At 42.9% G+C, this 57,671-nt stretch carries 50 protein-coding genes (2 of these 50 cut by a window edge); 29 read left to right on the forward strand and 21 right to left on the reverse strand.

Going from position 1 to position 57,671, the window contains the following annotated elements; genetic code table 11:
* The 3 genes from tpiA to NH399_RS12255 form a co-directional block, all read right to left on the reverse strand.
* Window positions 1–218, reverse strand: partial view of a triose-phosphate isomerase gene (gene tpiA / locus NH399_RS12245; protein WP_253040517.1) — the 5' portion only. It extends 538 nt beyond the left edge of the window; 218 of the gene's 756 nt are visible here — the first part of the coding sequence; it begins with the start codon at window positions 216–218; its stop codon lies off the left edge, out of view.
* 166 nt (window positions 219–384) lie between these two features.
* On the reverse strand, window positions 385–2,478 hold the full coding sequence (locus NH399_RS12250; protein WP_253040518.1) for an EAL domain-containing protein: 2,094 nt from the start codon (window positions 2,476–2,478) through the stop codon (window positions 385–387).
* Window positions 2,475–3,038 (reverse strand): YfiR/HmsC family protein, encoded by a 564-nt coding sequence (locus NH399_RS12255; protein WP_253040519.1) that lies wholly within the window; start codon window positions 3,036–3,038, stop codon window positions 2,475–2,477. The genes NH399_RS12250 and NH399_RS12255 overlap by 4 nt, the downstream gene beginning before the upstream one ends.
* 486 nt (window positions 3,039–3,524) lie before the next feature.
* On the opposite strand from NH399_RS12255, the gene NH399_RS12260 reads away from it, so the two are divergent.
* From NH399_RS12260 to nqrM, 8 genes are all read left to right on the forward strand, one after another.
* Window positions 3,525–4,859 carry a Na(+)-translocating NADH-quinone reductase subunit A gene (locus NH399_RS12260; RefSeq protein ID WP_253040520.1) on the forward strand — a complete coding sequence of 445 codons (1,335 nt, stop codon included), beginning with the start codon at window positions 3,525–3,527 and terminating at the stop codon, window positions 4,857–4,859.
* A gap of 2 nt (window positions 4,860–4,861) precedes the next feature.
* Window positions 4,862–6,070 carry an NADH:ubiquinone reductase (Na(+)-transporting) subunit B gene (locus NH399_RS12265; RefSeq protein ID WP_253040521.1) on the forward strand — a complete coding sequence of 403 codons (1,209 nt, stop codon included), beginning with the start codon at window positions 4,862–4,864 and terminating at the stop codon, window positions 6,068–6,070.
* Window positions 6,057–6,830, forward strand: a complete 774-nt coding sequence (locus tag NH399_RS12270; RefSeq protein ID WP_253040522.1) for a Na(+)-translocating NADH-quinone reductase subunit C — start codon at window positions 6,057–6,059, stop codon at window positions 6,828–6,830. The genes NH399_RS12265 and NH399_RS12270 overlap by 14 nt, the downstream gene beginning before the upstream one ends.
* Entirely contained in the window at window positions 6,820–7,452 is a 633-nt protein-coding gene (locus tag NH399_RS12275) for an NADH:ubiquinone reductase (Na(+)-transporting) subunit D (RefSeq protein WP_253040523.1), read from the forward strand. The genes NH399_RS12270 and NH399_RS12275 overlap by 11 nt, the downstream gene beginning before the upstream one ends.
* The gene (gene nqrE / locus NH399_RS12280; protein ID WP_253040524.1) at window positions 7,452–8,060 is read left to right on the forward strand and encodes an NADH:ubiquinone reductase (Na(+)-transporting) subunit E; all 609 of its coding nucleotides are present in this window, start codon (window positions 7,452–7,454) and stop codon (window positions 8,058–8,060) included. The genes NH399_RS12275 and nqrE overlap by 1 nt, the downstream gene beginning before the upstream one ends.
* A gap of 18 nt (window positions 8,061–8,078) precedes the next feature.
* Window positions 8,079–9,305, forward strand: a complete 1,227-nt coding sequence (nqrF, locus tag NH399_RS12285; RefSeq protein WP_253040525.1) for an NADH:ubiquinone reductase (Na(+)-transporting) subunit F — start codon at window positions 8,079–8,081, stop codon at window positions 9,303–9,305.
* 134 nt (window positions 9,306–9,439) lie between these two features.
* Window positions 9,440–10,456, forward strand: a complete 1,017-nt coding sequence (locus tag NH399_RS12290) for an FAD:protein FMN transferase (protein ID WP_253040526.1) — start codon at window positions 9,440–9,442, stop codon at window positions 10,454–10,456.
* Between the two features lie 14 nt (window positions 10,457–10,470).
* Window positions 10,471–10,698, forward strand: a complete 228-nt coding sequence (gene nqrM / locus NH399_RS12295) for a (Na+)-NQR maturation NqrM (RefSeq protein WP_253040527.1) — start codon at window positions 10,471–10,473, stop codon at window positions 10,696–10,698.
* Window positions 10,699–10,748: 50 nt separating this feature from the next.
* Here nqrM and NH399_RS12300 read toward each other — a convergent pair whose 3' ends face one another.
* From NH399_RS12300 to rlmE, 5 genes are all read right to left on the reverse strand, one after another.
* Complete coding sequence (locus NH399_RS12300; RefSeq protein ID WP_253040528.1) at window positions 10,749–11,156, reverse strand: CBS domain-containing protein; 408 nt, start codon at window positions 11,154–11,156, stop codon at window positions 10,749–10,751.
* Between the two features lie 249 nt (window positions 11,157–11,405).
* On the reverse strand, window positions 11,406–12,746 hold the full coding sequence (glmM, locus tag NH399_RS12305) for a phosphoglucosamine mutase (protein ID WP_253040529.1): 1,341 nt from the start codon (window positions 12,744–12,746) through the stop codon (window positions 11,406–11,408).
* Window positions 12,747–12,768: 22 nt separating this feature from the next.
* Window positions 12,769–13,575, reverse strand: coding sequence for a dihydropteroate synthase (gene folP, locus NH399_RS12310; RefSeq protein WP_253040530.1), 807 nt, complete (start codon window positions 13,573–13,575; stop codon window positions 12,769–12,771).
* Between the two features lie 107 nt (window positions 13,576–13,682).
* Window positions 13,683–15,602 (reverse strand): ATP-dependent zinc metalloprotease FtsH, encoded by a 1,920-nt coding sequence (gene ftsH, locus NH399_RS12315; RefSeq protein ID WP_371876076.1) that lies wholly within the window; start codon window positions 15,600–15,602, stop codon window positions 13,683–13,685.
* 108 nt (window positions 15,603–15,710) lie between these two features.
* Window positions 15,711–16,331 (reverse strand): 23S rRNA (uridine(2552)-2'-O)-methyltransferase RlmE, encoded by a 621-nt coding sequence (gene rlmE, locus NH399_RS12320; RefSeq protein WP_253040532.1) that lies wholly within the window; start codon window positions 16,329–16,331, stop codon window positions 15,711–15,713.
* A gap of 100 nt (window positions 16,332–16,431) precedes the next feature.
* Between rlmE and yhbY the strand changes: the two genes are divergently transcribed.
* Window positions 16,432–16,731: a ribosome assembly RNA-binding protein YhbY gene (gene yhbY / locus NH399_RS12325; RefSeq protein WP_253040533.1), complete on the forward strand. Its 300-nt coding sequence runs from the start codon at window positions 16,432–16,434 to the stop codon at window positions 16,729–16,731.
* Here yhbY and NH399_RS12330 read toward each other — a convergent pair.
* From NH399_RS12330 to NH399_RS12350, 5 genes are all read right to left on the reverse strand, one after another.
* Complete coding sequence (locus NH399_RS12330) at window positions 16,721–16,993, reverse strand: hypothetical protein (protein ID WP_253040534.1); 273 nt, start codon at window positions 16,991–16,993, stop codon at window positions 16,721–16,723. The genes yhbY and NH399_RS12330 overlap by 11 nt on opposite strands.
* A 98-nt stretch (window positions 16,994–17,091) precedes the next feature.
* Complete coding sequence (locus NH399_RS12335) at window positions 17,092–17,772, reverse strand: zinc metallopeptidase (protein WP_253040535.1); 681 nt, start codon at window positions 17,770–17,772, stop codon at window positions 17,092–17,094.
* 137 nt (window positions 17,773–17,909) lie between these two features.
* Window positions 17,910–19,202 (reverse strand): PleD family two-component system response regulator, encoded by a 1,293-nt coding sequence (locus NH399_RS12340; protein WP_253040536.1) that lies wholly within the window; start codon window positions 19,200–19,202, stop codon window positions 17,910–17,912.
* A 278-nt stretch (window positions 19,203–19,480) separates the two neighbouring features.
* Window positions 19,481–19,672, reverse strand: coding sequence for a hypothetical protein (locus tag NH399_RS12345; protein WP_253040537.1), 192 nt, complete (start codon window positions 19,670–19,672; stop codon window positions 19,481–19,483).
* Window positions 19,673–19,901: 229 nt separating this feature from the next.
* The gene (locus tag NH399_RS12350; protein WP_253040538.1) at window positions 19,902–20,696 is read right to left on the reverse strand and encodes a cobalamin-binding protein; all 795 of its coding nucleotides are present in this window, start codon (window positions 20,694–20,696) and stop codon (window positions 19,902–19,904) included.
* 267 nt (window positions 20,697–20,963) lie between these two features.
* On the opposite strand from NH399_RS12350, the gene NH399_RS12355 reads away from it, so the two are divergent.
* Entirely contained in the window at window positions 20,964–21,338 is a 375-nt protein-coding gene (locus tag NH399_RS12355) for a PAS domain-containing sensor histidine kinase (protein ID WP_256489513.1), read from the forward strand.
* Between the two features lie 12 nt (window positions 21,339–21,350).
* Window positions 21,351–22,250 (forward strand): diguanylate cyclase, encoded by a 900-nt coding sequence (locus tag NH399_RS12360; RefSeq protein ID WP_253040540.1) that lies wholly within the window; start codon window positions 21,351–21,353, stop codon window positions 22,248–22,250.
* Between the two features lie 32 nt (window positions 22,251–22,282).
* Here the strand turns inward: NH399_RS12360 and NH399_RS12365 are convergent, their stop codons facing one another.
* From NH399_RS12365 to NH399_RS12375, 3 genes are all read right to left on the reverse strand, one after another.
* Complete coding sequence (locus NH399_RS12365) at window positions 22,283–22,990, reverse strand: SIMPL domain-containing protein (protein ID WP_253040541.1); 708 nt, start codon at window positions 22,988–22,990, stop codon at window positions 22,283–22,285.
* Between the two features lie 149 nt (window positions 22,991–23,139).
* Window positions 23,140–25,137: a bifunctional diguanylate cyclase/phosphodiesterase gene (locus NH399_RS12370; RefSeq protein ID WP_253040542.1), complete on the reverse strand. Its 1,998-nt coding sequence runs from the start codon at window positions 25,135–25,137 to the stop codon at window positions 23,140–23,142.
* 248 nt (window positions 25,138–25,385) lie between these two features.
* Entirely contained in the window at window positions 25,386–27,659 is a 2,274-nt protein-coding gene (locus tag NH399_RS12375; RefSeq protein WP_253040543.1) for a S8 family serine peptidase, read from the reverse strand.
* A gap of 590 nt (window positions 27,660–28,249) precedes the next feature.
* On the opposite strand from NH399_RS12375, the gene NH399_RS12380 reads away from it, so the two are divergent.
* From NH399_RS12380 to NH399_RS12430, 11 genes are all read left to right on the forward strand, one after another.
* Window positions 28,250–29,185, forward strand: coding sequence for an STM4015 family protein (locus NH399_RS12380; protein WP_253040544.1), 936 nt, complete (start codon window positions 28,250–28,252; stop codon window positions 29,183–29,185).
* Window positions 29,145–30,341, forward strand: a complete 1,197-nt coding sequence (locus NH399_RS12385) for an STM4014 family protein (protein ID WP_253040545.1) — start codon at window positions 29,145–29,147, stop codon at window positions 30,339–30,341. The genes NH399_RS12380 and NH399_RS12385 overlap by 41 nt, the downstream gene beginning before the upstream one ends.
* The gene (locus tag NH399_RS12390; RefSeq protein WP_253040546.1) at window positions 30,322–30,966 is read left to right on the forward strand and encodes an HAD family hydrolase; all 645 of its coding nucleotides are present in this window, start codon (window positions 30,322–30,324) and stop codon (window positions 30,964–30,966) included. Before NH399_RS12385 ends, NH399_RS12390 begins: the two co-directional genes overlap by 20 nt.
* On the forward strand, window positions 30,963–31,757 hold the full coding sequence (locus tag NH399_RS12395; protein WP_253040547.1) for an STM4013/SEN3800 family hydrolase: 795 nt from the start codon (window positions 30,963–30,965) through the stop codon (window positions 31,755–31,757). The genes NH399_RS12390 and NH399_RS12395 overlap by 4 nt, the downstream gene beginning before the upstream one ends.
* Complete coding sequence (locus NH399_RS12400; RefSeq protein WP_253040548.1) at window positions 31,754–33,091, forward strand: STM4012 family radical SAM protein; 1,338 nt, start codon at window positions 31,754–31,756, stop codon at window positions 33,089–33,091. Before NH399_RS12395 ends, NH399_RS12400 begins: the two co-directional genes overlap by 4 nt.
* Window positions 33,088–33,945 carry an STM4011 family radical SAM protein gene (locus tag NH399_RS12405; RefSeq protein WP_253040549.1) on the forward strand — a complete coding sequence of 286 codons (858 nt, stop codon included), beginning with the start codon at window positions 33,088–33,090 and terminating at the stop codon, window positions 33,943–33,945. Before NH399_RS12400 ends, NH399_RS12405 begins: the two co-directional genes overlap by 4 nt.
* Before the next feature lie 94 nt (window positions 33,946–34,039).
* Window positions 34,040–34,765 carry an ATP-binding cassette domain-containing protein gene (locus tag NH399_RS12410; RefSeq protein ID WP_253040550.1) on the forward strand — a complete coding sequence of 242 codons (726 nt, stop codon included), beginning with the start codon at window positions 34,040–34,042 and terminating at the stop codon, window positions 34,763–34,765.
* Window positions 34,762–36,240, forward strand: a complete 1,479-nt coding sequence (locus tag NH399_RS12415) for a glycine betaine ABC transporter substrate-binding protein (RefSeq protein ID WP_253040551.1) — start codon at window positions 34,762–34,764, stop codon at window positions 36,238–36,240. The genes NH399_RS12410 and NH399_RS12415 overlap by 4 nt, the downstream gene beginning before the upstream one ends.
* Before the next feature lie 275 nt (window positions 36,241–36,515).
* A complete protein-coding gene (locus NH399_RS12420) occupies window positions 36,516–39,614 on the forward strand; it encodes a WGR domain-containing protein (protein ID WP_253040552.1) in 3,099 nt (1,032 codons plus the stop codon).
* A gap of 1 nt (window position 39,615) precedes the next feature.
* Window positions 39,616–41,256, forward strand: coding sequence for an SWIM zinc finger family protein (locus NH399_RS12425; protein WP_253040553.1), 1,641 nt, complete (start codon window positions 39,616–39,618; stop codon window positions 41,254–41,256).
* A 411-nt stretch (window positions 41,257–41,667) separates the two neighbouring features.
* Window positions 41,668–43,404 carry a retron St85 family RNA-directed DNA polymerase gene (locus NH399_RS12430; protein ID WP_253040554.1) on the forward strand — a complete coding sequence of 579 codons (1,737 nt, stop codon included), beginning with the start codon at window positions 41,668–41,670 and terminating at the stop codon, window positions 43,402–43,404.
* 219 nt (window positions 43,405–43,623) lie between these two features.
* Here the strand turns inward: NH399_RS12430 and rhlP are convergent, their stop codons facing one another.
* Window positions 43,624–44,469: a rhombotarget lipoprotein gene (gene rhlP, locus NH399_RS12435; RefSeq protein WP_253040555.1), complete on the reverse strand. Its 846-nt coding sequence runs from the start codon at window positions 44,467–44,469 to the stop codon at window positions 43,624–43,626.
* A gap of 292 nt (window positions 44,470–44,761) precedes the next feature.
* On the opposite strand from rhlP, the gene NH399_RS12440 reads away from it, so the two are divergent.
* The 5 genes from NH399_RS12440 (at window position 44,762) to NH399_RS12460 (ending at window position 50,883) form a co-directional block, all read left to right on the forward strand.
* Complete coding sequence (locus tag NH399_RS12440) at window positions 44,762–46,027, forward strand: hypothetical protein (RefSeq protein ID WP_253040556.1); 1,266 nt, start codon at window positions 44,762–44,764, stop codon at window positions 46,025–46,027.
* A gap of 575 nt (window positions 46,028–46,602) precedes the next feature.
* Entirely contained in the window at window positions 46,603–48,297 is a 1,695-nt protein-coding gene (locus NH399_RS12445; RefSeq protein ID WP_253040557.1) for a hypothetical protein, read from the forward strand.
* 563 nt (window positions 48,298–48,860) lie between these two features.
* Window positions 48,861–49,043, forward strand: a complete 183-nt coding sequence (locus tag NH399_RS12450; protein ID WP_253040558.1) for a hypothetical protein — start codon at window positions 48,861–48,863, stop codon at window positions 49,041–49,043.
* Between the two features lie 68 nt (window positions 49,044–49,111).
* The gene (locus NH399_RS12455; RefSeq protein WP_253040559.1) at window positions 49,112–49,786 is read left to right on the forward strand and encodes a hypothetical protein; all 675 of its coding nucleotides are present in this window, start codon (window positions 49,112–49,114) and stop codon (window positions 49,784–49,786) included.
* Window positions 49,787–49,878: 92 nt separating this feature from the next.
* The gene (locus NH399_RS12460) at window positions 49,879–50,883 is read left to right on the forward strand and encodes a YafY family protein (protein ID WP_253040560.1); all 1,005 of its coding nucleotides are present in this window, start codon (window positions 49,879–49,881) and stop codon (window positions 50,881–50,883) included.
* 66 nt (window positions 50,884–50,949) lie between these two features.
* Here the strand turns inward: NH399_RS12460 and NH399_RS12465 are convergent, their stop codons facing one another.
* From NH399_RS12465 to NH399_RS12475, 3 genes are all read right to left on the reverse strand, one after another.
* Entirely contained in the window at window positions 50,950–52,797 is a 1,848-nt protein-coding gene (locus NH399_RS12465) for a PKD domain-containing protein (protein WP_253040561.1), read from the reverse strand.
* Window positions 52,798–53,409: 612 nt separating this feature from the next.
* Window positions 53,410–54,837 carry a M23/M56 family metallopeptidase gene (locus NH399_RS12470; protein ID WP_253040562.1) on the reverse strand — a complete coding sequence of 476 codons (1,428 nt, stop codon included), beginning with the start codon at window positions 54,835–54,837 and terminating at the stop codon, window positions 53,410–53,412.
* A 4-nt stretch (window positions 54,838–54,841) separates the two neighbouring features.
* On the reverse strand, window positions 54,842–55,228 hold the full coding sequence (locus tag NH399_RS12475) for a BlaI/MecI/CopY family transcriptional regulator (protein ID WP_253040563.1): 387 nt from the start codon (window positions 55,226–55,228) through the stop codon (window positions 54,842–54,844).
* Between the two features lie 157 nt (window positions 55,229–55,385).
* Between NH399_RS12475 and NH399_RS12480 the strand changes: the two genes are divergently transcribed.
* Both NH399_RS12480 and NH399_RS12485 read left to right on the forward strand, forming a co-directional pair.
* Complete coding sequence (locus NH399_RS12480) at window positions 55,386–56,012, forward strand: hypothetical protein (RefSeq protein WP_253040564.1); 627 nt, start codon at window positions 55,386–55,388, stop codon at window positions 56,010–56,012.
* 317 nt (window positions 56,013–56,329) lie between these two features.
* Complete coding sequence (locus NH399_RS12485; RefSeq protein WP_253040565.1) at window positions 56,330–56,782, forward strand: hypothetical protein; 453 nt, start codon at window positions 56,330–56,332, stop codon at window positions 56,780–56,782.
* Between the two features lie 60 nt (window positions 56,783–56,842).
* On the opposite strand, the gene NH399_RS12490 is transcribed toward NH399_RS12485, so the two are convergent.
* Window positions 56,843–57,671, reverse strand: the 3' portion of a protein-coding gene (locus tag NH399_RS12490) for a PDZ domain-containing protein (RefSeq protein ID WP_253040566.1). Its footprint extends 77 nt past the window's final position; only the last 829 of its 906 coding nucleotides appear in the window; its start codon lies off the right edge, out of view; it ends in the stop codon at window positions 56,843–56,845.

A 57,671-nucleotide genomic window follows, 5' to 3' on the forward strand; every position in this document is an offset into this window, starting at 1 on the left:
CCTTGCTCAAATGGCGAGCAATTTTGTGTACCGACATTGATCATGCTATCTGCAACAAGCTGTTGTACTTGAGCAACGTACAACGCTGGTGGGCAAACCGCCACATCACAGTTTAATGCAGAGAGTTCACTTTCCAATAGACCGTTCACTAACTGTTCAACACTCGAAACAGTGCCGTGCATTTTCCAGTTACCAGCCACAATAGGACGACGACTCATAATCTACTCAACATCCAGTACCCAAAACGGGCGCAAATATTACTAGAGACGCTGTCGAGATACAAGACCCCTTCCTATAAATAAGCGTTAGCCAGCCGAAAACTGACTGAGTTCAGTCACGAAACCAGTCCAGTCTCACTAAATTGATGAATAATCAGTCGATTTGCTAGCGGCTTGATTCGTTGGCAGTGGCTCCAACTCCCGAAAACTGACCAATAAAGGTATAGAACTCGTCAGCAGGAATTCCTTTGCTGACCAAATATCCCTGAATTTCATCGCAGTTATGCTGCGCCAAAAACTCCCATTGCTGTGTTGACTCAACCCCTTCGGCGATGACTTTAAGCCGTAAACTCTTAGCCATAGAAATAATGGCTAACGTAATAGCAGTATCATCAGGATCCACACACACTTCATCGATAAAGGTTCGGTCAATTTTTAACGAATCCAGAGGAAAACGTCTTAAATAACTAAGCGACGAATAACCCGTACCAAAATCATCAACAGCGATCTGCACACCCATACGCTTTAATCGGTGCAGAATTTTGATGGCCTGCTCCACATCTCTCATTAACATGCTTTCTGTGAGCTCTAACTCCAGAGAGTTTGGTGGTAAACGGTAACGCTTCAACATCATACTGATCATTTCGGGCAAATCCGACTGGCGGAATTGCAACGCCGATAGATTCACGGCCACTTTCAGGTCGGTATAACCGGCTTCTCTCCATTGCTGTACTTGGGTACAGGCCGTTTCCATGACCCAGCGACCAATTTGCTTAATCAGCCCAGTATTTTCTGCAATCGGTACAAACTCACCAGGAGAAATAAAGCCCAGTTCGGGGTGAGTCCAGCGTAGTAAGGCTTCTGCACCAATCACCTGACCACGGGCAATATCAACCTGCGGCTGATACACCAGACTCAATTCGCCTTTTTCTATCGCACTGCGCAAATCATTCGCAATACGATGTCGGCGCAATGCCAATTCATTCATTTCTGCTTCATAGAAAGCATAGGTGTTACGGCCAGACTCTTTGGCCTTATACATGGCTGCATCAGCTGCTTTCATCAGCGCATCAACATCATTACCATCATTAGGATAAGTACAAACCCCGACGCTCACGGTAGAGTTCACCACGTAGTTTGATAGATCGAAGTGCATGTTGAAGCTTTCAACAATTTTTTCGACTACTGTAATAATCCCTTCGGCATCACTGATTTCATTGAGGATAATAACGAACTCATCCCCGCCCAGGCGGGCTAAGGTATCTTCTTCTCTCAGAATATTTTGTAAACGCTTACTAGCGGCTTTAAGTAGCTCATCGCCAACAGCATGACCTAAGGAATCGTTTACATCTTTAAAGTGATCTAAATCAAGGAACATCAAAGCGGCATAAGTGCGAGTTCGTGCAGCCCGTTTGAGCGCATAGCGAATACGGTCCATGCACAGAGCACGATTAGGTAGCTGAGTTAACGAGTCATAATTGGCAAGATATTGTAAGTCTTTAACAGCACGTTCAAGACGTCGTTTATTTAACTGCAAAGCTTCTTCTGCAGCATCTCTTTCTCGTTGGCGACGTTCAATCGTCTCTAACATGTCGTTAAACGTTTTGGATAAAGAACCTATCTCGTCGTTCGAAATGATTGGCACGCGTAATGCGTAGTTTTGAACAGAGCTCACTTGCTGACTGATACTTTCCAACTGTAACAGCGGCCCTGATATGTACTTTTGTAAACTGCGCGCCAGTAGTACGGCAATCGCCACCATAATCAACATCAAAAATAGCAAGGTGAAGATAAATGAACGCAATTTATCATTTAGTGGCTTATTTGATATTCGTAAATAGAGCGTACCTATTTGTTCATCCAAAGCGTCCGTAATCGGTTGGTAAATATGCAGCCACCGATCATCCCAGCGTATTTCAGCTTCTTTTTGATAATCACTTTGAGAAATATACCCGCCGCCACGTTCAACCTGAGAAAATAAATTTCCGAGTCCATCGAAAATGGCCACACTGTGAGGAGAACTGAGTACCGCTTTTTCGAGCAGGTTTTCTTGAGCCTGACCCGCATAATTTAAATTCAGGTAAGTAAAGCTGTCTGTTGCCAGACGATGAGCCTGTGACAGCGCATCATTTTGTACAGAATCGCGCATGCTCTGGTAAAAGCTAATGCCAACAACCGTAAAACCGAGACTCATGGTTAACATGGATATGCCGACAATAATGATCGTCATTTTGCTGCGAATAGAGGCATTCCACTTCATCGACTACCACCTTCGGCGTAAATACGCTCTGCCAATTTAATAAATTGCACCGAAGGTTCGTGGCGACCGGCTTTAAAAGCGCGCTCGTTTAACTCAAACCGTGTTCTTTGATTTGCACCTACATATAAACGAATATGAATTCCCGCTTCAGCACTGCCTTCGGTGCTGGCAACAAAAATGGTCTCGTTCAAAAGACCGCTCTCAACAATTTTTCTAATTTCTTCGATGGGCACCTCGCCAACAAAAGCGACATGGCAGCCTCTCATGTCATCAATATCGCGTGCGTAAACTACTTCAATCTTTTTATTAGACAAAACTTTACCTGACACATTTCTCAGAACATGTCGATAATAATCTCGGTCTTGGAAGATACACAATCTAAAAGGGATCGCTTTATTGTTAAAGTCTGACTCAGCAGACCAATAAATCATTCGTGGAAGTTTTACCAAAATAGCGGTACGTAAGTTAATTTCAGGAACACCACGCTCGTCAGCCCACCCAAAGCTACTGACTAAACAACAGAATATGCTTATAAATATCCCTCTTACGAAGCGGTCCACAGTACGCGCCTAGTTATTTTTTTCATTAATAACCTTTCTCAAGCAGTATTGGCTGATGCCGGTCAAACCTCTAAGTTAAGAACAATTGCATAAAAAAGCATCAGCTTAGGATCTCTCACCGCTGATCACAAAAGGGATTAATGCAAAAAAGAGACCGTGTCATCAACTCCACACACCTATAAATATAAGTTTGGCAGTTATCTCGATAGAGTCAAACACGATTTAGGCAAGATATTTCCAACCATTATGAGAGTTTAGGTGGCGATCAGTTAATCAAAAGCTGTATAATATCGCGCGCTCAGAATTCGAGTTCGGATTTTGAGCAACTTCTTAACTTAGCTTAATAGTAATTTAAAGTCTTTTGTCGCATAAAACAAAGAGTTTATGCGAGAGGATACGGCATTGCCTTATAAAACAGGCAGATTACATGATGTTAGGCTATATTTCGTTTTAATTTCAAGCATATTAACGAATTCGACGCAGCGTATGATTAAAATTAAGAAAGGCCTCGATCTTCCCATCACCGGGAGTCCAGAACAGGTAATTCATGACGGAAACACTGTCAGTCGAGTTGCGATTCTGGGCGAAGATTATATCGGCATGAAACCGACAATGAAGGTAAAAGAAGGCGACCAAGTGGTTTGTGGTCAAGTTCTCTTCGTTGACAAAAAAAATGAAGGTGTCTCATTCACCGCTCCAGCATCCGGCACCATCAGTGCTATCAACCGAGGCGCAAAACGTAAGCTGCTTTCGGTCGTTATAGATATTGATGGCGACGACAGCTTGCAGTTCGATAAATACACTCCTGATGCCCTAAGTTCTCTGACCAAAGAACAAGTGACCCAGAATCTGGTGAACTCAGGCTTGTGGACTACCTTGCGAACTCGCCCTTTCAGTAAAGTTCCTGCTATCGGCAGTACTCCTGAAGCCATCTTTGTTACTGCCATCGATACTCATCCTCTGAGTGCCGATCCAGCAGTGATTATTAAGGAAGAACAAGATTCCTTTAATCACGGCTTGGCAGTCTTGAAGAACCTAACAGAGGGTAAGCTTCACGTTTGTACTGCAGAAAACTTCGACACATCCCTGACAACAGGCGAGCAGTCGACTTTCGCAGGTCCTCACCCAGCAGGATTACCGGGTACTCACATCCACTTCTTACATGGCAGCTCAGCGGAGAATGTTGTCTGGCATATCGGTTATCAAGATGTCATCACTGTCGGTAAACTCTTTACCGAAGGTAAGCTCATCAACAACCGAGTAGTGGCACTAGGTGGACCAGGCGCTAAAAAACCACGTTTAGTAAGAACTCTAATCGGCGCAGATCTTTCTCAACTGTTAGAAAACGAAGTTGAGTCAGGCGATATCCGCATCATTTCAGGTTCAGTCTTCAGTGGAACAATTGCCACCGGAGCACGTGCTTTCTTAGGTCGTACAGCGAATCAGGTCAGCATGTTGGCCGAAGGTCGTGAAAAAGAATTTTTCGGTTGGGCTTATGCTGGTCGCAAAAAATTCTCAGTGACTCGAGCTTTCATCTCACATCTTGTGCCTAGCAAAAAATTCGATTTCACCACCACTACTGGTGGTAGCGAACGAGCCATTATGCCAATCGGCAGCTATGAGCGAGTTATGCCGTTGGATGTGCTCCCAACACAACTATTGCGCGCCTTAGCGTCAGGGGATACCGAAACAGCTCAACAATTAGGCTGCTTAGAACTTGACGAAGAAGATCTCGCACTTTGTACATTCGTTTGCCCTGGCAAATACGAATACGGCCCACTGCTAAGAAGTGCGCTGGAAACCATTGAGAAGGATGGATAACGATGAGCTTAAAAAATTACATCGAGCATCTTGAACCTCATTTTGAGAAGGGTGGTAAGTACGAGAAGTGGTATGCACTTTATGAAGCGGTCACCACTATCTTTTATACGCCCGGTCATGTGACCAAAAGTAATGCACACGTTCGAGATAATATCGATCTAAAGCGTATTATGATTTTTGTTTGGGCATGTACCTTCCCTGCCATGTTCTGGGGTATGTACAACATTGGCTTCCAGGCAACAACAGCCATGCAAGGCTTAGGTTTGACTGAGCTAGAAGGCTGGCGTGGTGCCATCATGAGCATGTTTGGCGTTGCTTACAACGTTGACTCTATTGCAGGCAACATGTTCCTGGGTGCACTTTACTTCTTACCTATCTATGCGGTGACTTTCATCGTGGGAGGTTTTTGGGAAGTATTGTTTGCCAGTATCCGTAAACACGAAATCAACGAAGGTTTCTTTGTTACCTCTATCCTTTTTGCATTGACACTGCCACCAGACACTCCTTTATGGCAGGTCGCTCTAGGTATTAGCTTCGGTGTTGTTGTCGCAAAAGAAATTTTTGGCGGCACCGGCAAGAACTTCCTCAACCCAGCACTGGCGGGTCGTGCGTTCTTATTCTTCGCCTACCCAACCGATATGTCAGGAACTGACGTATGGAACATCGTAGATACTTTCTCTGGTGCAACTCCTCTAGCTCAAGCTGCTGTTGGTCAATTGGACTATGCCTTTAATGAAGGCTGGTGGGATGCTTTCTACGGTTTAATCCCAGGTTCTACCGGTGAAGTTTCAACTCTGGCCATTTTCATTGGTGGTTTTGCACTCATGTACTTCCGTATCGCTTCTTGGCGTATTGTTACGGGTGTCATGTTAGGAATGGTTGCTTCATCCTTATTACTAAACGCAATCGGTAGCGATTCTAACCCAATGTTTGCCATGCCTTGGTACTGGCACTTGGTCACTGGTGGTTTTGCATTCGGTATGATGTTTATGGCAACCGATCCTGTCTCGGCTTCATTAACCAATACCGGTAAATTTTATTTTGGTGCGTTAATTGGTCTTATGTGTGTGATGGTACGAGTGGTCAACCCAGCTTACCCAGAAGGTATGATGTTGGCGATTCTATTTGCAAACCTATTTGCTCCCTTCATTGATCACTTTATTGTTCAGGCCAATATAAACAGGAGGGCTCGCCGTCATGTCAGCAAGTAATGATTCATTTGGCAAAACTATAGGCGTTGCTGTTGGTCTGTGTTTGCTTTGTTCGCTGGCCGTATCCGGTGCAGCAGTAGCTCTGAAAAAAGATCAGCAAGCTAATAAAGCAGCTGATGTTCAGCGCAGTATCCTGCTAGCGTCAGGCTTGTTAAAAGAAGGCGAAGCGGGAGACGTTACCGCTCTTTTCGCAAATGTTGAAACGCTTATCATTGATATGGAAAGTGGCGAAAAGGTAGAAGGCGTAGATGTAGCTAAATTCAATCAGCGCAAATTAGCCAAAACACCTGGTGCTAATAAAGTACTGACTAAAGATGAAGACATTGCCAAAATCAAACGTCGTTCGAAGCAGGCAAAAGTTTATCTCGTCAGAGAGAATGGCAAGCTGAAAAGCATCGTTCTTCCCGTTCACGGTTATGGTCTGTTTTCAACGCTTTATGGCTTCATTGCCTTAGAAGCAGATACTAAAACCGTTGTTGGCTTAAAGTACTACGAGCACAAAGAAACTCCCGGACTTGGTGGTGAAATTGTTAACCCACAGTGGATTGCTAAGTGGCCAGGCAGAACAGCTCTTAACGATCAATACGAGCCTATCATTAAGCTAAGCAAAACCGGTGTCAAAAACGATAACGAAATAGACGCCTTATCGGGTGCGACCATGACCAGCCGTGGTGTAGAAAACATGATGGCTTACTGGTTAGGCAAAGACGGTTTTGGACCTTTCTTGAAGAACATTAGAGGTGGTAAACATGGCGTTTGATAAAGCAGAAGCTAAATCGGTCATCGTATCACCGATTTTTGATAACAACCCTATCGCCCTCCAGGTTCTTGGGATCTGTAGTGCGCTGGCGGTTACTGGTAAAATGGAAAAAGCACTGGTTATGAGTATCGCTCTAACCGTGGTTCTTGCTTTTTCTAATTTAATCATCAGTACTATTCGCAACCATATTCCTTCCAGCATTCGAATCATCGTTCAGATGACCATCATTGCTTCGTTGGTAATCGTGGTTGATCAGGTATTACAAGCTTACGCATACGAAACTGCAAAAGAACTTTCGGTCTTCGTTGGCCTAATCATCACTAACTGTATCGTTATGGGTCGAGCTGAAGCTTATGCCATGAAAAACGGACCAGTGATGAGCTTCTTTGACGGTATCGGTAACGGCTTAGGTTATTCGGCCTTGTTAATGGCGGTTGCTGCTATTCGTGAACTTTTTGGTTCTGGTAGCTTATTCGGCATGGTAATTCTTGACCCAATTAAAGATGGCGGCTGGTACCCCACTAACGGCTTATTGCTGTTACCTCCAAGTGCCTTCTTCGTTATTGGACTGCTTATCTGGGCGCTACGTGCCTGGAAGAAAGATCAGGTGGAGGCAGCCTAATGGAACATTATATTAGTTTATTCGTTCGTTCCGTTTTTGTTGAAAACATGGCGTTGTCTGCATTCTTAGGAATGTGTACTTTCCTGGCGGTATCGAAAAAAGTTCAAACTGCAATGGGTCTTGGTATTGCCGTTATTGTTGTTCAGGCAATCACTGTTCCAGTTAATAACCTGTTGTTTAACTACATTTTGAAAGACGGCGCTCTGGCTTGGGCGGGTTTTTCTGATGTCGACTTAAGCTTCTTAGGTTTGATTTGTTACATCGGCGTTATTGCGGCGATTGTTCAAATACTGGAAATGACTTTGGATAAATTTTTCCCTGCACTCTATAACGCACTGGGGATTTTCTTACCTTTGATCACAGTAAACTGTGCCATCTTGGGTGGAACCCTATTCATGGTTGAAGGCGACCTGGCGTTTGATGAGTCTGTTGTTTACGGCTTAGGCAGCGGATTTGGCTGGGCTCTTGCGATTGTTGCATTGGCCGGTATCCGTGAAAAAATGAAATACAGTGACGTACCGGATGGTCTACGTGGTTTAGGTATTACCTTTATCTCGGTAGGTTTGATGGCATTGGGCTTCATGTCCTTTTCTGGCGTCCAGCTTTAAGAGCAGAGGTAATTATCCATGCAAGAGATTATTTTAGGCGTCTCGGTCTTTACTGGTGTGGTACTCGCGCTGGTATTGATCATCTTGTTCGCCAAGTCGAAGCTGGTTAGCACCGGTGACGTACGCATCAATATCAACGATGACGAAGATAAAAGCATTAATGTTGCTGCAGGTGGAAAGCTTTTGGGCGCCCTTGCTGACAGCGGTATTTTCGTTTCATCTGCCTGTGGTGGCGGTGGAACTTGCGGACAGTGTGTCTGTAAAGTAACTGAAGGCGGCGGTTCAATTCTGCCAACAGAAGAAAGCCACATCACCAAGCGTGAGGCTCGTGAAGGCTATCGTCTTTCTTGTCAGGTTAATGTTAAGCAAGACATGAAAGTTGAGTTGCCAGAAGAAGTTTTTGGTACCAAGAAGTGGGAATGTGAAGTTATCTCAAATGATAACGTTGCGACCTTCATCAAAGAACTTCGCCTGAAGCTTCCAGAAGGTGAGAACGTACCTTTCCGTGCAGGTGGTTACATTCAGATTGAATGTCCTCCTCACGTTTCTGAATATAAAACGATGGACGTTGCCGAAGAGTATCATCCGGATTGGGATCGCTTTAAGATCTGGGACCTGGTTTCAGAAGTTAAAGAGCCTGTTATCCGAGCTTACTCAATGGCTAACTACCCAGAAGAGCGTGGCATGATCATGTTGAATGTTCGTATCGCGACTCCGCCACCTAATAACTGGAGCCTTGAGCCAGGTAAAATGTCTTCGTACATCTTTAACCTGAAAAAAGGTGACAAGGTGACTATTTCTGGTCCTTACGGTGAGTTCTTCGCTAAAGAGACGAAAAACGAAATGGTATTTGTTGGTGGTGGTGCAGGTATGGCTCCAATGCGTTCACACATCTTCGATCAGTTGCGTCGAATCAAAACCGACCGTAAGTTAACTTTCTGGTACGGTGCACGAAGCAAGCGCGAAATGTTCTATGTAGAAGATTTCGATATGCTGGCACGTGAAAACGACAACTTCGAATGGCACACAGCTTTGTCTGATCCATTACCAGAAGACAACTGGGAAGGTTACACTGGCTTTATTCACGAAGTATTGTTCGAGAATTATCTGAAGGATCATCCAAATCCTGAAGATTGCGAATACTACATGTGTGGACCACCCATGATGAACGCAGCAGTTATCAAAATGCTAGAAGATATTGGCGTCGAAAGAGACAACATCTTCCTAGATGACTTTGGTGGCTAATCGCTTCAATAAAAAACCCGCTCTGCGGGTTTTTTATTGCCTGAAGAAAAGTCATCACAATCAGGTTTTCAACTTTGGATCTACATCAATCTGCTTTATAATCCGCCACAGTTTGGACCAGTCTATTTATCTTCATGAAATTAACTCACTTTATTATTCTTAGCCTGTTGTTATTGTTAACAGCCTGTAGTCGTCCCTATGAGCGCATAAGCGGTGATACCATGGGCACCCAATATCATATCGCCTATTCTCGTGCCGAAGCGGATAGAGAACTCATTCAGGCAACCGTTGAGCAGTTGTTGAATAAAGTGAATCAACAGATGTCGACCTACATAGAAAACTCCAAATTGAGCCAGTTAAACCGCTCTGACTCCTTGGAGTGCATACCCCTTCCAAAAGAATTGCTTGCTGTTATTGCCGAAGCCAAAAACATTCATGCCTTCAGCAATGGTGCTTTTGATCCCAGCCTGGCACCTCTTATTGAGCTATGGGGCTTTGATAAAAAGAACACTCGTGATCGCATCCCTTCTGATAACGCTATTCAGCAAGCTCAAAAACAGATGCACTTTGATAAGGTAACCATTGATACATCGCGCAACTGCCTGACCAAACCAACACCCGATACCTCGATTAATCTGTCAGCCATTGCCAAGGGCTACGCCGTTGACGAAATTGCCAAATTATTGGAGCAGGGATACGGCGTTCAAAATTATCTGGTAGATATCGGTGGAGAAATCAAAGCAAAAGGGCAAAGTGCCAAAAAACGCCCCTGGCGAGTTGCCATCGAAGTACCCGACGCACAACAAAGAAAAGTGCAAAAAGTAATCAGTCCGGGTATAATGGGCGTCGCGACATCCGGTGATTATCGCAATTACTTTGAGAAGGACGGACAACGTTATTCTCATACGATCGACCCTGTTACAGGCCGCCCAATTACTCACACATTAGCCTCTGTAACAGTGCTTCACGAGTCGGCAATGACAGCCGATGCTCTGGCTACGGCTTTTATGGTATTAGGGCCTGAGCGCTCAATGGCATTAGCGGCCCAACATAATATTGCGGTTTATATCATCACCAAAACCGATTCAGGATTTAAAGCCGAATACAGCGACAGCTTTAATCCATACTTAACTAAAGTTTCCATGCAGTAAGGAACGAGCAACCCATGCTAGATGTATTTTTAATCTCATTTTCTCTGATGATCGTGGTCATTTTGATCATGGCCGTTGGCTATATCTTTCAGAAGAAAGAAATCAAAGGCAGCTGTGGCGGCATTACAGCGCTGGGAATGGATAAAGTGTGCGACTGCGACGATCCTTGCGACGATAAGAAAGAGCGCATGCGTAAAGAGGCGGCACGTAATCAAGAAGAAATCAGTATTTCAAATTTATAAAAAAGGGAAGCAACAGCTTCCCTTTTTTTAGTCCAATTGCACGAATCTCGCTACTCCCAATTAACTCCAATTTTCTCCAGCGCCTGTAAAATATTGTTACGCGAAATCATACCCACTAACACGTTCTTCTCAATAACCGGAAAGGTTCGGCATGTGCTCTTAAGGAACTTTTCGGCCACATCCGCGATGCTATCTTCAGGGTGAACCGAGATCACTTCTTTAGACATACGATCAGAAACCGTATCGCCCAAATCACCATTATAGATAGCGCTGAGCACAGTGTGGAGACAATCTTTTTCGGATAAGAAGCCAATGACTTCGGCATGTTCATTAACAACAGGAGCGCCAGATAATCGATATTCAAGCAAAGTTTCGGCGGCTTCCAGTACATCTTGAGCAGGCTTAAGCGTGATCGCCGAGGAGGTCATGTAATCACGTGTCGTGACAGATTTAAGCATAGAGGTCTCTCCCAAAAGACGACAACAGTAAGGACACTAACGGTCAGTTAACATGCTTGTCGTTTGTTATTTTTCTGTGATTTACAGAAAGCATTGTTTGATGAACTGCCATAAAGTCATCACTCACGATGCACTAGCACGGCATCGAGCAGAGCTTACTTTAAGTAAATCACAAACTAGGGGATTGCTCCAGAAATGTACCAACAATTTTGATGTTGCAGGGCGCAACTGCGCCCTACACAAATGAGCTTAACAGCTTGATTCTACCACCTTCGCTAATCGCTGCGCGCAATCTTTAACCAAAGCCATGTCTTCACCTTCTACCATTACGCGAATCACAGGCTCGGTACCTGATGCTCGTAATAATACGCGACCTCGACCCGCCAATTCGGCTTCAATGGATTCGATAGCGCTTTGCACATCTGCGTTTTCCATTGGCTTGCTTTCTCTCGATGGCAACCGAACATTGATCATCGTTTGAGGAAACTTATTCATTCCAGATTTGAGCTCATTAAGCGACAGACCTTCTTTAGCCATCACCGATAGCACCTGCAAAGCAGACACGATGCCGTCACCAGTAGTCGTCGAGTTAAGGCATAAAATATGACCAGATGACTCACCACCGTAATGCCAGTCGTTTTTCTTCAGTGCTTCCATTACATGTCGATCACCCACTTTTGCTCGAGTGAATTCGACATCCATTTTTTCGAGAGCTTTTTCTAAACCAAGATTGGTCATCAAAGTGCCGACAACTCCACCTTTTAAACAACCGCGTTTCTGTGCATCTCTGGCAATGATAAACAGCAGTTGATCACCATCAAGCTGTTCGCCTTTATGGTCAACCATCATCACTCGATCACCATCACCATCAAACGCAATACCGATATCAGCTTTTTCGGCAAGTACGGTTTCGGCAAGCTTACGCGTACTGGTTGCACCACAACCTTTATTAATATTTAGACCATTCGGCTGATCACCAATGGTGATAATGTTGGCACCTAACTCTTGAAACACAGCAGGTGCAATGTGATAGGTTGCGCCATGAGCACAATCAAGCACAATGTTTAGATCCGAGAACGATAGGTGTGAAGGAATGGTCGACTTACAAAACTCAATGTATCGACCTGCAGCATCTTCAACTCGAATTGCTTTGCCCAGATGTTCTGATTCAACCGTTTCCATATCGGCATCCAGCATGGCTTCAATTTCTAACTCCACTTCGTCAGGTAATTTATAGCCATCATGGGAGAAGAACTTAATGCCGTTATCTTCGTAAGGGTTGTGAGAGGCACTGATCACAATACCAGCGTTTGCTCTAAAGGTTCGAGTCAGATAAGCAATGCCAGGTGTTGGCATTGGTCCCAACAACAGAACATCAACGCCAGCAGCAATCAATCCAGCTTCCAGCGCCGATTCAAACATATAGCCAGAAATTCGGGTATCCTTGCCGATCAAAACTCGACCACCATTCCCCTTACCTAACACTTTACCTACAGCCCAACCCAGTTTAAGGACGAAATCGGGGGTTATTGGAAATTGTCCAACTTTACCGCGAACACCATCAGTACCAAAATATTTCCGCTGAGCCATAAGGCCTCCCTGAATGTTTGTATTATGAATAAATTGTTTTGAATACTTTCATCACGTCGACGGTTTCTGCAACGTCATGAACTCGAATAATTTTAGCGGATTTTAACATCGCAATTAAGGCAACCGCCAAACTGCCTGCCAAACGCTCTGAGACTTCTTTGCCAGTGATCTGACCAAGCATGGATTTTCGAGAAATCCCCGCGAGGATAGGCAAATCCAAAGTGAGTAAACTTTCTAAATCACGCAGTAACTCAATGTTATGTTCTAGCGTTTTACCAAAACCAAAACCAGGATCGATGCAGATCAGATCGCGACTTATCCCAGCGGCCTCACAAGCCTCAACACGCTGTTTTAAAAAACGGCTGACATCGTCAACCACTTGTTCATACTGAGGCGCCTGCTGCATGGTTCTGGGCTGTCCCTGCATGTGCATCAGACAGACTGGCACCTGACACTGAGCAGCGACCTGCAAGGCGCCGGGTTCTTGCAGCGCACGCACATCATTAATCATGGCCGCACCAGCATCAACGGCGGCTTTCATGACGTCTGCCTTACTGGTATCAATTGAAATGGGTTTGCCCAGTGGTGCTATGGCTTTTATGACAGGAATAACCCGTTCTAACTCGCCTGCAACGGTGACCTCTTTTGCACCTGGACGTGTCGACTCGCCGCCCACATCGATAATATCAACGCCTGCCTCGACCATTCTTTGCGCCTGCTCCAGAGCATATTCAATCTGGTCAAATCGACCACCATCAGAAAAAGAATCGGGAGTGACATTTAAGATCCCCATAACCAAGGGGCGGTCAGACTGATAAAGAGAATGCATAGATAGAATGCTAGATCCGTTATGTTAAAGCTGGACGTATTATCCCAGATAAATCCTCAAAAACCAAAAAAGGAGCCCTAAGGCTCCTTTAGAGAAGTGCTCGCAGATTAATGCTCGCCAGCAGGACCACCAATAGGATTATTGGTACTGTCAGCACCGGTTTTTCCTGTTGGATTCGATGGAGGCGTAGAGTCATCACCATCCCAACCTTGTGGTGGGCGAGGTTCTTTACCTTCCATAATGTCATCAATCTGAGTCGCATCGATGGTTTCATACTTCATTAATGCTTTAGCCATCGCCTCCAGCTGCTCTTTATGTTCTTCCAACAAAGCCTCAGCACGCTTGTAGTTGCGATCAATGATAGTACGAACTTCTTCATCAATGGCGGTTTGGGTATTCGCAGAAATATTCTTATGCTGCGTTACCGAACGGCCTAAGAACACTTCGCCTTCTTCTTCAGAGTAAGTTAAAGGACCAAGACGCTCAGATAATCCCCAGTTAGTCACCATATTGCGAGCAATTTCGGTGGCTCTCTGAATATCATTAGAAGCTCCTGTAGTCACCCCTTCTTTGCCGTTAATCATTTCTTCGGCAATACGACCACCGTACAAAGAACTCAACATGCTTTCGAGCTGCTCTTTGCTCTGGCTGTATTTGTCTTCTTCAGGCAAATACATGGTGACACCTAACGCACGGCCACGAGGAATAATACTCACTTTATAAACGGGATCATGACTTGGCACTAAGCGTCCAACAATAGCGTGACCCGCTTCATGATACGCCGTGTTGAGCTTTTCTTCTTCGCTCATCACCATTGAGCGTCGCTCAGCACCCATCATAATTTTGTCTTTTGCTTTATCGAACTCTTCCATACTCACAGTACGACGATTGGCTCGAGCAGCAAAAAGCGCGGCTTCGTTAACCAGGTTAGCCAAATCAGCACCTGAGAAACCAGGCGTACCACGGGCAATCACTGCCGCGTCCACATCATCGTTTAATGGAACTTTGCGCATGTGAACTTTCAGGATCTGCTCACGACCGCGAATATCAGGCAAGCCGACAACCACTTGACGGTCAAAACGACCAGGACGTAATAAGGCAGGGTCCAGCACATCCGGTCTGTTGGTCGCAGCAATCACGATAACGCCTTCGCCACCTTCAAAACCGTCCATCTCAACCAGCAACTGATTAAGTGTTTGCTCACGCTCGTCGTGCCCGCCACCCAGGCCAGCACCACGATGGCGACCTACAGCATCAATCTCGTCGATGAAAATAATGCAAGGCGCATGTTTTTTGGCTTGTTCGAACATATCGCGAACACGAGAAGCACCCACACCCACAAACATCTCTACAAAATCAGAACCAGAAATGGTAAAGAAAGGTACTTTCGCTTCACCTGCAATGGCTTTAGCAATCAAGGTTTTACCCGTACCAGGAGGTCCCACCATCAATACACCACGCGGGATCTTGCCGCCTAAACGCTGGAACTTACCAGGGTCACGCAAAAAGTCGACCAGCTCTTTCACTTCTTCTTTAGCTTCTTCGACACCAGCGACATCAGCAAAAGTGGTCTTAACCTGATCTTCTCCCATCATGCGTGCTTTGCTTTTGCCAAACGACATGGCGCCACGGCCACCACCGCCTTGCATCTGCCGCAGCATAAAAATCCAAAACGCAATAATTAGGATAATCGGCAACCAATACAGCAGAATACTCAGGAAAGCGCTCCCTTCATCTTCTCGGCTACCTTCAAACTTAACATCGTTTGCTAGCATGACTTCGACGGCTTCTTCATGGCTACCGTAAGGAATAACGGCTTTCTTGCGCTCGCCAGACGTTAAGTCAGCTTCGATTTCGTCACGACCAATCTTGGCCTGTGAGACACGATGAGCTTTTACATCCTCTACAAACTGAGAGAAGGTGTATTCATCCGAATAACTTTGTGTGGGTCCAAAATTGTTAAAGACCGTAATCAATACCAATGCAATGATTACCCACAGCAATAAATTTTTTGCCATATCGTTCAAGGCTACAACCTCACATGTCCACTTCTATTTAGGCATTATTACCCAAGGACTAACAGAGTCAAATAATCATTACAATCTCATGCCGAAAGATGTAATGATTGTCTCAATTTAACCCTTAAAGCCCTTGGCCATTATATAAACTTCTCGAGAACGCGCTCGCGATGCTTCTGGTTTACGTGTTTTCACAACATTGAATACTTGCCGCGTTTGGCGCATATAGTCATCAAACCCTTCGCCATGAAACACCTTCACCAAAAAACTACCACCTTTGGCGAGTACATTCTGAGCTAAATCCAGTGCTAACTCAGCCAGATACATGGCTCTGGGCTGATCGACGGCACTCATCCCACTTATATTGGGGGCCATATCTGATAAAACAAGGTCTGCTTTACGTTCACCAATATTATCTAGCAATTGCTTCAGCACAGCCTCCTCTCGGAAGTCCCCCTGGATAAACTCAACCCCGGCTAACGGGTCCATAGGGAGGATATCCAGAGCAAATACATGCCCCGTATCTCCAACCTTCTCTATGGCCAGTTCTGACCAGCCACCTGGAGCCGCCCCCAAGTCAACAACCGTCATCCCTTTGCGGAACAACTTGTCTTTTTGGTCAAGTTCTTCTAGCTTAAATAACGCACGGGAGCGCCTGCCTTCAAATTGGGCCTTTTTTACAAAGGTGTCGTCAAAATGTTCTTTTAACCAACGTTTACTGCTTTTGCTACGTGCCATATCCAGCTCATTTTTCTCAGTAGTCTCTCTATTATAAAGATCTCTGATTGAGCTTGCATGAAGATCGGGTAAAATACCCGCCCCAAATTTGGAGAATGTAATGAAATTAAGTACTCAGCAGATCAAACACCTGCGCGCGCAGGCCCATAGCTTAAAACCCGTGGTTATGGTGGGAGCCAATGGCATCACCGAAAACCTGATGGAAGAAATTAATATTGCCCTGACCGCTCACGAACTGATTAAAATCAAAGTTCGCGCCGAAGAGCGCGCAGAACGTGATGCGTTAATTGAGCTTATTTGCAAAAAGTCAGATGCCACGCCCGTCCAACGAGTTGGTCATAATCTCACGCTTTTCCGCCGCAACAAAAATAAGCCAAAGATTGAAATTCCTAGTAAGTAACCCGCTGGCGAATGCCCACTAGTATTTGTTGGCCTTTCTCCCGGTATTCTTGCCAATAACTTCTGATGACTTGATTCATACGCGTCCTAACCTTGGGCGCAAGTCCCTCATAGAATAAGTAAGTAGACGCCAACATCATAAGCACAATGGTCAGTTTACTGACTTTTACCAGTGCAAATACCGACATCACCACCATAAATAGAGCCCATACCATCCCCAGAGTGCCTACGGTCAAGCAAATATCTCTTTGAGTTTTTTTCACAACTCGTCCTTCTTCAAATCCTTACTAGACCCTAAATATACGATGTTCCTGCTCAGGTAGCGGTATTAAAATTGTAAATAAATCTATCGTTTATCAGCCTAGCGACGCAAAATCGCTATCCAACGCCAGACATTCAGCAAACTGGTTAAAGCGCCAGATACATAAGTTAGAGCAGCTGCTCGCAGCAGAGATTTAACCACCTTGAGCTCTTGTGGCGACAAATACTCTCCCTGCTCCAAAATTGGTAATGCTTTGTTAAAACTGGCATCCCACTCCACTGGCAATGTCACACAATGAACGATCACGCCCAGCAACATATTAGAGAGAGCAAACAACAACAAAAAGACGGTAACGTGCGGCGAATGAAAGATGGAGCCAATAAAGGGCGTGATCAAATACCCCATCACTCCCACTTTTTCGGCCTGCGCAGCGAATACCGCAAGCCGACTGCGCCACTTAAGCAAAGGCTCTTCTCGAGCATCCTGCAAAGCATGCCCTACTTCATGCGCAGCCACCGCTACAGCACTTAAAGAACGATCATGATAAAAACGGTGAGACAGGCGCACCACTTTGTCTTGTGGGTCGTAGTGGTCGCCTTCCGGGATGGCTTCTAAAGTCACAGGCAATTGAAAACGGTCAATTAAATGCTGAGCCAGCTCTCCTCCGGTACCCGGCAGGCGCTCATAGGGAACAGAGTATTTGTCGAGAACGTGTTTTACCCACCATCCTGGTCCCAGAATAATAAGTAAGAACAATAGAATACCGAAGATTACGAACACTCACTTTTCCTCAATGAATTCAGCCACTCAGCAGTCAAAGTGTAGCGATTTTCGTGGTAAAGAGATAGCAGAATGCCGCCACTTAAAGTGGGCGGCATTATAAAGATGAAGAGCGATGGTTCTTTTATGAAATGTCTCTAATAAGCTTCGGCAGTGGTATAAGGCTGACGCTCTAGAGAAAACACAACGCTGTTAATACCTGTGATACTGGCGTTGTTAGGCAACAGTTGAACTAATGATAAAGGCTTACCTTTGTAAGCTTCGCAACGACCATCTGATCCCATCATCGAATAAGGTTGACTTAATGAAGGTTGTTCTCTCATGGGTGTATAGAGCACTTCATCATTCACACCGCGAAAGAGTAAACCAGAATGTGCTTCAACCAGAGAAACACCAAAACAATCTGAGGTTTGATAATAACGTTTACCATCAAACTCTCGTAGCCAACCCTGATTATTGATTTGAAATAGATAATCCGTTTCTGCTACCAGATTCATCCATTGTCCACTGGAACCAATACCCAGCAAACTGCCAACAGCCCTGCCGTCGGCATCGATCGCCTGCACTACCAAGGTCACGGATTGTTCTGCCGTTTGTGGTGTTGCCACCATAGCGACCTGTTGTTGGCCTGCTTCAGATATCTTATCGCGCCAATCATTATTAAGAGCAACCTGTTGCTCCCATTGCTGAGACCATTGAACTCGCGTTTCCCAAATCTGCCATATCATCGCTGCGCCCAAAACTAAAAAGAGCCCAAGCAACGCAGACATTCGACGTGATAATTGCGCTTTGTTTTCCTGATAGGCTGTGACCAGATAATCACTGTGTGCTTCGGCACTTTCAATCAAACGATTATGTTGTTTGGTATGAAAACGAATAGAATCGCGAAAAATTTTCTGTGATTGCTGAAGCGTTTCTTCTCTTAACTCTCGTGTCGCATCATCTATTCGAAACGTTAATGCTGGTGCGATTTTGTTTTCAATCACCGACTCGAGCCATACCCGCATTTTTTCTTCAGCACTGGGTTCTTCATGATGCTCATGTTCATGATCGTGACCAATAAGGTGGATCTTGGTCAGCGCGGTTTCTAATACATTCGAATCTAATATTTTGGGAATAACATCAACCGCTCCCGCTTCCTGCACTTGAGCCAAATAATCAGCCCCCGAGCGTGCAGTAAACATCAAAATAGGAATGTTAGAAAGAGCGGAGTTTTGACGAATACGCTCAATAACCTGTAAACCATCCATATCGGGCATGGAGTGGTCCATAAAGATGACTTGAGGTTGCTTAGATGCCAGAAACTCCAAAGCTTCCTGACCAGAATATGCAAAGTCTGCTTTTACCCCATAACGCGCAAGCATGCGCGACAGTACAACACAGGCAGAGCGAGAGTCATCAACTATGAGTGCGGTTTTAGTGATTGACATGACAATCCTACCCTTAAAAAAGCTGTTATTGTCGAGTATTTATGAACTGAATAACGTGAGCCAGTTATCAGTTGATTATTCAAATAGTTACGGCAACTCATTAAAGTTACAGAAATGTTAAAGCGGTCAACAAAATGGAACATTCCAATAACTAGTGTCTTGTTATGCTGGTAAAACTTCTTAATCCATTGTAATGAAAGACAGAGTTATACTCTTTTATCCTAGCTGATAAAGCGCTGATTGCAATGAAAGGGAGATAGAATGGGCAGGCGGACGAACTAGATAATACGCAATAAAGAACCGATCAGAGAAAAAGAAGAGTCCCAAGACAACGACTCTTTTTTCAGTTGTTGTCTGGCACTTTTGCGTTTTGCTTTATAGGTTTTTTCGTGGACACTGGATTTAGTCATCAGTGGGTCACAAGCAAACGGGTTGCGGGGTTTATTAAGCTTCTGCTTTTTACGTTTCATAGGATTTCCTTACAAGTTAAAAAGGCTCCACCAAGAAAACAGTCATTGTTAAACTACTATGGAATACAGTTTTACAGGGTGTGCTTTTCTATCAATATAAATGATTCATAACTAAAAATGTCCCTGATTAACACTAGGATGCTCTTTATCATCCCTAGGCACTTCAAATCCTTGAAGCGCAGCCTGTCTTCTAACAAGCTGCGTCACATTATACTGAGATGGGCTTAATTTACAACTGCTGCTGGTGCCAACGGCTGATAATGTCAGCTATCTGGCGAACTCCATCAGTAAGCGCAGCGGGGCCTGGTTGCAATATATCAGCGGATTTTATTTCAAATATTTGTTGATTTTTTACTGCAGGAATAGCATCCCACCCAGCTCTTGCAGCGACTTTCTCGGGACGAAACTTTCGTCCACACCATGAACCTAAAATAATATCCGGTTGCCGCTCAATAACATCATCAGGGTTTTCAATAATACGATTCTTCCCTAAAGACTCTCCCGCCTTTTCGGGGAAGCACTCTTCTCCACCAGCACGTTCGATCAACTCTGACACCCAGCCAATACCAGTAATAAGCGGCTCATACCATTCTTCAAAATAGACTTTGGGCTTTACTTTGTACTGAGCTACTTGCGCATCGATGGAGTCAAGAGTTTGCTGCCACTGATGAATTAAAGCTTGTGCTTTATCAATGCAACCAATCATTGAACCCAGCATACGTATCATGGCGTAGATCTCTTCAATACTACGCTGATTAAATACATGAACCTGCACTCCGGCCCGAATAAGTTCTGCTGCAATGTCAGCCTGCATGTCAGAAAAACCCAAAACCAAGTCAGGCTCGAGGGCAAGTATCTTATCAATTTTGGCACTGGTAAAAGCAGAAACCTTGGGCTTTTCTTTACGCGCCTGAGGTGGTCTTACGGTATAACCAGACACTCCAACAATCCGGTCCTGCTCCCCCATTAAATATAAGGCTTCAGTGGTTTCTTCAGTTAAACAAACAATTCGAGTCGGATACATAATTCAAGTAGGTATTTCTAAAAATTAGATTTTACTGAAATTCGCCCTCCATGAATAGAGAGCAAGCAAATCTCATTTAATGATACACATAATCTCCTTCTTCCCACTCTAATTAGTAATAAACCTGCTATACCTATTATTGAGAAACAGACAAATTGTTTTATAGGTAACGATGCCTCAAATTCGATGTCGTCTGCTTTAACCAGTGGCAAATGCGTTGGCTTTAGTACACAATAAAGTGAATTTTCAATCGCGAAAGGTACAGCAATGCTATCTGATGAGCTTTTAAAGAATGCACTTGATAACACAATGGACATGATAATGATTCTGGAGGCCAATTTTGACGATGTGGGAGCCTCAAGAATTGTGTACGTTAATAGAGCATTTTGCGAAACCATGGGATATACCCAAGATGAACTGCTGGGGAAAAATCCAAGAATGCTTCAAGGCGATGATACAGACAAACGAACCAGAATGGATATTCGCGTGGCCTTAAAGCACAAAAAACCCATTCGCCGAGAAATTCTTAATGTCACTCAATCTGGAGAGTCCATTCAGTTAGACATTACGCTAACACCGTTAAAAAACGACAATGATGACGTCACACATTTTTTAGCTATTGAAAGAGTCGTTCAATCGTAACAAAGGTACTTTATGGAACTACCTGACTCGATATACAAACAGGCTTTGGACAATGCTTTGGATATGATCATGATCACCAAAGCCAACTTTGATGACGTAGGTAATAGCCCTATTGTTTATATCAATAAAGCCTTTTGTCAGACGATGGAATACACTCAGGAAGAAATCATTGGTCAAAGCCCTCGTATTTTTCAAGGCGAAAAAACAGCGATGGAAGCCCGCGATAAAATACGCAACGCTCTTAATAACCTCCAGCCAGTTCAGACAGAAATCCTCAACTACACCAAAACAGGCAGAGAATGTTGGTTAGAACTGAGTATTGTACCTTTGGTCAATGAACATCAAGAAGTCACTCACTATCTGTCTATCGAGCGCGATCTCTCCGAAAAAAAAGCGATAGAACAAAAGCTCTACCGGGATGCCACCATCGACTCATTGAGTCAGCTGTCAAATCGACAACACTTTATGACGCTCAGCGAACAAGAGCTGCATAAATCTCGTCGATATAAAACAAAAAGCTGTGTCCTGATGATGGATATTGATCATTTTAAAAGAGTTAACGATCAGTACGGCCACCAGATTGGTGACGAGGTCATCCGTGATACAGGACAAATCATTCAATCCAGCTCCCGTGATGCGGATATATGCGGGCGTATTGGCGGTGAGGAGTTTGCCGCTTTTCTGCCAGAAACCTCGACAGAAGAAGCGCAAAACGTTGCCGAAAGGATCCGTAAAAGCATGGAGGAGCACAGCTGGAGCCATTACGGAATTCAAGGAAACATTACGCTTAGCATCGGTTTATCCGAGTTTCGCGCCGATGATACTTTCGAAATTCTCATTAAGCGAGCCGATGATGCCCTGTATCAGGCCAAATCATCAGGGCGAAACCGCACAGTGACCAACAATCCTTAAGCAAGTATTTCTCACTCTATGCGACGAGCACTCTATCTTCGTCCCATACTGTTTTTAATAAGATAGGTCGCATAAAGTGTTTCACTAATAGTGATCTCTCCTACTTCAAAAACAGATTGATTAACTCTTCCCTGCTTTAATCCTCTATCACTAAACTCATTAAGAGCGACAGGAGCGACTAAAGGGCGTTCAGACACGTTATAAAGCTGTAATAAAGATTGGTCAAAAGCAGCAGCAACATCAGCCGCCTTCTTTTTGATTTGCGCAACCGCTTTGGCTTTAGCCTGGCTTCTCAACTCATCTTCTTTAGAATGGAAAAGGCGTATATTACTGATATTACTAATACCAATCTCAAAAGCCTGAGTTAAAAAATCACTGTATTTAGAAACATCTCTAAGCGTTAACTCAACGGTTCGACTCACAGTATAACCAATCAGTTTCCGCTTTCCATTTCGGTAATCATATTGCTGATTAAGCCTCAATTCTGAAGCTTTGATATCTCTCTTATTAATTCCCATTGACTTGAACAACTGCAATAACTTGGCAGCCTTTGCGTCAACACTGTTTTTCGCTTCTACCTGATTAGGCGCACTTTTTTCTAATGTCATAGAAATAGAAGCCGAGTCTGGTTGCACAACAACCTCTCCTGTACCAGATACTGAGATATGAGGCTGTTCAGGAATCGATTCAGCAAACGATACCTGGGCCACTAAAATAAGCACTAACCATAAATGTTTCATAGCAAATCTCCCATTTTTTTATTAAGGACATATTACTGCAAACTCAACGTTCTCTTGTAAAGTTTTTGTAAAACTATCTGAGTGAATCTATCTTCCATAATAGCCTCAAGCCAATCCTTTGTTACACAGCAAAAATGAAATGAGGTCTTTTAATCTACGATAAGAGTTGAATTGGTGGTGCGCTTGTCCTGCTTAAGAAACTCCTCCTCGAAGTCTTCTACAGAAACAGGGCGGCCAATTAAATATCCCTGAATCAGGTCACACCCTTTTCGCGTTAACCAATTAAATTGATCCTGATTCTCCACACCCTCAGCCACAGTTTTTAGTCCTAACTGCTTAGCGAGCTCGATAATAGATGCTGGGATTGCAATATCATAAGGAATGTCTGAGACGAAACTTTGATCGATCTTTAAAGTATCCAGCTGTAAACGACGCAAATAGGCAAGACTCGAGTAACCAGTACCAAAATCATCAATAGCGACAGAAATACCTAAAGCTCTAAGCTCTTTGATGATTCTCAGCTTGGCTTCCAGATTAGTCATTAACGTCGACTCGGTGATTTCAAACTCCAACATTGATGTACATTCAGGATATCGAGAAAGAATGTTCTTAAGGGTAGAAATAAACTCTCCGCACTCAAGTTGTCGTGGTGATACATTAAGGGCCACTTTTATTTCAATCCCCCAATCCAGCCACTTTCTTACTAACTTACAAACTTCTTCAATCAACCAAAAACCAATGGGAACAATTAAATGTGTTTCTTCTGCGATAGGAATAAAAGTAGCTGGAGAAATAACCTGACCATTTAAACGCCAGCGCAGCAAAATTTCGCAACCATCCAGCTTTCGGTTACCGGCTTTAACTTTAGGCTGCACATAAAGCATCATTTCATTGTTTTCTAATGCAAAGTGCAAACAGTTTTCGATCTGGAAACGAGCCTCACTGCTCTTAATCATAGCGGCTTCAAAGAAAGTATACTGTTCAGCACTGTTGGCTTTTGCACAATACATGGCAATATCAGCATGTCGCATTAGCTGTTCAATGTCTTTTCCATCATCCGGATAAATAGCAATTCCAATAGAAGCACAAGGTTCTATAGATAACTCATTTAACTTAACGGGCGTCTTCACAAGTGACAAGATGTCTTCAACAATGCCAATAAGCGCCGTATGATTATCAAATTTCTCAACGATGAAAACAAATTCGTCGCCACCCAATCGCCCAACTCGAATCGATGCTGGCAACTGAGTTCTAAATCGTTCCGCAAGTTCGCAAAGTAGTTCATCGCCCGCCACATGACCAAGCGTATCATTCACATACTTAAAACGGTCAAGATCCATAAATAACAGAGCAAACTGTCGCTGATTATAAAGAGAACGACGAATATTCGAGCCTAACTCCTCATGGATCAGAGCACGATTAGGTAACTTGGTTAGCGGATCACGAGTCGCCATGCGCCTCAGGTTTTGTTGCGTTGTCGCGAGTCGGTGGAGCATGTCATTAAAATAACAAACCAGAGAAAATAGCTCGCCTTTCTCATGGCCTTGAGCATTTGGAATGTATTTAAAGTCTAATGAGCCCGGATCAACCTTTTTTAAGTTTTCACCGATTTTCATAATTGGGCGCGTCAAAAACCGGTGGAAAACAATACCTAATACTAACGCCAGTAAAAATGATCGAATAATACTGGACCAAAAGCCCACACCAATAAGCTTTACAAATCGACGACTTGTTTTCAGCGTATCAAACTCAATATACAGATCCGCGATAACTTCTCGTTCAGCAGGACTTGAGCTCCAGTCGGGGGCTAATAACTGACGAGATACATGATCAAGATCAGCAAATAAAAAGTGAAAGTAACGATCGACCATAGAGGGAACGAAATTTCTTTCTTTGGTTACTTCGGCTTGAAGTACACCATCGGCCAATACAATACGCCCAGACTTGACCGTATCGATAGCAAGGAGCCCCTCTAGCATACTATCTGCCATGCCATTATCTAGATGCCAAGCGGCATTGGTCGCGGGGGATTCGGCAAGATTGAGAACCTGTCCTTGCAGGTCGCGAGTATCGTCTCTCAGCGTTTGAACCACAAATAACATTTCAAAAACAAAAATAAAGGCACCGACAAGCAACGCAGCCGCCATAACTCTCAGGCCTTGCCTCCATGTCAGAGATTCCCTATTTTGGATGATATGTTTGAGCGAGCTTAGACTCATAGAGTCACTCTATAACAATTTGTGATATCTTTCATTTTAGACTTATATTTACAAAGTGAGCAAACAGCTTATCACTTAATAAGTATCAATTGGATACAAACCTTAATCGTATCATCCAATACTTCCACTCAAAAAGAAAAATGCAGGAGACAAGCTCCTGCATCATAGCTTGATTATCAACGACTTAGTTTAATTGGAGGAGGCAGAATAATAATCTGCGACTTCAAGTTAACATTAGCGGTCGTTGTATAAGTTTCATCATAGCACGTGGTTCTTGCCGTAAAGGGTATATTATAGGTTCCTACTGGTGCACTCAAAGAGAAAGTCGCAGTACCGTTACCACCGTCACTAATTGGCGACAAAGTTACCGATGTTGGACCCGAAACTCCAGCAACAATACCTCGTGACACAGTCACGTTACAGGTATCCACGTCTCCAGAGTTAGACACAGTCATGCTTACCTTAATCGGAGAAAAAGGCGTTCCATTCACCGTTTTTGAAGGCATTGACAGAGTCGGTGGTGTTGCGGCAGAAAAGTTTTCTTCTGTTGCTAAAGCAAAAGACTCGCTGCTTGCACCATCAAAACTGCTGCTCCATGAATACACTTTAACAACCGCATCAATGGTATTTGCTGCCGCAACCTGATGCACATTGTCATTACCATCCAGATCCGAGTCATGGGTTGCAGGATTACCTTCATCGTACAAACGCACATTCAAATCACTCAAGTTATGAGCACTGCCGCTTGGACCAGACTCAAAGTTCGCTCGACGCTGCCAAACTAACGTCGCTTTTTCGTTAGTAAACATCTTGCCCTTAAACAACTTATAGTCATCGGCCGTTGCATTATTGTTACGCGGGATCACTGAGTTAACAAAATAGTCACTGCGATTGTAGTGAGATTCCCACATATCGATGTAACCCCAACCGTAGGACTTATCCCAGTGAGAGCCACTGACCTGAACATCGTCACTGTCACTGGAAGTATTTTTACTGTCCCAGGCATCAGCCGTATTAATCAATACCGCTTTTTGAGCCATCGGAGTATGGTTACCGCCGTCTTCCATCAAGATGATCGCACCTGCAACATGAGGAGCCGCCATACTGGTTCCGCTTTTTGAAATAAAATCAGCCTCTGTCGCCCAGTCACTATTCGTCGACATAATGTTAGTACCTGGAGCTGTGATGTCAGGCTTTTTACGATTGCTAACGGTAGGCCCAACACTTGATGATGAACGACGCTTATCATCACTGCGTGATGTCGTGTTTTTATCATCCATGTTGGCAACGGCCATCAGGTTATAGGCAGGCGCAGGATGCGTGATGGTTGGATTGGAGTCATTCCAGTAGCCATTACCAGCCGACTTAGTGACCATAACGTTATAGTTTTGAACGAAAGCATCGTAGAAGGCATCGTTATCATTGTAATCGCTAGAATTTGCAGTACCGTAACCAAGACTATGATTGACCACCTCTGGTCCCTGACAACTTCCAGTAATCATCCACTGCATGTTTGACATGGTTGTAGACTGGCCGCCAGAATTAGCCCAGATCACTGAGTCAACGCCATAGGCAGTCCCTTTATGAGTGCTGTCGTTACTCGCAACAATACCAGCAACATGAGTACCGTGATCGCCAGTCACTGAGCTGCCAGACTTGCTACAAAAAACGATACCCGCCGATGAAAACGCGGGATGGTTTTCTCGCACACCCGAGTCAACAACACCAAAGTCATAGGGATAACCATCGAAGCCAGCGTTATGCCAGGTATTAAACTTCGCTGAAGGAACACTCACATCCAGCTCATAGTCAGCTTCTCGATCGAGGTATACAGCTTTAACGCCTGGATACTCAGCAAGACGCTTTACGGCATCAGCGGCAACAGTCACACCCAAAGCACGACTTAAAGGAATGCGGTTTGTAACTTTGCCTCCCAGCGAGCTGACCATACGCGACATAGCATTAAGTGTTGAAGCCGAGGACTTTTCGATCAAAGTGCCTTTTTCTACCTTCATTGAATCCAATAAAGTATCGAGCTCTTCTTTAATATTAAGGGCCATCGACTGATCAACAAAATTCATCGCCATAGCACCAGACTTGATATGCTCCTGTTCTTCTTTTTCAGAAAGCGACTCTTTGGCTCGATATTTTGTTTGAATCAAGTTTAAACGCTCGGTTAGATCTGAAACCTGAGGTTTGTATCGACTATCAATAGCGTCAAGTTCTTTTTGAATACCTTCGCCTTCAAAATAAACAATAACGTTGACGGTCTTTTTCTGTTCCATTTGTTTAAGCAAATCTTGTTCTAACTTGCTCTCTTTTTGACTATGAAGTGGAAGTGTATAAAGCTCACCATCTTCACCTTTATGGATAGTAGATTGAGCAGAGACTGAAAGTGCAGCAATGACACAGCCAGCAACTGTTGCAAGCTTAAAACTCATCTTTTTCATGTTAAAACTCCGTATAATTTTTATGAATCCACTTCTAACAACATGGTTTCTTTTTACTGCATGTGACAAAGTTCACATTAAAGTCTTCATATAGAAGTTTGCGACTGCCAGGCAGTGTTCAGGATGAGAGCAACCGTCTGACTAAACAGATTGCTTGAGTTGGCTAGTCGTCAAATTGTTTTCATCCTGAAAATTTTATCGTCCTTCGATAAACATCAACCTGACGCCATTAATAATGACACTGACATCTAAGTGACACAATCAGATAAACTCTTGAGTTGATGTGAGAAATAGACCATTCTGATTTGAAATATTATGAAAACAAAAGTTACATAGAATGAAAGCGCTATCCATTTTATTAGGGTAGAATGCTGCAATAATTTGCAACTTAATAAAAAGCTGATGGACTCGATTACAGAGGCTTCCAATGTTATAGTTCAACCAGCTCTCGATAGAACAGAGATAATATTGATTAATAGACCATAGTGCTAAAAGGAACTTAGCCATAAGTATTGGTAAGGGAAAGTGCAACTCGCTTGTTATTTATTCAGTTGAGTGAAATAAAATTAAAAAGTATACAAGGAAACATAATGGCTATTTATGAAGACTTAGATGTGTTTGCAGGAAAAACCATCAAACCTTTTAAAGCAGATGATGCAACATTAAGCGCAGAATACGCAATCCGCGTCTCTGTCGACTATGAAGATGCAGAAGATGGTGTCACTCTGCTATCAGAAGTAGAAAAGCTAATAAATGCTCCCTTTGCAAAAGAACTGACTCATTTGATTATTGGTGAATGGGAAGAATGTTATGAAGACACGCCAGAAGATGCCATTGCTAAGTTAAGTCAATCGGCTGATGCACTCCCTGCATTGCAGTATGTATTTTTTGGTGAAATGACTTCTGAAGCTTGCGAAATGTCCTGGATACAGCAAGTTGACTACAAAGATTTTTTGGCTAACTTTCCTAACCTTGTTCACTTCCAGGTCCGAGGGGGTACGGGATTATTGATTTCTAATTTAGAACACGACAATCTTGAAACACTGATTATAGAAACGGGTGGCATGGAAAAAGAGCTGGTAGCACAAGTTGCAGAATCTTCTCTTCCATCGTTAAAACACCTAGAGCTGTGGCTGGGCGAAGAGAACTACGGCTGGACAGGCAGTATCGAGCAACTAGAATCTATCACTCAGAAATACGCCCCACAATTAAATTACCTGGGATTAAAAAATAGCGAAGAAAGTGATGAGATTGCTCAAATGCTACAGAAAAATCAGGATAGCTGGAGTAAATTGAGCGAGCTTGATTTGTCCATGGGCACGCTAGGCGATGTTGGAGCCGAAGCCTTGCTGTCTTGCGCAGCACTGGATCAACTCCAAAAACTCAACCTGGCCCATCACTATATGTCTGATGAGACCATGGTCAGATTTTCTAGTTATAAAACCCTTGATGTTAATATTTCCGAGCAAGAAGAAACCGATGAGTATGATGGAGAAGAATATCGCTACATCTCCGTTGGTGAATAATTTTCGAACAGTACACTGGGTTGTGATTGGCAACCCAGACAACCGGCGCACACAGTATTTTTGTCAAGCTTTATCAAGGCATCAGCAGACCTGCGTTACGCAGATAAATTATCTTGAGCTCATCAACCACTGGCATCAGTTAGAGCAGCTTCTCACACAAAAACTGTCAGCAATCAGTGGCCCGGTAGTCATTCGTTTTGAATCTCCAGGCGAATCACCACTGATGGAAGACAAATTGATACAGTTGGCGAAAGGCGAAGTAACACTCAACGATAATGGCACTTCGTTTGGAGAGATAAAGAATAACCAGCTTTGGTATGAGGGACTGAGTCAGTTTATTAAAACCATTGATTGTCTTCTGGATCACATTCTAAGCCGAAACACGATATATCGAATGTCGCCGAGTGATGACATCTTAGTGTTATTTGATAAAGAGCAAACAAAGCACCGACTTAGAGAGCTTGCGGTAACAACTATTCCTTCATTCAAGAATATTTTTTGCTTCGACGAGCTGATCGACTTTATGCAAAAGCATAATCAGCAGAGAGTTTTTATCAAACTACGTTATGGGTCTTCAGCTTCTGGTGTTGTTGCACTACAACGACACGCCCGCAAAAAACAGCTGCTCATGACCACTTCGATAGAGCTTGTGACTCATAACAAGAGCTTCAAGTATTTTAATAGTTTGAAAATTCGACATTACCGGGATGAATTCAGTATTAGGAATATCATCAATTACTTATTTTCTATCGGAGCTTATTGCGAACCATGGGTCCCCAAGGCAAGAGTGGGCAATCTAAGTTATGATTTAAGGATCATGACGATCGGCAATACTCCCAGTTTTTCTTTAGCAAGAATGAGTGAACACCCTATCACTAACTTGCACCTTGGTAATCAGCGTTGCGACATTCATTCCTTGGGTCTTTTAGCGGACGACATAGACAATATTAACCGCACAATATCGAAGGCCGCTTTATGCTTTCCAGAAACAACAACCATCGGCTGGGATCTGCTACTTACCGCAAAAAATAAAACGCCCTATATTATCGAAGGCAATGCCTTTGGCGATCTGATTCTGGATGCTTATAATGAGCAAGGCGATCCTTATGATAATCAAGTTATACATTGGTTAAATCATGATGCTGCTCGTACTTGATCTCGATAATACGCTGATCGATAGGGATCAGGCTTATGCAAGCTTCATGCAACAGTGGCTGAAAGAAAAAGCCTTCATGTCCAAACAACAGATAGAGGCCTATCTGCCACAGATAATGCGCATTGATAACCACGGTTATAATGAGCCTTTAGAGGCCTGTGAAAAAATACTCCGTGTGATTGAGGTTAATAAAATATCTGCCGAACAACTGTGGCAAGATTCGCAACAGTTAATAGACTACATTATGCCATCAGACTCTCTCAAAAGAATGTTGGATAGATTAGCGCTTCGTTATCAGTTGGCGTTACTCACCAATGGCTCTTCATCTCGCCAGAGAAAGAAAATTCATAATGCTACTTTAGCGCCTCACTTTGATTACATAGGCGTGTCAGAAGAAATAGGCACCAGTAAGCCCTCAACTTGTGCCTTCACTCATATTTTAGATGCCATGGGAGCTTCAGCAAGAGAAGCCATTTCGGTAGGAGACAATATTCACAACGATATAGAGCCTGCTACAAAAATTGGGATGAAAACAATTCATATTCCTCCCCATAGCTCTCATTACTCTTCACATGCCGACATCACACTTAATCATATATTCGAACTGGAACAGCACTTATTATGATACAAGCTCGTACACTGGCAGGAAGCCATAACGTCATACTGATTACTCTGGATACATTGCGTTATGACGTCGCTCAAAAAGCCTTCGAAGAAGGCCGCTTGCCGATCCTATCTCGTCACATAAAAGAATGGGAGCAACGCCATTCACCGGGAAGTTTTACCTACGCTGCCCACCAAGCTTTTTTTGCCGGCTTTTTGCCAACGCCTGTTGACTCCCCCACCCATAAACGACTCTTTGCTCTAGACTTCAACGGCAGCACTACTATTGACGAAAACACTCTGGTATTTGACTCGGAGAATATTGTTTCTGGTTTTCGCTCGATGGGCTATCAAACTCTTTGTATCGGTGGCGTCGGCTTTTTTAATCGTCAAACGCCTTTAGGTTGTGTGATTCCTGATATGTTTTGTCACAGTTACTGGCAAGAAGAATTTGGCGTCACCGAACGCAACTCAACTCAGCACCAAATAAATAAAGCCATTGAGCATCTAACACAAAATACGGCCCCTTTCTTTCTATTTCTTAATGTGTCAGCCATTCATCAGCCCAACTACTTTTATCGGGATGGCGATAACCGGGATGATAAACAATCCCATCAAAAAGCACTGGAATATGTCGATCAACAACTCGCACGACTGTTTGATTGGTTGCCAAAGCGCGGAGATAACTTAGTCATTATTTGCTCCGATCATGGAACGACCTATGGTGAAGACAACTATCACGGTCACCGTTTAGCACATCCACACGTATGGAATGTCCCTTACGCCGAATTTATTATCGAGTCAAACTTATGAAGTACCCAGCCTCTTTTCCTAAGCAGATTTATCAAGCTTACTCTTACTCCTACCCTCATAAAACAGCTTATCGTCACTTTGAGCATCCCATACCACTCAAAGATGTCTGGCAAAGCGAAAAAAAAGATGCACTGTTTTTGTATCTGCATATCCCCTTTTGTGAGATGCGTTGTGGATTCTGTAATTTATTTACGATTTCAAAACCCAATAATAATTTAGTAGAAAGCTACCTGAGTTCGCTCAGGCTTCAAATTCAAGCAATGAAAACGGCGTTAGGCTCCCATCAGTTTGTTCGATTCGCGATCGGAGGAGGCACCCCCACTTTCCTTTCAGCAACTGACATCAACACCCTCTATGAAGATATACACCAACACTTAAACTTGGTAGATGCGATTCCAACATCCATAGAAACGTCTCCAGAAACCATTTCTCAAGATCATTTGAGAGTGTTCGAAAACTACGATGTCCAACGCGTTAGCATTGGTGTGCAGAGCTTTTCTGAGCGAGAACTCAAAGCCTTGATCCGGCCACAAAAACTGCAACAGGTCGATCAAGCGCTAAAAATGATAAAAGCTTCAAACATACCGATTATGAATCTGGATTTGATTTATGGCGCACCAGGACAGACCTTAAACTCATGGCAAGCAACTCTAGAGCATGCGCTCAGTTATGCACCCGAAGAAGTCTACCTCTATCCGCTATATGAACGAGAAAAAACGGGAATGGATACCGTAAAACAGAGAGGAAAAAGTTCTCTACTCAGTCCGGCACAGGAAGAGAAAAGAGCGTTATACCGCTATGCTCGAGAACAACTGCTGCTAAATAACTACGAACAAATTTCAATGCGCATGTTTCGCAAAAAAGCACTCAACCTACATGAAGGCCCAGTGTATTGCTGCCAAAGCGATGGCATGGTTGGCATAGGAGCAGGCGCCCGGTCCTATACTCAAAATATTCATTATTGTTCTGAGTACGGCGTATCTAGAAGCAGCGTTAAGTCGATCATCGAAGACTATACTCAACTCACCCAGTCAGACTTTGAGCAAGCTCCCTATGGTTTCCATCTATCAGAGCAAGAACAGAAAAGACGATTTCTGATGCAGTCTCTGTTATTGAAACAAGGGTTCAATTTATCCGATTACTACCAACGGTTTTCGACTCAGGCTCTGGATGATTTTGACCAACTGGATCAGTTGCTCGAAACTGATCTGGCAGAACGTCATGATAACCATTTAATGTTAACGGACACTGGCCTCGAACTTTCGGATGCCATAGGCCCGTGGTTTGTTTCGGATAAAGTTAACCAGCTAATGCAAGAATATTCCGTCCTATGAATTTAAATATTTCGTACCGAGGCTTATTACATAGCTGTAACTATTCATGCCATTATTGCCCCATGGCGATGACATCGGAATCTAAAGAACAAAAAGAGAAGGATCGCGCTGCTCTACAGGATTTTTTTCAGTGGATAGTACAACACCCTCAGCATCGCTACAGAGTGTTAATTACTCCCTGGGGAGAAGCTTTGGTACGACGCTGGTATAGAGAAAAAATGATACAACTCTCTCATCTATCTCATGTTGAACAAATAACAGCACAAACCAATCTAAGCAGAAAACCAGACTGGTTACAGGATGCAAATAAAGAAAGCCTCTCACTCTGGGTAACTTATCATCCAGAGCAAGTGAGCCAAGCTCAATTTCTGCAACATATTGACCAGCTAGAAGCCCTCAATGTTCGTTACACTGTGGGTATGGTTGGAAAACCAGAATACCTCGAAGAAATAAACGCCATGCGAAGTCTGCTGCCTGAGCATCGATACCTCTGGGTTAATGCCTACCGCGCTAAAGACAAGTTATACTCGCAAGAGATGCTAGAGCAGCTTAATCAGATTGATCCTCACTTTGATGATAACAACTGCTCCTACTCGTCATTGAACAAAGCCTGTGATGGTGGAGAGTCCAGCCTGTTTGTCAACGGTCATGGAGATATTCATCCCTGTCACTTCGTTGACCAAAAGTTAACTTCCATTTATGACGAACACTGGGAGCAAAAACTGGCACCACAACATTGCCCTAATCAAGAATGTAATTGCTACATCGGTTATATCCATTTAAGAGAGCTGAATATGAATGCTAAATATGGCAAACAACGATTAGCAAGAATTCCCATTGAATTTCAAAATTAACGCTTTTATGTCATATCAATTTACATGTTCACCATCTTGAGGTACAAATTGACAACAGGCTTCTGGCAGCACTCAACTTTGGTCGTCGTTCATCATGCATCCATTAGAAATTACTAATGCTCGCAAAGTATTCAATCAGCACACTGCGATTGATAAAGTCAGCTGCGTCTTTCCCGAAAAAACCATCACAGCCATTATAGGCAAAAGTGGTTGCGGAAAATCGACACTGCTCAAGTTACTCAATGGGCTCGAATCCCCTGACGAAGGCGAAGTACTTTTTTTGGGGCAGTCTTTGCAAACGCAAAATATCAATGATGCAAGAAAGAAGATGGGATACGCTGTTCAAGGAACGGGGTTATTTCCTCATTTGACGCTTAAGCAAAATATCACTCTGGTTGCAGAGTTAGAGCAATGGTCTACTCACGATATAGAGCAACGCCTAAACTTTTTATCAGAAATCGTTCAGCTCGAAAGCGACTTGCTGACTCGCTACCCTCATACTGTGAGTGGGGGGCAGCAGCAACGAGCAGGTTTATGTCGAGCCATGATGCTAAAACCAGACATATTATTGCTTGATGAAGCTTTTGCTGCCGTTGATCCCATTACTCGAGTAGAGATTCATCATCACTTGCTGGCTCTCCAATCTCTGGAGCCTCGATGTATTGTTATGGTGACTCATGATATGAGAGAAGCCGAATTACTCGCAGATCGATTTCTTATCATGAAAGCCGGAACAGTAACGCAACAAGTAACACGCTCAGATATAAAAAAACAATATCCAGAAAGTTCTATAGAACAATGGCTACTGGAGTCGCTATGAGACACTATGTCATCATACTTTTATTGAGTATTTTTACAGCCTTCACCGCTAGTGCAGCCAATAACAAACCACTGGTCATTGGCTCCAAAGCCTTTATGGAAAGCCACATCCTGGCAGAAATCGCAGCACAACTGCTGGAACACAATGGCATACCGGTCAAACGAGAGCTGGGACTTGGCGGCACACTCATTGTTTATGAAGCACTCAAACAAGGCAGTATCGATATTTATCCTGAGTACACTGGCACCATAGCAACCGCTATATTAAAACAGTCCGAAACCTCTCAGGAATCTATAAGAGCGTCATTAGCTCATCACAAACTGGCGTTACTGGCTCCGCTGGGCTTTAACAACAGTTATGCAATCGCAATGAGCAAAGAGCTTGCTCAACAATACAATATAAAAAACATCAGCGACTTAAATCAATATCCTCAGTTGCGCTGGGCACTTTCTTTAGAATTTCTAAAACGTCAAGATGGCTGGCCATCCTTACAACAGCACTACCAACTGACAAACTCCGTTAGTGGTATAGAGCATGCTTTAGCCTATGCCGCTATCCAACAAAATAAACTGGATGTCACCGATGCCTACACAACGGATGGTGAGTTAGAACAATATAAGCTCGCACTATTGCACGATGATCGAGACTTTTTTCCTGCGTATCATGCTGCCTATCTGGTTCAGGAAGATTTGCCAATGCCTGTCGTCAATCTGTTAGACCAGTTAGCTGGCCGCATTACCGACGATCAAATGCGCAATCTAAATTACCTGGCAACCCAACCGAACCATACTCCAGCCAGTGTAGCGCGCCATTTCTTGCTCACAGAAAAACTGATCGCTCCTAATTCAGACGTTGGTACCAATGCAGATACTTCAACATTCGACCATACATTACAGCACCTCTACCTAACATTATTTGCTTTGGTTACCGCTTGTTTGTCAGCCGTTCCTTTGGCCCTTCTAACCTATCAAAATCAAAAATTGAGCCGTTTTGTTGTTTATAGTACTGGACTACTGCAAACAATTCCCTCACTTGCTTTACTCGCACTCATGATACCCTTATTTGGACTGGGTGAAACACCTGCCATCATTGCTTTGTTTTTATATTCTCTTTTGCCGATAGTACGTAATACTTTAAATGGTTTAAATAATATTGATCCATTACTAAAACAAGTTGCTGATGGTCTTGGGTTGTCTCCAAAGCAACGCTTATGGAAAATAGAGTTACCCCTTGCCATTCCCTCGATATTAGCCGGCATAAAAACGGCTGCCATCATAAATATCGGTACCGCGACATTGGCAGCCTTTGTGGGCGCAGGAGGTCTGGGAGAACCCATCATCACTGGGCTAACACTCAATGACCATCAATTGGTATTGCAAGGAGCCATTCCTGCTGCACTGCTTGCATTAACAACAGAGTTTATTTTTGAAATCATCGATAAAAAGTTATTACCTGCGCACCTGAGACGCAAGTAAACTCAGCAAACAAACATAGAAAAATGAATACGGATGGTGTTTCGTGACTAAATTATTTGCTTTGACTTAGCTTTTTAATTATAAAGAAGAACGCTCGATCACAAAGTACCGGATAGACTGCCAAAATGGTGAGCAAGATAGAATCAGAGATGGAATCTTATGGTTAGCTCGCTTAATTACTATTTGTGCCGGTTAAATAGCATCATATAGTCGGCTAAAAAATCATCGATAGCCTTCTCCCATCATTGAGAAGGTATGACACAAGCACCAGGGATATGAAATTAATTAAAAAAACACGTCTTCATTATCAAGACGATCGTTCCGATAAAATATACGAAGTCGATCTTGTTGAAACAACGGCAACAAAAGACAAACGTTTTCTGGTTAATTTTCGTTATGGTCGATCTGGCCATAAGCTTAGAGAAAGCACTAAGACCACCATTCCGGTTACCCTCGAAGAAGCCCAACGTTTATTTGACAGCTTAATCGTATCAAAACTCAATAAAGGCTATATTGATATTTCGGAGGCACCGAAAACGCCACCAGTAACAGAAAATGCTAATGCAACCGCTCTCCCTTCACAGGCAGTTAGTGAAACCCAGGTAAACACCCTGCTAACAAGACTGAACAGTGAAGCGGTATCCAAAAGACGTTCCCGAATTATTTGGCGTTTAGGCGAGATTGGCGCCTCTTCCGCACTGAGTGCCATTAAAAAATATATCGGAAGCGGTCACTGGCTAGAAGACTATTCGATCACCTGGGCTATCGGCCGTTGTGGTTCACACGACGACTTAGCCGATCTGGAGCATCTGACTCAGAGCAAACATAAACATGTTAGTCAGTTAGCTCATGAAGCCTTACTTTGTCTACTTGAACCATCAGAACGACAAGCTCAGCTTAATTCACAACTGGCATCGCTGCCCGAACCAATTAAAGAACATATTTCGGAACCCGCTGATCGACTCTATGGCCATCTTGATGCCTGTTTTAGTGAAGCGGCTAATAAATCCTATAACGACTGGTTAGTCATTTTATATCAAGCGACACTCATCTACCCACAACTGCATACAGCACTGCTGCAGTTGTTACGCAAACTACCGATAAAGCCAGGTTATTTTAAAGGCATTCGCCATCTCTATAAAATCGCAGAGATGAGACAAGATGCAGCCATGCTAGGCATACTGGCATTACGCTTTGATGCAACAAAAGCTTTTTTTAATAATGAATATGACTGGACTTACTTACCTGACGTCGGCAGTTTAACGCCGTCAAAAGAACTCAAGAAACCCAATGCTCGTCTCGCCTATTCAGGTAAGACACGAACTTATTTTCAACGTCGAACCCTGCGTCAATTAAGACGACTGGCTGCCTCGGATGATCCAAGATATCTAGATCTCGCAACGGGAATACTCACTGCTATCACCGATGAAGACGCCGTACCTGCCAAAACGATAAAATATTATGATTGGAGTTCTGGTGGTTATACCGACATTGAATACGGCCCCTTTGCACACTTTTTGGCATTTAACTACATCATCTATGGCAATAGCAGCAACTACAGATTAAAGAAAACCAACAGAGCATGGATCAAGACAGGTGAAGAAACTCATCAAGAGCGCACCGAAAACCATCCTCAGATGTGGGATAGAAATCCCGAAAAAATCATTGTCCTGTTATTAGAAAGTCGATGTTATCCAGTCCATCAGTGCGCACTGAGAATGCTGCAAGAACATCCCGACACCATAACTAAGTTAACAGCCGGTCAACTGGCAAAGTTACTCGAGAAACCCTACCAAGAGACAGCCAAACTAGCTCTCGAGCAAGTGAAAAACCGTCTTTCTGGAAACAGCTTTAACAAAGCGCTGAGTATTGCACTACTGAACTCAGTTCTTGATGAAGCCAGAGAGCTTGCCACTCAGTATCTAAACAATACGCTCGCTCTTTGGTATCAAGATGAACAACTTCTATGTGAAATACTGGCTTCAAAACATAAAGAGATTTTAAACTGGATATCGGAGATCGACTATCCGACTCTCGAGCCGACGATTCAAATACAAATCCTTAAGCAGCTTATAGCACATTACCAAACTTTATCAGCAGTGCAACCAGAGCAAGTGGATGCATTGATCCATTTTGCAGAAAAGAACTTACCCCAAGCACTGGCTGAAGTAGAAGTATTTACAATCAGCCATCTACTAAAGCAAAGTTCGTTAGGTTTAAGGTATTTAGCCGCTCAACTAACACTAAAAAGCCAAATTCCTTTTGAAGCTATTCCAACCGAGATTTATCAAACCATCAGTAGCTCTGCAGAAACATTGATTCGCTCGGTGGGTATTAGCTTGCTTGGTAAACAAAGTGACGATAAATTACTGCTGCAACCTAATACTGTACTCACCATCTTCCTTAACGGTGAATCTGAAGAACGGCTCGCTGCAGCAACCATCATACAACGTTTGCTCCAAGCCTCATCAGACTTCGGCGAACATACAACGGACACTTTTGTAAACGCAGCTTTTCGTGGTGAGGCAAAGCCCGGCTTACACGATGACTTGGTAGAATTATTTAAAGCTAACTTGTCGCCCTTTTGGAATACAATCGATAAAGATCAACTCTGGCGCATGCTACAAGCTCAATCTCAGGCAGCTCAGCGTATTGGTGCTATCGTATTATCATCACGGGAAGCATCGGCTTACAGTGTCAAACAATGGGCCATATTAGCTAACCACTCCGATAAGCAAGTGAGACTCTGGAGCCATGCGGCCTATCAAAATCATCTCCCCAAAATAGCGGAAGACGCTCGCAATGCCTTAAGAATTTTTGATAGTCAGTGGCAGGATACTCAAACATTTGCCGAAGGCTACTTCCGCAAGCAGTTTGATGACACTCACTGGACACCTGAGCTGATTGTCTTTCTATGTGACAACAACAATGACCACGTACAGGCCTTTGGTAAAGAAATACTACAGACTTTCTTTGAGCATGAACAAGGACAAGAATATCTGGAAAAGTTAAGCCAGCATCCATCAGAGAATGTTCAGCTCTTTGCCAGTCAATTTTTGCAGGACTATGCTTCTGGAAAAACGGACATCATTCTGGAGTTAAAGTCTTACTTTGTTACGGTGTTATCACAGGTTAATAAAGCTCGAGTTTGCAAAGACCGAATATTTGCCTTTTTAATGACAGAGGCCAACGACAATAGAAAAGTAGCAGAAATGGTAGCCGATATATTCACTCGCCAAAGCATTACCCTGGTTATGAAGGATAAAAGTACACTGATCCAAAACTTGTTAAAACTTAAGTTACGTTATCCGGATCTCTCATTACCTCTGCACTACTCAACCAAGCCAATATGGCAGTCTGCAAAGGGAGCCTAGAATGGAATTTCGATATCGTTATCAAGGCTCCAGTAAAGTCTCAACAAACTCAGCTAACAGCCAGCTTTCTTTTAGTCCTGACAGCCTAAGAGAACCAACGTATTTTGTTGGTAAGCTGCATCAAAAGCTAGCATTCCGAGAAGCCATATCAGCTTTGCACAACGTAGTCATTTCTGACATGCGTTTTCAGCCAAGAGATTTAACGGAGTACAAAACCTGGCTGGAATCAGAAGAACAAAGAATGCTCGCAGAGTTTATTGCCAGAGGCTCTGAAGCCGAAGCCAAAGCCACCGCACTTCGCTCAGAACTCAGTAAACTGAATAGAGATAGCTACGAGGTTCTTAAACCTTACTACGAAGCACAGAACAAATACTTTAAGTACCTTTATAAGCATGATATGGACGCCTGGTGGGTACTAGATCCCGTGATTACGGTGCACCCAGACGAAATATTTTTTGAGTGCTTCTCAGAAGACGAATCAAGCTACGGCAAACTCAGTTGTCGGCATGATGTATTTAAAGAAATTAACGAACACGCATGCGGCACGACAAACATCGATTATTCTCAGGGGCTTTACGACGAGTTTCAGAAAATTCGTAACTATCGAGAAACCGAACTCAAAGTAGATCCCGAAGGATTCGCGGTTAGTACTACTGGCGAAGACACTCATGAAGAAAAGAAAATCGATCTTCCAGAAAGCTGGGTAAGAGGCTTTTTGCAAGTCAGTTCAGCGATGACTTTGCCGCTAGTTCAATTTGATCTGCATCCGATGGATATTCATAACTTATGTTATTTATTACGAAGAAATAAAGAACGTGTTGGTCCTAGAGCTTTGCGTTATGAACTGACGCCTGGCGAGCCCATTGTCATTGTTCTAGAACCCTGGAATCATAAAATTGTCTGTTCGCGCTCAATTTATCAAGGCTCAAATGCAGCTCATATTAGAACTTGGGGACGGCGACGTTTGCATATTTTGGAAAGACTGATCCCTGTTGCTAATAAATTTACCGTTTATCTAACAGGTGATGGCTTGCCTAGCTTTTATATTGCCGATCTTGGAGACATGGCTTTTACATTGGGTTTGTCAGGATGGACGGCAAATAACTGGTCGCATCTTGGTAACTTCGACTTAATGGCACCTCGTGGTGATGTTGATGAAGTCACACTAAAACGCGTTTATAGCGCCTTGTTAGAAAACTGGGTTGAGTCATCGAGTAGTCTGGCACAACGATTAGGACTCGAAGAGCAAGTGGTCAAATCGGCACTTTCTCGTTATTGCCAGCAAGGCCAGGTGCTTTATGACTTACAACACGAATGCTATCGCATTCGAGCGTTGACTCGTGAAGAGCTACCTATGTCATTGCTACGCTTTGCCAATGAAAGAGAAGAAAAAGCCAATCGTTTTGTTGACCATAACTTAGTGACTGTGACGCAAAAAGATCACTCTCACAAAACGCTTAATCTGTCAGGGAAAGTCATGGACAATGCTGTCGAATACTCACCCAAAATACAGATTGATGATGATAATCGTATGACGCAAGCCAGTTGCGATTGTCATTTTTATCATGAAAATAAATTACGTAAAGGCCCTTGTGAACACATGTTGGCATTACGAGCTTGCTACCAGCAACAAACGGCATAACAAGCAAAATTAATCATGAAGAGGTTTAACTTAATCAACGACATTGATATACTGAGTTTTGACTGTAGTGTGATGAAGCTACCTTGCAACCCGAACGGTGGATCGCCGTTCTTGCTTATAGACCATTCACGCGTTACTGACCCAATCTTTACTGGGCCGTACTGCACCACCTATCGCTATTGCGGTATGGCTTCGGAGAAGCCAATGAGCGATAGGTGGTGCGTACGGCGTCGAGTTGATTGGTTCAGTTCTGAGAAATTCTACGAAGGCATTGTTCTTCACACTACAGTCAACTTTCTTTTATTTTGTGTCAGTCGATTATTTATTTTCTCTCTCTTCTTTTATTTAGAGCATTACCGGATTACGTCAAGTAAACCGAGCTCAACAAATCTGTAGTCGGATACTTTTATCATGGCAGAAACCGATAATAAAAAACTTACTCGACAAGAAATTTATCAACGCATACGCGAAACGAGTAAAGATGAGTACATACTATCAGAAATGAAACGTCTGGGCTTTTGGCCCGACAATGAAGAAAAGCCTCAGGTTGCTGCAGAGCTGATAGAAAAAAAAGTCGCTTTGAGCAAAGAGCTGCATGAATTAGGTAAAGAAATTGCACTTTATGAAGATCCTGAAGCGGCTCTACAAGCTCTGCACAAGCAACGAAAGAAAGAAGCACTAGAAAAACGTGAACATACGCGTCAAGAACGTAACAGAATACGCTTCGAAAAAGCGCAAGCCTGGCACCAACGTCAGCAGAATGAGATCACCTACATTGGCGAGGGTATCTCCAGAGGCCTCGGCGACAAAGAACAAGATCTGGAGCGTCTGACACAACAACAGCTTCCTGAGTTTTCTGATGAGCAAGCCCTGGCCTCCGCAATGGGTATTAGCCTCAATGAATTACGTTTTCTTTGTTATAAAAAGAAAGTGCACACAAAAAATCACTATCAACATTTTTCAATCCCTAAAAAAACCGGAGGCACCCGAGAAATATCGGCTCCTATGCCTCGCCTAAAAGCTGCACAGTATTGGATTCTTGATAACATTCTAAAGAAATTACCTTTAAACGACGCAGCCCATGGTTTTATCGATCAACGCTCAATAGTCAGCAATGCTCAACCTCATGTTGATAAAGCCATTGTTATTAATCTGGATTTAAAAGACTTTTTCCCGACCATCACATTTCGGCGAATCAAAGGTGTGTTTCAACAGCTGGGTTATAGCGAGCACATTGCCACCTTACTGGCTTCGGTTTGCTCAGAAGCTAATGTAGAAATGGTCGAGCTGGATGGCACTCATTACTTTGTAGCTACAACCGAACCGAAACTGCCGCAAGGCGCACCTACCAGCCCGGCACTCAGCAATCTACTCTGCCGCAAGATGGATCGGCGTCTGCAAGGTATCGCGAACTCATTAAACTTTACCTTTACACGCTATGCTGATGATCTCACTTTCTCGACACAAGCTAACAATGAAGCAAGCATTAAAAAGTTGCTTTGGCGCGTTAGGCAAGTTGTGAAGGACGAAGGCTTTGCTATTCATCCCGATAAAACTCGAGTCATGCGCAAGCACAAACAACAAGAAGTTACAGGCATCGTTGTTAACAAAAAGCTCAGTGTTAATCGAAAAACTTTAAAGCAATTTAGAGCACTACTTCATCAAATAGATAAAGATGGCCCAGACGGTAAATCTTGGGGCAATGGAGAGTTGTTTTCCTCAATCACCGGTTACGCTAACTTTGTTACCATGGTGGCGCCAGAGAAAGGACAAAAACTAAAAGAGAAAGTGCGGCAAATTAAAGCTAAGTACTCGGCTAAGCCTCCTCAGCAACGTTCTGCTAAATATCCAAACTTGCGACAGCAAGCTGCGGCAGGAAAATTACCAGCAGAAAACTGGTGGCAGGCAAAACCCAAGACAGCCCCAGATAAGGAACTTACTGCTGAAGAAATTAAGGTACAAAAACAGAAAGCTAAAGCGGCTCAATCTGAAAAGCCAAAGCCACACACTGCACCAGAAGAGCAAGTTACCAGTCCTGTTGCTAATGATCAAGACGCTCATGAAAACATCGACAAGATGGCACAAACAATGAAAATGATAGCACTGTTGTTTTTGGCTTTGTTGGCATTACTTTATTTTGCCAGTTAATGTGATAAAACTAAGGTCAGCAAGTTTATGCGGCATAGTCACCTGTTTATTACAGGTGACGCCTCATCCTTAAGCTATGACTTCCTACTCGCCGCCGCTCATTCATCCATTGATAATGATTAGCCATCCTTAGTTTACTTGCCTCTATTCCTTTTCTCGTTTTACGAAACAGAGAATATTTAAGTCCTTATCAACAATAATCCTTCTCCTCTATCGTGTTCACTCCTTTGTAAACGTTTCCTGCGCGGTGCGGCGTAGTGTGCATAAAGCAAGAAGCAATATCAGTCCAAACCACTCCAGGGAGCCACCGCCACCACGATACCCAGAGCGGTACTTAACTTGCGCAACCGATTTGTTCTCCTTTACTTTTTCTTTAAATTGTTCGAGAGATTTCTTTAAATTGACGCTCATGGCACTCATTGCATTATCAAAGCTCTTTGAACTCATAGTTTGATAGGTTTCTTCAGCCGAAACTGCAGTATGTATTTTTTTTGTCGTATCGATCCCAGGTGCACGAAACAGCAACTTTCTTGTCGCCACATCAAATACAGCAGTATCGACAAAGGTTTGTACGTCGGTGTTATCCCCAGGAATAATATAGGCCCCCACAATCGTCCAGTAAGTTAATGCCAGGTTATTTTGATGGTTGTTGGCAATTTGGTCATAAGATACCAGTGCAATCACATCTATATTGTATAAACGAGAAAGTTGCTCAATGGTGTTAAATCCTTTGCCTTGTCGCATATAAATATCAGGAATAACTTCGATATGTTCAATAAAGGCTTCCGTTTCAAATTGCTTTGCAACGTTAGTTAAAAGCTGATTTTTTTTTGCCTCAGATAATTGATTATGTCTGGAGTGCTGTGATGGTACGAAAGCGATTCCCACTCTTAACGGCAATGACAGCTGAGGAATAGCGTCGGCCCGATGAGAAGGTTGCTGACCATCGGGATAAAGAAAATCGACCAGACTTGCAGATTGACTGTGGCGACCACCACCAAAAGAACAAGCGGTTAAAACAAAGATAAAAAACATCCCTACTAATACTTTAAACTGGCGCATCATAACGCTCCGTCTGTTGTTGTTGGGCTTAGTATTCCCTCCCGAATCAAGAAAGCCAACCCAGCTGAACTAAGTCGAATAACAAACAACCTTAAGTATCAAATAAAGCTACTCCCCCCCCTGAATAGCCGATATAAGCGAATAAACCAGCTATATAGTTTAAAAAACAGCCTCTTTGAGTGGCCAAAAGCAGGGCGCTCTGAACTTGTCCCTGTTTATTCCCCAACTTATGGGGCGAATTTGCAGAGGGTTGATTACAATCAATACAGAACAAAAGAAAACTGCTGAGGATAAAATGAAATCAATAATACTCTGTCTACTCACTATCATGACGGCTCAGATATGGGGTGACGAATCGAAGCTAAGCGCACTGACGGGAACTTATCATTTAAAGCAACCAGAGCGTTCTCCCGCCGGACAAACTAGCCAGCTTGCGATAGAATACGGTCAACTTAACGGCAAGAAAGTGCTGGTAACTAAAGCCTGCAATCAATGCCCTCCTGCTGTCTACAGCTATCAGGAAGAGCCCAGTAACACATTGGGTTTTCCGGTGTTTTTTAATTCAATGGGGCTCTATGTTCTTGCCTACAAACCAGGCACCCTCATCAACCTGTTAGCCGACGCCCAGTTAGGCAATAAACCTTGGAAGCATTTTCGCTACATCAACATCTACAGCCAATCTAAATCCACTCTAAGCACGCTAACCTTAGAGCAGGCAAAGAGTTTTGCTCTTTCAGCCTCAGAGCAGATCATTAACGGTCCAGCGGTTAAGCAAACAGCACAGGGAACTCATGAGTATTTTCTGGCAGTTCCCATGACTCACGCAGGAAAGAAAGTACAAAGTTATCTTATTCCGCCCCCTCAGGCTCCAGATGCTGATGTGCAAACCTACATCTGTGAAAACTGCGCCTTTGATAGCTGGCTTTATCTCCCTGAGGAGAGCAAGGTTGCTGGCGTGCCAGTGTATTCAGGGAGCCGAACCACTAACCTTTATCATCTGCCCAACGGCACCTACCTTTGGACACGTATGCAGTCGCCTCTGGGTGATGCTCAATGGGGAAAACACGATTCCTACAATGTGTTTGCTAAAGACCGTCAATTTTTACGCCGTCTACTTAACAACAAGGCCGAGCAGAAAAAGTTAGATCAATGGCTTAGCCAACTAACGACTAAAATAAAAACCTATCGCGACCAGCAACGCCAAGAAAGAGACACCCAAAAAATCAGCCAACAAAGATTACCTGAGCAAGGTCTAACAGATGCCAACTTCGAACAACAGGCGCTCTCCTCGGCCCGAACACGAGCCAAACGAGAAAATTGGAAGGAGACCATCACGCGAACTTATTTCACTGGGTCTGACTGGTCTATCTTACGCAATCGTCTAACAGGCATTATTACAGGGCGGTCTATTGCTGGCATAATAGTTATGCAACGCAAAGATGGTTTATGCAGCTTTCACTATGCACAATTCGTCCAGGCATACGATGGAAGCAACTACACAACAACCTATTTATCGGGTTTAACCCCTGGTCAAATCAAACTTCATTGCGATAAAACCTAATAATTTGTTAAATATTTACACTTTGCTCGCTCATTAGCACGTGAGCAAAGTGTAGAGTTTTTCCCACTTCATTAGCTGATTGAGAAATCAATCATATTTACCTAACAAATTAGAGGGTAATATGTTGATAATCCGTACAGAATGCAGCGAATGAATGTTCACCGATCTTGCAACTTCAACAAGTACTAAAACTCGTTTGGTCAGCAAACCCTGATAGATACAAACAACCAGCTACTTATTCATACAGTAGTTGTTTCATTTAGCACTCTCTGTAGCACGAAGATACCGTGGCCATACAAGCATATTGTATATTTCAAGTTGAAATCTGCGGCCAAAACTGGTTATATATTGAGCTGTTTTTATAACGACGCAACCTGAAAAACCTGCCGTCTGTCACTCGGTAGCTTTCATTCTACTTTAGATAGTGCATATTTATTCTGTCTGGTAATGACGGTACTCAGGTTTTGTAATTGAAATAACTACTCTGTGTTTTGAGAGTGGATTAATTAATCAGCTTTTTCAATTAGTTAGCTGTTTTCGGTTGGTTTTAGCACTCAATTTATTTAGGAAGCAAGATGTCATATCGTGATCCAATGGCCTCTCTGGAATTAATTTCAGAAGACATCCATAGCGTACTCAATCAAGCTATGGCCCAAATAGAGGCTTTTCATAATAGCAATCACACAGGAAGTGAGCTTGAAGATGCCGCAGTAGAGTTACATAAACTAAGAAATATTTTTGCGCTTCTGGATATGAAAGGCGCTCACCAGTTAATTAAAGACATTCTGGCATCCATTAATCAGCTCTACGCAGAAGGCGTCTCTGATTCGATGATGGAAGCAATGGGCTACTCACTTTCTATGATTGGCCGTTACGTAGACTTCATGTGCCATAAACCTTTCGATCTTCCAGAGCTTCTATTCCCTGCTCTTAATGAGTTTCGTAAAGAATGCGATCTACCGCTTTTCAAAGAATCCAGTTTCTTTAAGGCCGATCACCACAAAATGCGAGAAACAGTAAAAGAGACTCGCCTGGAGCGTTATGACGCTGCCGAAAAATCTCGACTGTTTCGACAAATGTATCAAATTGGTTTGATTGAAGTCATTCGCAGAACCAATGTACCTGGCGGTCTGAACATGATGGGACGCGCGTTAAAACGACTGGATGAACAATGCGGTTGCTCTAATAGTCCCAACCTGTTCTGGATCGCTATAGGCGTGATTGAAGGCTATGTGAACGGTGGTTTGATCATAAACCGCGAACGCATCAAACTCTTTTCTAAACTGGATCTCCAAATCCGCGAGTTAGCCAAAGTCAGTGATGAGCTCAATTACCAGAATCGAGAGTCTGCCGACGCTCTGACTCAAGAGTTGCTTTATCTTGTTTCTCTTTCGGAATCTGAAGACATGACAACTCAACAGTTAAAGTCGCATTTTGAATTGAATGATGTCAGCATTTCTGATCGTGTTATTCATCAAGAATATTTACTTCTTAAAGGACCTAGCTACAAAGATTTTGAAGCCTTGTTTGATACCTTGCTTGATGATGTTACCAAAATCCATGCGCATCTGAGCGCCTATCAGGCCGGCTCTCGCTCAACCGAAAGCCTGATCCCAATCAAAGAACACCTCGAACAACTTTATAAACTACTTAGCGTACTCAAAATGTCTGAAGAAGCTGATGCGATTAAACCTTTGGTCGACACAGCGGAACAGCTATTACGTAGCAACGACGAAATGACAGAAGAGCAACGACTCTACATGCAGACTGCGCTTAAAACGATCGAGCAAGCATTAAAAGCGAAAAGCCGCGCACCGTTAAAAGGTGATGAAGCGGTGACTAAGTCAGCACTACCAACAGAGCACATTGCCCACTGTAAGAATGCCAAAAAGTCACTGCATCAGGCATGTCAAACTCTAGAAGACTTTATCGCTTACCACAATAACGTAGCCTTTATTAAGTTAACACCCGAGTTGCTAAAACAAGCAGCAGAGTCATTATCAAAACTGAATGATGGCGGCTACTCAAAAATCGTTTTAGAGTGCGCTCAAGTGGTTGAAGACTTCTTGTTGATCTACCCAGAGTCGATTCACAAAGATGCACTCCAACTGATGGCAGACATCCTGTGTAGTGTCGAGTTCTATCTTGAGTCGGCAGAAAAAGGGCATCGACCTAATCCACAAATTCTCGACTTTGCTTTAGAAAGCATGGCTAAATTAGATTTGTACATTAAAAAAGCCAGTAAAATTTTAGCCAAGCAAGCGGTATAAGCTTTAAAATACCAGAGACATTCATTGTCTCTGGTATTCATTTCTCTTCCTTTTTATCTCAATGCTCTAAACATCGGTCACTCTTTCGCTAACTTTCTCGGCCAATCACGCAAAGATCACGACCAAGTCACATAGTTTACAAGCAAATACCTTTAATATTGTACTTGTATACTCAATTAACGAATTGAGCTCATTCTCGCCTAGAGATACACGATTTTACTCACTCAACCGATTCTTCCTCGGTTAACTCTAAACTAGATAATTAGTTTATTTTCAGGATGGCAATTTGCCATCCTTTTTTTTGCCTACAGAAAATTGCTGCCACAAGATTTTGCATGTACATTTTTTAAGCTTAACTTCTTCATCAAAACCTCATCACTTTTCGTCGAAAATCTCAAAAAACACTTAACTTCTCACCTCATTATCTCAATAACTTTGTGAGTTTTTTGTGGTAAATCGAGACGAAAAAATAGCACACAAAAGTTCATTGATTTCACATTGAGTTTTATTCATTTTTGCCTGCGCCAATGTTGGCTATTTCAATAATTAGGAGAAAAGAAAATATGAATAAGCTCGTTATATTTTTTGTCGCATTGCTCAGCTTAAGCACCACGTCACTCATTCAGGCAGCGTCGGCAAAGTGCTACGTATCAAGCAACGGCAAAGAATTTTGTGTGATCTGTAACGATGACATGAGCAAGTGCAAAGTTGTCATTTTTGACAACAATGATGATCGATCAGTCTAACCCGTTCTCGAGGTGTCTTCCCAAAAGGAAGATGCCTCTTCTGCTACATGCAAAATCAGGAATCCAATATGTCTAATGGCAAAAATCTAATCATTGCGCTGCTCATGGTGATTTGCTTGTATTTATTATTGCAAACGCTTTATCATAAAAATGGTCATTCATCCCTAACCAACAATGATTCTTTAATAACGACATCAAAAGAACCACGAACAAAAACCTTCGAGACTTCTACCAACAACGAATCATTAAAAAAGCCACCATCTAACTCATCCTACTCCGAGGACTCATCAGACCCGTATGACGTAGGCACAGATAACGATGATTTTTTTGAGCAGCTAGGTGCTAAAATTGATCAATCAAAAACCATCGATAAATCAGATGAAATTCCCCAGCAATATGCGCTTGAAGAGCGCGATCCTGACTGGGCATTACCGACTGAAATCGCAATAGATAGTGCCTTAACTCAATCTTATTTCAATCACCAGCAAACCGTAACGCTGCCAGAATGCAAACACTCGATATGTCGTCTTGATTATCAATTACCTGAATTTAACCGAGAAGCCTTAGTCGATAGCCTGCAGCGTTTGGCAGCATCCTTGTTATATCACCCTAACTTGGCAAGGCTGCAAATCGTGACCTCAAACGACGACAGTGGTGCTGTTCGAGTCTACCTATCTGACCCTGAAAGACAATCCGATGACTCAGATGATTTCGACTATGATAACAATAACCAAAACCAGTAAAATAAGCTTATTTATCATGATGCTCAAACCGTGCTATTGTGCGCACATTGATGGTTTAATCGACATAAACTGTCGCTTTAAAGGAAAGTAAAATGCCGACATCACCTGATACGTTAATTCGAAAAATTATGATGCTGCAACGGCTCCCAACTCAGGGAAAAATGACAGCAGGAGAGCTATGTCAATATCTTGAGCAAGAAGGTTTTCCGGTATCACGACGCACTGTAGAAAGAGACTTAAAATCGCTTGAAGGCTACTTCGGTGTTTGTTGCGATAACAATACCGACACCTATGGATGGTCTGTGGATTTAAAGTCCATTCAACAAATAGGACAAATGGGCGTATCGCAGGCCATTACCTATTTTATCGCCGAAAAGGTGCTCAGCGATATCACCCCCAACAATCTTCTCAAATCCATGCAGCCCATGTTTAACATGGCTAAGAGAACGCTCAGCAGTAACAAAAACATCCATGCTCGCTGGCCAGACAAGGTTATGATCATTCCGGAGTTTATTGGTTTACAGAAGAAACCAGTAAAGCAAGAGATTCTGGACAACGTTTTTGATGCCTTACTAAGCGAGAGCCAGATTGAGATAAGTTATACAAAACGTGGCCAAACTAAGCCCAAACGCTATCAGCTAAGCCCATTAGGCATCGTAGTAAAGGGTCCAATACAATACTTGGTGGCTTATGACGAAAATCCAGAGAGTCGAGCAGTAAAGAGCTTTGTTCTTCATCGAATGGTCAGCTGTCGCGAATCTTTTGAGCCCATCAGCGTGCCGCAGGACTTCACCTTATCGAACTATGTTGAAGAAGGTGCCATTAACTTCAGTTTTAAACCATCAAAAATTCGCTTTAAAGCCATCGTCGACGAAAGAGTATGGGCTACTTTGATAGAAAACCCTCTTGGAGAAGATCAACAGCTCAAAGAAAAGAATGGCAAAATGGAGCTGCAAGTTACGGTTGCCAACACCTATGATTTCGAGCGTTGGGTATTAGGCTACGCCAGTCATATTACTGTATTACAGCCCAAAAAGATGGTTGATAAAGTAAAGGACTACATTGCAGAAATGATCCAAAATTACGATATAAAATGATCCTTCATTAAAGAAACCGCTTTTCTTAGAAAAGCGGTTTCTCGTCTATCAGTATTACTTCACATATTACTCATAAGTACCAGTAAGCGTTAGATCATCATACGCATTCCAGGTACGCACAATAACCCAGTAGCCACCAGGCTCAGGATTGTTGATCACACAGGTTTCGTTACTATCTAATGAAATATCACGGCAATCGTATTGTGACGTTGTTGGCTGGAAGCTTTTGCGAACATACAAATCAGCATCGCCATTGTCAGCAAAGGTTTTGAATGTTAGCTTAGTCATTCCCGCAGGTACGTTAATACGGAAAATATCGTTCTCACCACGGCTGGTGCCAGAAATATTTTTAATCACCATTTGTGGGTCAACAATCTCGGCAACAGTTACAGTTCGTGTAATCGAATCGGTAATGTCATCGTTATCGGTAACCGTGAGAGTGACTTCATAGCTACCCGCTTCATCATAAGTGTGAATAGGGTTTGCATCTGAAGAGGTATTTCCATCACCGAAATCCCAGGCATGACTTTCGATGGTTCCATTGCTGTCATTACTGTGATCAGTAAAGGTGACTTCAAGCTCATTAGTCGTATAACCAAAAGCAGCTCTTGGATCACCATTAGGTGGCACTTCATTATCCCCATCAGGAATAACACCACCAAAGAAGTTAGCAACCTGAGGCCAGATTAGATCAATACGAACCCCCTGATTTTCACAGCCGCCAAAGTGGTGCAATGCGATGACCTTATTTGAGCTAGCAGCTAATACCGGTGAACCCGAGCTCCCACCAATGGTGTCACACATATATCCAATGTCAGTATCGGCACCACGACCAAAAGCAAGTGGAGAGTCAACTCGACAAACCCCGCCCGCATTCTGATCACTTTCTATCGATAATTCTTTAGGATTACCTGAACCGTGTTGAGAAATATAAATGCGTTCATCCTGCAATGCATTCCTAACGTCCAATCCATAATAACCGAAGCTCTCAACCGCAGGAAAATCATTGATGGAGAACAGAGTATAATCCAGCGTGTAATCTGTCTTTAATAACTGATCGCCAGTAACAATAGTTGTATCATTAGTGGTACCGCTACCACAGCCAGTACGCTGATAGTTAAACCAGACCTCAGTACCTGACAAAGTCGATTGGCTACCAACACAGTGATTGTTGGTAAACATGTGATTGTCTTCGCCCACTCTCCAGGCAGTACAAAGACCAGAACCATTCATTAAGATACGAGCAGTAGGTCGTGTACGCTCATACTCAACAGGGTGAGAATCTGCCCAACACTGCACGTCTCGACGCTCATTCACACCACAGGTAGACAAACGTCCAGTGGGATCACTGCTGGTTTGATTCCACAATAAGCGCTGGATCTCTTGCTCAGAGTAACCTTGCATCGCAAAGTCTACATGAACCTGATAACGCTCGTTGACACTTTTTTCTGCCACAAACTCAACAATGGCAGTGTCGCCAACAATCGATAAAGCAGAAAAACGATTAACACCGTCATCGTTAATGCTTTCGTCCAAAGTCATTTTTTTTGCTTCGGTATTGGAGTAACGATAACTTTGGCTACCATCAGGACTACGAACTAAAACGTAACTGCCATCAGGAATATTAAATTGAGCAAAGTGAACTTTGATAAAGCTGGCATTCTTCTTGGTGATGACCATTTGCTTGTCGCTCAATACAGAAAAAGCACCAGGTCGAAACATTGCCGATGAACGACTATCGGCAAGCATAGCATTCAGTGACTTTTTATCGGCCACAGTAATCATTTGTTGCTTAGATGAGGACTCCATCTGTGCAGGAGCATCAGTTCTTGATAAAGAATCTGCCGCAATCGCATTTCCCCCCAAAAGAAACAGCGAAGCCATTATTGCAGACTTAACGGATGTATTGTTCATAATTACCTCGTTGAAAATTAATCGCCAATTACCCAACTGACTCATCTTTCAATTAATCTCAAACTCGGAAATTTTATTTGGATAATAACCAGCGATATCCCTATTTTTTATAAAGTGTGATTTACGAGTAAAATCAGTGATTAACTTATTCAAAGATAAGCGCAAACCAATTTAGACAAAGCCGCTTTTATTATCGATAACATAAAACTACAAATTTTGTTAAATTCAGCGTTTAATAAGACTACGAGATTGTAAATATTACAGCTTATTCACCTGTGCAATATATAACCTTATAATAGAAGGTTGGTAAACACTGCAATAAATACAGCACTTACTTATTAATATACTCAAAGTATTTCAAGGTGCAGGTAGGCGGCCAGCAAGCGAATCCCCTGAGCTTAGATAGACTAAGTGATTGGGGTGAGTGCGCGCAGCCAACACCACTGCACCTTGAAAGGCGACGGGTATACCCAAAGTATTTCAAGGTACAGGTAGGCGGCCAGCAAGCGAATCCCCTGAGCTTAGCTTTACTAAGTGATTGGGGTGAGTGCGCGCAGCGCTGCAACTTGAACATCAGCGCTGCTCCTTGAAAGGCGACGGGTATAAGTATTTTTATCCTTTCTTTAAATACTTGTTAGGATCAACAGGTTTGTCCCCTTCTCGCACTTCAAAATGAACATGGGGCCCAGTAGTTCTTCCTGTTGCACCAACCGTAGCAATTGTTTGTCCTTTAAAAACGATTTCTCCTTCAAGAACACTTCTATCATTCAGGTGAGAGTAAAGTGTTTGAACATTATTTTTATGCTCTATGATAATTATTTTTCCATACCCTCTATGGCCTTTAAGTTCATCCGTAGATAAAACCACTCGGCCATCTTCGGCTGCTAAGATGGGTGTTCCTGTATCAGCTTTATAATCAATGCCGCGATGAAAGTTTTGCTTATTAAAGATGACTCTTGATCCATAGTCTGACGATATGTCAGGCTGCTTAACAGGAGTGATCATTGACAAAGGCTCATCGGACTGACCTCCACTGACTAACACTGGCTGCATTGCCAAAGACAACCCTGTAAATAGCGCAGCGGCAGTGCTAATGCCCACTTTTGCTCGCCATGACTTGCCAAGGGATGCACCAGGGTGCATGATATTATGTATTCTCATTCTGAAACTCCATTGATTATCGGGTGAGAAGGGTGCCGTAATCGAGTCACGATCGATTACGGCACATTGACGAAGTGTCTTTAACATTGCTTGTGCATAGACGCTTCGTAAATCAGGTTGCTGTGCCAAAACATTAGCATCACACTCCAGCTCACTTGCCAGATCGATTCGTTTTTTAAAGTAATACAGCGCTGGATTAAACCAGCAAAAACATTCTATTAAACGAATAAAAAATATCAGGTGCGGGTCTTTTTTCTTTAAATGGGTCCATTCATGCTCTATCACTAACGACTGTTGCCTGGTAGAAAGCTGCGCAAAAAGGCTCTGCGGTAACATCAACACCTTATCAGGCCAGCGACATACAAAAGGTGGCACATTATTTCTCGTTACACGGATCTGCAAAGACTCTTCCGCCTCTACAGAGGTTAACAGGTGACTGACTTCCGAATTAATGTCCCGGCTATCGCGAAAGTCTATGGCGCTGGTTATCAGCTTTTTCAAACGTTGTAACTGCAAAGAGAAGTTAAGCAACTTAACTAGGCAGCCAATCACATAAATGCCCATCCATATCCAGGCAAAAGAGCTCAAAGAAAGAAAAGAAACCTCCTCGCTCACATCATACTCACTGGGTGCTGCAACTTGCGTAGCGCTACTCTCGGGTGCGGTGGACATTAGCTCCAGTACTAGAATTCCGTTATTTGATTTCTCAGGTAGTAGAAAGAACAAAAGCGGTATGCAAGTAACCACTAAGCAGGCAAACCAGAAATCGCGCCACTGACCAAGCGAAGGAAAAAAACGCAGCAACATACAACATAGCAGGAAAAGCACTCCTCCAATAACAAAGCTGTACGCACATAAGATTGCAAATTGATGCGCCATAGTATTATTCCTGCGTATCACTTTTTTCTGATGACGACTGCAAAAGAGCTTCTAACTCTTTAACCTCATCTTCATTCAGCAGCTTACTGTCAACAAAAGTAGAAACAGGCAAAGGTCCATCTAGCTCTAACACTCGACGAGCAAAATCACGAACGAAAGAAGCCAGGGTGCTAACCTTTTTTAAAGCTGGACGATAAATTCGAATCCCATGCGCATCCTCGGCGACAATCCACTGTTTTTGCATCATGCGCTCCAGCGTTTTACGCGTAGATGAATACGACCAGTCGAGCTCATCGACAACTAGCTCGTGAATTTCTCGAGCGCTTAATGGCTCCTGCTTCCATAATGCTTTCAACAAGCACAATTCAGTGGGGGACGGTTTCGCCGACATAGTAGAATTACCTGATAAGTTACTCCTGACACAATTATGCGACAAGTGTCACACGATGTCAACTAACACTTACAGAGTAGCGAGAAAAAACAGCTGGATATGAGATATAACCTTTTGATAAGCTTAGGATTCTAACGAGACTTAAGATAAGCAGGCTATGTCAAATATCAACTCTCTCGAACAGCGTTGGCAACAGCTCTTTAGCAAGGGCTATAACACCTCCATTGTTCAGCAACACTTTGACAAAATTACGACCTACTACAACGAAGCTCACCGTTACTACCATACTCTCAAACATATAGAAGCCTGCCTAAAACACTTTGATGAAGTCTCTGAGCAAATAGATGAGCCAGAAAGCTTTGAGCTAGCCCTTTGGTATCACGACGTTATTTATTCAACTCGCCGTAAAGACAATGAAAAACAAAGTGCAAACTTGGCAGAACAGTGCCTACAACAAATTAACTATCCGAGTAATCAAATAGCCACAGTCAAAAGGCTCATTAACATCACAGCACATCCATCTCCAGTGCACTCTGAAGACGAAAAGTTGATGGTGGATATCGATCTTTCTATTTTAGGTGCACCAACCGATATTTTTATGAACTATGAGCGCAATGTTCGTAGTGAGTTTCGGTGGGTTCCTAACTTGATTTACAAAATCGAAAGAAAAAAAGTTTTAGAAAGCTTTATCAAAGAAGAAAACATTTATAAGACAAATTATTTTAAAGATAAGTTAGAAAAAAATGCTAGAAGCAATATACAGAAGCTGATTAAAAGTCTGTAAAAAATATCACAATTAAACTTTATTTAACAAAACTATTTATCGTTACACCTGAAATATTTTGTCAAATGTATTGATATCTCTTTTCATATATTTGTTTGTCCATAGCCACCTATTAACTTGTCTTTTTCGTTAACTTTTAAGCATCTTTTAAAAAATTATTGCCCAAATAAATTCCATAAATATGTATCTCAAATAACAGTTCCAATAAAAGTTATTCAATAACATTGAATACACTTGATGCCTTAACTAATTCTCGCGACACTGTTTTCCGCCGGCACAGAAAAGAAAGATTATATTTAGTTTAAAGGAGAACTATAATGTTGCACAAAAACTTAAAAGTCGTCGCATCAACGCTTCTACTCACAGCTAGCAGTATTGCTTTTGCTGCTAACGATATTAATGATCAAGGAGATCAGTTTTCACAAGCTTCTTCAGATGGTGTACTCAAGTTTTCAGGTTTCATTGGCCTAAAATGTGCGAGTCCATCAACTTGTGGAAATTATTTTTCGGGTTGGGCTAGAGCAAAAGTTTATGAGAAATTTGAAGTAGACATCCCTCCTCGCCTGGAAATGCGCCTTTATTGGAAACAAAATACTCCAGCAGGTATTGCTGCGGGTCGAAATACTGCCAAAACGCTTGGAGCAGAATGTCCTGATGGCAGTCGAATGACAGCGACATGGACCTTGAGTAGCAGCGGCTATCCTCTTTCAGCAACAGCGATTGATTGTGATGGTCAACTGCACGCCTATTCAGTACGTCAGCCCTTCTAAACCAAAAAAGGCCATAAGCAGTAGCTCATGGCCTTTGAACCTAATACTTTCAAAGAAAATTTAATATTCAAAGTGACATTTTTTCTTTTGAACTTTCCATATAACAGGCTGCCAATAGTCTTTAATCGCTCGACTTAACTTATTCGGCGTAACTCGAGCACCAATGTAGTAAACCTCATCAGGTTTTACATCAATCTCTAGCTCTAGAGATTGACGAACCGAGGGTAGGCGCATAGAAATGTAAGGATCATCAATGAGCTCTTTTAAAACAAGAGTATGCTTGCCAACATTTAACTTATAGCTGTTTCGCTTAAAACTCACTTCGTTATCATCAATTTTTTTAAAAGAAGCTTCATATATACCTTTAGAACGGGGAGGACTGAAAAACACAGAGACCTCGCCACATGGAATATCATTCTCGGCAGATGCTAATCGATTATGAGAGAAGTCTTCGGTTCCAATTTCCAACTTCATGCTCGGCATAAAGCGTCCCGTTACTTCTGTTTCTATGGTTTGCGTTGAGCTGCCACGATCAATTTTTAGGCGCAAGTTCTGGCCAACAGTTAATAGCTGTAACGTATTAACGGCAGACTCAAAAGTATGCTTATTGATTCGGATATTATTGATCTCAGTCATAATATCGCCGCTTTTAATACCGATTTTTTCGGCTAAGCTTCCTGGAGAAACACTTAAAACTCTAACGCCATCTTCCTTTTCGGCCTCGATCACAATGCCTAAGTGAACCGATTTTTGCGCAGGAGACTCCCAGTTGAAGGTAAAGCTCTCAAAGTTATTACCCGCTTTCTCTTCTGTTTCAGAAATAGCAAGCAAAGTGCTTTTAATTTGAAGTTTGAGCTGTTCTAACAAACGTTGTGAATCAGGGCTTAAA

Origin of the sequence: Pleionea sp. CnH1-48 (assembly GCF_024124665.1) — a bacterium.
Lineage (GTDB): Bacteria > Pseudomonadota > Gammaproteobacteria > Enterobacterales > Kangiellaceae > JAMXSB01.

Excerpts from the sequence above, each read along its gene's own strand:
- NH399_RS12250 (WP_253040518.1), bottom strand. The coding sequence starts at position 2,478 with ATGAAGTGGAATGCCTCTATTCGCAGCAAAATGACGATCATTATTGTC.
- NH399_RS12260 (WP_253040520.1), top strand. The coding sequence starts at position 3,525 with ATGATTAAAATTAAGAAAGGCCTCGATCTTCCCATCACCGGGAGTCCA.
- NH399_RS12265 (WP_253040521.1), top strand. The coding sequence starts at position 4,862 with ATGAGCTTAAAAAATTACATCGAGCATCTTGAACCTCATTTTGAGAAG.
- NH399_RS12270 (WP_253040522.1), top strand. The coding sequence starts at position 6,057 with ATGTCAGCAAGTAATGATTCATTTGGCAAAACTATAGGCGTTGCTGTT.
- NH399_RS12275 (WP_253040523.1), top strand. The coding sequence starts at position 6,820 with ATGGCGTTTGATAAAGCAGAAGCTAAATCGGTCATCGTATCACCGATT.
- nqrE (WP_253040524.1), top strand. The coding sequence starts at position 7,452 with ATGGAACATTATATTAGTTTATTCGTTCGTTCCGTTTTTGTTGAAAAC.
- nqrF (WP_253040525.1), top strand. The coding sequence starts at position 8,079 with ATGCAAGAGATTATTTTAGGCGTCTCGGTCTTTACTGGTGTGGTACTC.
- NH399_RS12290 (WP_253040526.1), top strand. The coding sequence starts at position 9,440 with ATGAAATTAACTCACTTTATTATTCTTAGCCTGTTGTTATTGTTAACA.
- nqrM (WP_253040527.1), top strand. The coding sequence starts at position 10,471 with ATGCTAGATGTATTTTTAATCTCATTTTCTCTGATGATCGTGGTCATT.
- NH399_RS12300 (WP_253040528.1), bottom strand. The coding sequence starts at position 11,156 with ATGCTTAAATCTGTCACGACACGTGATTACATGACCTCCTCGGCGATC.
- glmM (WP_253040529.1), bottom strand. The coding sequence starts at position 12,746 with ATGGCTCAGCGGAAATATTTTGGTACTGATGGTGTTCGCGGTAAAGTT.
- folP (WP_253040530.1), bottom strand. The coding sequence starts at position 13,575 with ATGCATTCTCTTTATCAGTCTGACCGCCCCTTGGTTATGGGGATCTTA.
- rlmE (WP_253040532.1), bottom strand. The coding sequence starts at position 16,331 with ATGGCACGTAGCAAAAGCAGTAAACGTTGGTTAAAAGAACATTTTGAC.
- yhbY (WP_253040533.1), top strand. The coding sequence starts at position 16,432 with ATGAAATTAAGTACTCAGCAGATCAAACACCTGCGCGCGCAGGCCCAT.
- NH399_RS12340 (WP_253040536.1), bottom strand. The coding sequence starts at position 19,202 with ATGTCAATCACTAAAACCGCACTCATAGTTGATGACTCTCGCTCTGCC.
- NH399_RS12345 (WP_253040537.1), bottom strand. The coding sequence starts at position 19,672 with ATGAAACGTAAAAAGCAGAAGCTTAATAAACCCCGCAACCCGTTTGCT.
- NH399_RS12350 (WP_253040538.1), bottom strand. The coding sequence starts at position 20,696 with ATGTATCCGACTCGAATTGTTTGTTTAACTGAAGAAACCACTGAAGCC.
- NH399_RS12355 (WP_256489513.1), top strand. The coding sequence starts at position 20,964 with ATGCTATCTGATGAGCTTTTAAAGAATGCACTTGATAACACAATGGAC.
- NH399_RS12360 (WP_253040540.1), top strand. The coding sequence starts at position 21,351 with ATGGAACTACCTGACTCGATATACAAACAGGCTTTGGACAATGCTTTG.
- NH399_RS12365 (WP_253040541.1), bottom strand. The coding sequence starts at position 22,990 with ATGAAACATTTATGGTTAGTGCTTATTTTAGTGGCCCAGGTATCGTTT.
- NH399_RS12370 (WP_253040542.1), bottom strand. The coding sequence starts at position 25,137 with ATGGCGGCTGCGTTGCTTGTCGGTGCCTTTATTTTTGTTTTTGAAATG.
- NH399_RS12375 (WP_253040543.1), bottom strand. The coding sequence starts at position 27,659 with ATGAAAAAGATGAGTTTTAAGCTTGCAACAGTTGCTGGCTGTGTCATT.
- NH399_RS12380 (WP_253040544.1), top strand. The coding sequence starts at position 28,250 with ATGGCTATTTATGAAGACTTAGATGTGTTTGCAGGAAAAACCATCAAA.
- NH399_RS12385 (WP_253040545.1), top strand. The coding sequence starts at position 29,145 with ATGATGGAGAAGAATATCGCTACATCTCCGTTGGTGAATAATTTTCGA.
- NH399_RS12390 (WP_253040546.1), top strand. The coding sequence starts at position 30,322 with ATGATGCTGCTCGTACTTGATCTCGATAATACGCTGATCGATAGGGAT.
- NH399_RS12395 (WP_253040547.1), top strand. The coding sequence starts at position 30,963 with ATGATACAAGCTCGTACACTGGCAGGAAGCCATAACGTCATACTGATT.
- NH399_RS12400 (WP_253040548.1), top strand. The coding sequence starts at position 31,754 with ATGAAGTACCCAGCCTCTTTTCCTAAGCAGATTTATCAAGCTTACTCT.
- NH399_RS12405 (WP_253040549.1), top strand. The coding sequence starts at position 33,088 with ATGAATTTAAATATTTCGTACCGAGGCTTATTACATAGCTGTAACTAT.
- NH399_RS12410 (WP_253040550.1), top strand. The coding sequence starts at position 34,040 with ATGCATCCATTAGAAATTACTAATGCTCGCAAAGTATTCAATCAGCAC.
- NH399_RS12415 (WP_253040551.1), top strand. The coding sequence starts at position 34,762 with ATGAGACACTATGTCATCATACTTTTATTGAGTATTTTTACAGCCTTC.
- NH399_RS12420 (WP_253040552.1), top strand. The coding sequence starts at position 36,516 with ATGAAATTAATTAAAAAAACACGTCTTCATTATCAAGACGATCGTTCC.
- NH399_RS12425 (WP_253040553.1), top strand. The coding sequence starts at position 39,616 with ATGGAATTTCGATATCGTTATCAAGGCTCCAGTAAAGTCTCAACAAAC.
- NH399_RS12430 (WP_253040554.1), top strand. The coding sequence starts at position 41,668 with ATGGCAGAAACCGATAATAAAAAACTTACTCGACAAGAAATTTATCAA.
- rhlP (WP_253040555.1), bottom strand. The coding sequence starts at position 44,469 with ATGATGCGCCAGTTTAAAGTATTAGTAGGGATGTTTTTTATCTTTGTT.
- NH399_RS12440 (WP_253040556.1), top strand. The coding sequence starts at position 44,762 with ATGAAATCAATAATACTCTGTCTACTCACTATCATGACGGCTCAGATA.
- NH399_RS12445 (WP_253040557.1), top strand. The coding sequence starts at position 46,603 with ATGTCATATCGTGATCCAATGGCCTCTCTGGAATTAATTTCAGAAGAC.
- NH399_RS12450 (WP_253040558.1), top strand. The coding sequence starts at position 48,861 with ATGAATAAGCTCGTTATATTTTTTGTCGCATTGCTCAGCTTAAGCACC.
- NH399_RS12455 (WP_253040559.1), top strand. The coding sequence starts at position 49,112 with ATGTCTAATGGCAAAAATCTAATCATTGCGCTGCTCATGGTGATTTGC.
- NH399_RS12460 (WP_253040560.1), top strand. The coding sequence starts at position 49,879 with ATGCCGACATCACCTGATACGTTAATTCGAAAAATTATGATGCTGCAA.
- NH399_RS12465 (WP_253040561.1), bottom strand. The coding sequence starts at position 52,797 with ATGAACAATACATCCGTTAAGTCTGCAATAATGGCTTCGCTGTTTCTT.
- NH399_RS12470 (WP_253040562.1), bottom strand. The coding sequence starts at position 54,837 with ATGGCGCATCAATTTGCAATCTTATGTGCGTACAGCTTTGTTATTGGA.
- NH399_RS12475 (WP_253040563.1), bottom strand. The coding sequence starts at position 55,228 with ATGTCGGCGAAACCGTCCCCCACTGAATTGTGCTTGTTGAAAGCATTA.
- NH399_RS12480 (WP_253040564.1), top strand. The coding sequence starts at position 55,386 with ATGTCAAATATCAACTCTCTCGAACAGCGTTGGCAACAGCTCTTTAGC.
- NH399_RS12485 (WP_253040565.1), top strand. The coding sequence starts at position 56,330 with ATGTTGCACAAAAACTTAAAAGTCGTCGCATCAACGCTTCTACTCACA.